Source organism: Pseudomonas sp. Pmew2 (genome assembly GCF_058129885.1).
Genome location: NZ_JBYJZP010000004.1, coordinates 1 through 54,035, shown reverse-complemented (window position 1 = coordinate 54,035; position 54,035 = coordinate 1). Strand labels below are relative to the sequence as shown.

The window sequence follows — 54,035 nt, the reverse complement described above, 5'->3', positions numbered from 1 at the left end:
GAAGGAGAGATTTGCCGAGGACTGTTGGTTTCATAACTCACCCGTATGGCGGCTTTGTTGAGCGCATCGACCCTGAGCGGCTTAATGTAGACGCTGGTGGTCTTGGTGGTTGCTTCTTCAGATGGCGCCATGGGAACTCCTACATATTGTGTGAACGCAAAAAAACACCGCCTGGCAAAGCCCGGCGGTGAAATGGAAAATCGTGGGAAGTGGTAATGCCTAGGCGGCACGTACCTTCGAATAGCAAAGGGTTCCGTGGCGCCTGACAAGGCGCTCCAGCGCTGCGTCCTGGGCCAGGAGCGCAAGGAAAGCCGCTCTACGCGCAGCTTGAGATTTCATGTCGATGATCAGACGCAGCGTTTTTTCCAGCTCAGTCGGCAAATTACGAAACTCGATGCAATCAAGCGCACGGTTGGAACGAACCAAAGCCGCTGCCTTCAAGCCCTCTACTGTGCTGTCCTGCATGACACACGCTTGACCGCCGAACTGAACGAATCCATGGGCACCATTCAACGCTGTGATGGTGGTGGTGTGCGTCACTTCGGGATCGAAGCGCAGCAGCAGATAGCCAGGAAACAAACGCACCACCTTCTCTGTCGATGAAGGGCGATCCGGACGTTTGCGGTAGGTAATGCTTTCGGGGGAATACACCTCCACCTCCAACCGCTCGATCGACGTGATAAGCGACTGATAAACCGAAGAATTGTGCATCAAAACACGCCAATTTTTCATATTCAGAACCTTTCGATCAGGCGCTCTTTCGAATTCCCAAACCGCTGAGCGCAGGGGCGAGTGATGTGCTGATGAGAACCAGCTCTATCCATCTCTGGGCAATGGGTGACCGACAGGAGATGGATTTCTAGGGAACAAAATAAATCAGTCGATAGTAAAAGTAAACACATTACGACCTAAAGATACATAAGTGGCCTTTTTATGAAGCCAAGCTTATGAAATTATTGATTTTTTTTGGAGACACTGTGGACACTCTAAGGAGCGTAGTCGGAGCAAAAATCAAGGTCCTCCGGAAAATGGCCGACCTGAGTCAGGCTGAGTTAGCCGCACTGATAGGGTGTGATGCCCCTATCATCGGACGATATGAAAGAGGCATACACATGCCCAGCATTGAACAATTGATTAAGCTTTCCACTGCCCTGAAGGTATCTCCAGCTGAGTTACTCCCAAATCAAGATGATGAAATCCGACAACAGCTAATTAGCTTAAGATCGCAGCTTTCCCTAATAGGAATGAAAATCGACTCCCCGGTAATCTTGGAAAAAATAATTGATCATGCAAAAAGCTTAGACCCTGATCTAGACTGATTTAAAAGTCAAAAATATTAGCACTTTCAACTGAAAGCTCGTCGATAATTTGTCGAATCCTTCTGCACCGGGTAGCTTGACACTTCAAAGACTCTTCATCTTTATAAATAACATCATCACTCGCTATATAAAAATATATCCTTGCCATTTCAGACAAGGAATGTAGCTCTTGAGCTTTCTTTGCTACTTCTTCAATCATACCTTAATCCTCCTTCCCAGCTTTCCGCAATTTACAATTCCAAAGATTAATTATCGTTTTTGCAAATGACATCGTACAAATTGTCTTTCACTCTCGATCAATGATTGAGGTTTATCGCACCCGGTTGTGTGCTGGCTACAGCGGTCCCGAAAGAAACAGCCACTTGGTAGCTTGCGGTTACCTGGTAATTCGATGGGAGCTGCGATTGATTCAGTCTTCGGTGCCGCACCTAGTCGTGGGACAGCTTCGAGTAACAATTGGGTATAGGGGTGGCATGGCTTATCCAGAACTTGAGCTGCGCCACCAAGCTCAACGATTTGCCCCAAGTACATCACTGCTATCCGCGTAGACATATGACGTACTACAGATACATTGTGCGAAATCAAGATGTATGTGAGCTTTCGTGTCTCTTGCAGCTCCGCTAGCAGATTGAGTATCTGTGCCTGAACCGATATATCCAATGCCGATGTAGGCTCGTCCAGGACAATAATATCTGGATCAGAAGAAATGGCTCGAGCAATCGCAATCCGCTGCCGCTGCCCTCCGGAAAACTGGTGGGGGAATCGGTCAATATATTCTGGGCGAATGCCGACCTGGGCCGCGACTCTTGCCGCCACGTCCCTCATCTGTTCATGAGGAGCATTGCCTCGCACGTATAAGGGCTCAGTGATGATTTTCCAGATGGGAAGGCGTGGATCAAGTGACGACTGAGGATCTTGTAAAACGATTTGAATATTACTGCTACCTTCGCCGCGTCGCTCGGTCCACTTCAGCTCACCACTGCTGGGTGCCACCAAGCCCAGCAATACCTGGGCCAATGTGCTTTTACCGCAACCAGACTCTCCTACAATACCCAACGTTTCACCAGCTCGTACCTGAAGGTCAATGCCATTCAAAGCGTGTGCATATCCCCGTGGCCGTCCAAGCCAGTCATTACTGACGGGAAAACGAACACGAACTTCGTTCAGCTGAAGAACGGTGGCAGCCTCTTTAGCAATGGTATAAATGGTGGCATTGTTCATAGCGAACACTCCTTCAGCGATAGCCAGCACGCGCAGCTATGTTGGTCGCTGATTGCATTGAGCTTCGGGCGTTTTGCACAATAAGGCTGGACGTATGCGCAACGCTCCTGAAACGTGCAGCCCATTGGCAAGGAGGCTAGGCTCGGCACATGACCAGGGATAGTCAGCAGCGAATCACCAGGCTCTACCACTTCTGGAAGGCATCTGAGTAACCCTTGCGTGTAGGGATGCTGTGGATTCCCGATGACGTCGGCAGTGTGCCCTTCCTCAACCACAGCACCCGTGTACATTACGTACACCCGGTCGCAGAACTGCGAAACCAATGCGATGTCATGAGTAATCAACAGAATAGCGGTGCCTCGTTGCCGAGCTTTTTCTCGCAGCAGCAGCAACACCTGACGTTGCACGGTTACGTCCAGTGCAGTGGTGGGCTCGTCTGCAATCAACAATTTTGGTTCACAGGAGAAAGCCAACGCGATCATTACGCGTTGACGCATGCCTCCTGATAATTCGAAAGGATAGCTCTCCAATACCTGTTCTGGCGTAGCGATGTGCATATCGCGCAACAGTGCTATCGCCTTGATACGGGCTTCTGGGGAGCTTATTTTCTGGTGATGGGTGATCACCTCCAGCATTTGCTGGCCTATGCGCCGTGTCGGATTTAGGGCAGTCATTGGCTCTTGGAAAATCATCGATGCATCGCGGCCCCGGATTTTTAGTAGATCCTTTTCAGGAACCATCAACATGTCTCGACCGAGCATATATAAGCTGCCATCAGTCACGCGGTAGCTGCGCTCAGGCAGCAGGCGCATGCTCAACATGGCAGTCACCGACTTGCCCGATCCGGACTCACCAACGACACCTACGATTTCACCAGGATTGATGTGCAACGATAATCCGTTGAGGGCCTTGACGTTGTTCTTATAGCCAGGAAATTCCAGGTACAAGTTGTCGATAGCCAGTACTGGACTCGATATCTGCATGGTCATTTCCCCTGTTGCTGTGGATCGAGCAGATCACGCACGCCATCACCCAGCAAATTGAAGCCAGTGGCCGTAATCAGAATTGCTAGACCCGGAAAGGCCGAGTACCACCAGTTATCCAGGATGTAGTTGCGTCCGGTGGCGACCATAGCGCCCCACTCTGCCGTAGGTTGTTGTGCACCCAGGCCGATAAATCCTAGGGCTGAAGCCATAAGAATCGCGCTCCCGATATCCATGCTTAGTTGCACCAGTAAAGGCGGCATCGCGTTACGTGCTACGTGCCAGTGCACTAGGTGCCAGCGACTGGCACCGAAAGTCTGGGCTGCCTTGACATACCCCTGATGTCGAATGCTCAACGCTTGGCCACGAGCTAGCCGCACGTAGGAGGGTATTCTTACGAGGGTGATAGCCAGCATCGCGTTGAACAGGCTCGCGCCCAAAGCAGCTGCGAGAGCCATGATCAATACCAGCGACGGTACCGATAGCATGATGTCCATCAGGCGCATGATGACCGCATCACAACGTCCTCCAATAACCCCTGAAAAGCATCCAAGTATTCCGCCGATGAAACAGGATGCAAATGCCACGAACAAGCCAACACCCACCGATTGTTGGCTGCCGAAGATAACCCGACTGAACAGGTCACGACCGACCTCGTCTGTGCCGAACCAGTGAGCCGAGGTCGGTGGCGACAAGCGTTCAGCTAGATTCAATGCGTTAGGGTCGTGGCTGGTAAGCCAAGGCGCACAGACCATACACAGCAAAATCAGGAAGATAATTGCAAGACCTGCCATGGTCAGCGTGCTGCGGCCAACGTGGTGGGCCAAATAGGCGATTTTTGCATGAAACCGGGCGCGATTAGTCTGGTATACGTACATATCAATTCACCTGGCCAATGCGTGGATCAATCACGCGATATACAAGATCAATCGCCATGTTCAGCAGTACATAAATGAATGAAACCATGATTGCGAAGCCCATCACCGCAGGGAAGTCCAGCGCCTGGATCGATTTAACGACATAGGCTCCCATACCTGGCCAGGCAAATACTGTTTCGGTCAGTACTGCGCCATACAGCAAATCCCCCAAAGTCAGTCCAAGGACGGTAACTGAGGGGATCAGAGCGTTGGGGAGCGCATGGCGAAGGACAACGGTCCATCGGGACAGTCCATAAGCGCGTGCGGTACGGATGTAATCTTCACCGAGTTGATCGAGCATCGCCGAACGAATCTGTCGTGCAATAACACCAAGGGTAACGAACCCTAGAGTTGCCGCAGGGAGAATCAGATGCTCAGCAGCATCGAGAAATAATCGGCCATCACCCGCGATTAAAGAGTCGATCAGATAAAAGCCGCTGTTTGCAGGTGGTGGCGCGAGCCCGTCTGACAACCGAGCGCCCCCAGGCAGCCAGCCAAGATGACCATAAAACAGAACAATTGCACCAAGGCCGAGCCAAAAAGCCGGGGTGGAGATTCCAGTCACCGCCAAGGTACGGGCTATATGGTCTACGGCACGGTTGTGATACACGGCTGACAATACGCCAAGCGGCACACCTACCAAAATCGCCAGAACTAGTGCTACCAGCGCCAATTCCAATGTAGCCGGGAAAAACGCTTGCAAGTCTTCAAGCACCGGACGGCCAGTTCGTATCGATGTCCCAAGGTCACCTTGCAGCAGGTCAATCACATAACGACCATATTGTTGATATAGCGGTAGATCCAATCCCAACTGATGACGTATGCCCGAAACCAAGGCATCACTGGCACGGTCGCCTGCTATCAGCCGGGCAGGATCACCAGGGATCAGGTGCGATATTGAAAATGTAATTAGCGAAACACCGAACACCACCAAAAGCAGGCCGAACAGGTGCTTGCGCAAAAAAGTCGAAAAGGCCATTGAGCACCTCGATAATGCGGGCATCAAAAATCACAAGCCGCTCTAGCCTCCGCGAATCCCGGAGGGGTTCAGGACTAGCGTGAGGAACGGGTCTACTTGGTAATGCTTCCCAAGTTGAATACCTGTTCGAGCATAGGGTTGAACACGTACCCCTTGACTGAATCACGCATCGGCACGGTGTAGTTCTTCTGATAGAGGTAGGCATACACACTATCCTTGAGCACCATTTTTTGGGCAGCCTGGTAAAGCTCGACGCGCTTCTCTGTGTCGCTGGTGGCCGCCGCTTCGTGGATCAGCGTGTCAACTTCCGGGTTGCTGTAAAAAGAGCGGTTGCCCTGAAGGCCCTGCATCTTGGAGTCAAACCAGAAGTTCATGAACATGTACGGATCAGCAAAGTCCGGACTCCAAGTTCCCGCCGCAATGTCATAGTCAGCCTGGCCCACGCGCTCACGCAGAGTAGCGTTGGCAAGTTTTTCCAACTTGAGATTGATGCCTAGTGGTGCCAGTGCCGCCTGCAGAGTAAGTCCGATCGGCTCCCAATTAGGGTCCTTGTCAGAATACATGTAGCTGAGGGTAGTGATTTTCTGTGGTGCTTTGGCGAGGCTGTCCTTGGCTGCTGCGATGTTCTGGTTCATTGCCGGCAGCGAGCTGTCGTAAGCCCACATACCTTGCGGGATCGGCCCGTTCATAAGCTTGGCCTTGTCCTTCAGGATGCCTTTGACAATACCGTGGTAGTCCACAGCTTCCGTGATCGCGCGCCGTGCATCAACGCTGGTAAGCGGCCCCTTCTTATTGTTCAGGTAGAGGTAAGTCACCCGCAGTGACGGGAACTCCTTGACGACCACTCCTGGTTTGCGGCCGAGTGCAGCGAGCTGGTCCTCGGGCATGTCTTCGACGATGTCCAGATCGCCGCGTTCTAACTGCAAGCGGCGGACGGAAGGCTCGCCTATGATTTTGATGACCACAGCTTTAAGACTAGGTTTTGGGCCGGCGTAATTGGTGTTCGGCTCCATGGTCAGCGACTGCCCTTTCTGCCAGGTGCTCAAGCGGAAGGGGCCAGAGCCGGCGGTGTGGTTTGAGAGCCAGGCATTTACATCCGAACTCTTATGAATCACATCAGGGTTGATGATCGAAGCACCGTTGTGGGCCAGGGTAAACAGAAACGGCGCGAAGGGCTTTTTCAGGGTGAAACGAATGGTCTGCGGATCGATGACCGTAACCACCATGTCCTCTGGAAACGCACCGGATGGCCCTTGCTTGAGAGTCATCAAACGATCAAAGGAAAACTTCACGGCGGCGGCATCAACTATGGCACCGTCATCGAATTTGTTGCCAGGTTTTATCTTAAACTCCCAAACGAGGTTATCAGGCGAGACAGTCCAGCTCTCCGCCAGATCACCCTCCACGTCAGTACTGCTTTTGCCGCTCTCAACCTTGTAACCGACCAACCGTTGATATGATGGGTAGGTAATGGTCCAGTCATTGTTATCAAAGGTCACGGCTGGGTCGAGAGTCTGCGGATCAGTTGGTTTGCCAATGACCAGAGTGTCTTGAGGTACAGACGCCGTTGAGGCGTCCCAGGCGCCTAGACTCAAGGCGCTGCAAAAAACGGTCAGCAGCAATTTGCTGGTGCCAGAGGCGGATTTTCTGGTAACACTGCTCAATGAGTTCATCCATGTTTCCTTGATCATTCAATGTATAGAGCGCTATCACCTAGCGAGTGGTTATATCCTTTTTACAGCCCCCCCCCCCCGTCTCTAGTACTGATGTAATCTCCGTCTAAAAACGCGACTTATTCGTCATCAAGCAAGGGGTAATCGTCGGCATTTGGTAGCTCGTAATGCCACCACTCAGTAGCAATTGCCTGGAAACCAGCGGCGAGCATGATTCCCAACAGCATCAGACGATGGCGTTGCACATCTACTGGCAAGTCGGCGTAAAAATGGTGTGACTTCTCTTCCATCGTGTCAAAAGCAGTACCCATGTCCAGCGGCTCCCCCTCAGTGCCTATAAGGGTCAAATCTAGCGCCACTCCGCGGCTATGGTGGGAGCCAGATTGTGGGTCGCGCACATAGTCTTTATTGGGTAGTGCGCTCCACAATATTTGCTGGGCATAGGGCGGCCGATAAGCGTCATAGATGCGCAGGATGAAACCGGCCTGACGGGCGAGCCGACTTGCCTTGATCAAACTTTTGCCTGCATCACGGTGTAACCGGCAATGCGCTCTCCGATAGATCGCTCTGCCCGTCAGGTTGGCAGCACCAGCGTATATCAGGTCGATTTGGACCTGATAATGTTGGGCATCAATCTCTACAAGGGGACTGTTGTTCACGCATACACTCAAGATGGGAGTCGATGGTGTCATAGCATTAGTCTTCGAACTGACCGAAAGCTTTTTGCAGTTGACGGTTCCTGGCCGAGCGCTCATCGAGGCGATCACCGTATTTCTCCGCGACGGCGGATACGATGAGATTCAAAAGGCAAGCCAGTGGTGCTGTGGAGTCCCAAAACTGCCCCACATCGGTTTTCAGTTGAAGCAGGTCAAGCGGATAATCCCTGGCCCAGGGGCATTGCAGATCTGTGATCAGCGCCAGTGGCAGGTTGTTGTCTACCGCCACTTTGCAGAAGGTGCGGGTCATTCTCGAATAGGCCCGGCAATCCGAAATAATCGCATAGGGATTTTCGAACCCGGAGTTTAGGGATTCCGCGTATGTCCCAGACAGGCCATCGACGTAATAGACCTTGGGCCGGATGTATTCCAGGTGGCTATGAAACGTTGTGAGAGTCCCGCGAGTGGACTGAATTCCGACGATGAATACCGCATCAGCTTCATGGATGCGCTTCACGATATCGGTAAAGGTAGTGCTGCGGGCTAGCCCGTAAGCATGACGGAGAGCTTCAATCTCGCGATTCAAAGAACGGTCAAGTGCGTCGGCCTTAATGCTTTCGGCACGAAAGGCGCTGACACGGTCAGTTATGAGCCATGACGCCGACGGTTCACCGCTCAGACTCTTTTTAACATCATCGATGTTCCGGTAACCCAAGGATCGAAAAAAACGACCAACAGAAACACCACTGGTGGAGGTCTGCTTCGCAATGCTATCGGCGGACTCAAACGGAAGTCGCTCCGGGTTACCCAACAGGTAGCTAGCAATCCGCTTACCAGTGGGGCTCATCCGAGAGGTGTTTTGCTCCAACAGTTGTAGAAAGCTATTCTTTTCAGTGGCCATGACTTAATCCTTTATGTGACCCGTTAAATCCATTTCATAAAAACAAACACGTCATCAATCTAACATTGGCTTTCGCGAAGATGCAAGCTTGGCTGTCAAATTCGATTCAGCCGCTTACAAAGCATGACAACATGCATGCCATAAGCGGCGGCGTGCGATTCAGGTGAAGCCCCCCTCTCAAGACACGTTCGTACATTTTCAAATGTAGGTCCTGGCCATTTCGGATGGCTCGCCTCAACCAACGAACGGCCTTGGAGGCTGTTTTCCGAAATCGCGAGGCTTCTTGCGAAAATGCATTCAAAGACATAAAATGACTTCATTGAATGCAATTTCATAAGGTGATGTTATGGCAATGCTGACAGTACGGAACTTGCCCGACGATGTACACCGCGCGCTGCGAGTGCGGGCCGCCCAACACGGGCACAGCACCGAGGCCGAAGTCCGCGAGATTCTGGCGATCGCAGTCAAGCCGGAGACGCGCGTTCGCCTAGGTGAAGCCTTGGCGGCATTGGGTCGCAAGATCGGCCTGACGAACGAAGATTTCGAGGTCTTCAACCAAGTGCGAGACAAGACGCCGGCCGAGCCGCTGAGGTTTGAATGATCGTCCTCGATACCAACGTCGTTTCCGAGGCGATGAAGCCCGAGTCCCACTTTGCCGTGCGGGCCTGGCTGAACGATCAAGCCGCCGAAACGCTATACCTGTCCAACGTGACGCTGGCTGAGCTGCTGTTTGGCATCGGGGCGCTCCCGGCCGGCAAGCGCAAGGACATGCTGGCGCAGGCCCTTGACGGTCTAATGGGACTGTTCAGGGATCGGGTGCTGCCATTCGATATCGATGCAGCACGGCGCTATGCCGATCTGGCCGTGACGGCAAAAACCTGCGGGCGAGGATTCCCGACACCTGACGGCTATATCGCAGCGATTGCGGCTTCGCGAGGTTTCATCGTGGCGTCACGCGACACTGCACCCTATGAGGCGGTCGGTGTATCCGTCATTAATCCGTGGGAAGTGTGAGGGATCAATAAAAGATTAAGGGCTTACTCGAAAGCTTTGGCATCGCGTTGTGCGGTTTGGCCACGTCAATCTTGGTAGCGCTCGCCAACGTCGTTGTCGCCCGCATGACGGGCTTTGACTTCTTCTCCATATGGGGGCCTTGCACACCAGCTTCGCCGCCGCATCAGGGTACTACTTAGGCTCACTCAACTTCCACTAAAGGGCCACGGCGATCCTACTGATACAAATGCTGATTATCGCGATCCTGGTCAATGTTTCGCCTCAACCAACGAACGGCCTTGGAGGCTGGTAACCATCATCGGGGGCGTCATCCACCGGGTCATGCCGAGCTGGGGAATGCGTTCTCACCTCCGGTTCGTCGTAGCCGTAATACTGACGGTGATCCTTCTCGATCACGTCATAGCGCGCCATCTGCTCTGGATCGGTCACCTGGAACACATACTGACTTCCGCGATGGTTGACGCCACATCCCGCATCAAGCACCTGGTCTACGAACTGGTCATCACCAATGATCCTCACAGCGTCACCGCTTTTCGTGGATACCAGGTTGGCGGCCAGCCGATAATTGTCCAACTCATCGTCGTCATTGAACCCCGGTTTTACGTGGACGAAATCGCCACAGTCTATCACACCCGCCCTGCCATCGCGCAGATATTCGACAGTGCCGTCACGATGCAAATGTGACGTGTAAGAGCGCAGGTGATAGACAGCAGAATCATCTGCCTGGCCGCACTGGATAAGACGATCAAACCCACCGTTCGGAGTGCGCTCCTTCCGCTTTTCTCGATACACAAATCCACGCAGTTGACTGACAGCCGCAACGTCTCCTCTAAGAGCTTGCTGCTCGACCCAGGGACGGTATGCAAGCGGACGAAGCAAGCCCTTTTCGGCAAGCGCTTGCCGCTCGTCACGAAGCTCGATGCGCAACTCAGCCATGGCTTTCATCCGGTCGAACTCGGCAACTCGATACAGCAACTTGCGAAGCAAAGGATCGTGCTGAGAGCGTTTTACGTCCGCCTTCATTGCCTGGTACCGAGCAGCCACTTGCTGGTATCGATCCTTGACATGAAGATCAGGTTTTTCCCATCCCTCACGATAGCGTTTGTAGCGCATTTTTAAGTCCAGCCGAGCCTCAGCTCTCGCCTGCCGGCGATCGAAACGCACGTCTTTATCTCGGAGTTCAAATGCAGGCTGGTAAGTGGAAAAAATACCATAGCTCCATTCTTCATGTTCGAAGGTGGGAGGTCCTTCAAACGCACCTATGTGGGCTTCCAATCGAAACTTGGTCAGCGTCGGATGAACCGAAGAAGCCTTGACCACAGGACCCTCTGGGCGCAGGAAATCATAGATCACCAATCCTTCGCCTTGCTCCCTCAATCCCAAGCCGCGTTCATGCAGGGCCAGATGGATTTGACGCCAGGTAATCTCTCGCGATTCGATAAGCTCAGATATTTTTTCGCGCACCTCACGCACGGCGTAATGATAGAGACTCTCGGTGTTTGAATAGACCTGCAATGGCACAGTCCCTTGCGGAGCACTGCCATACCGAAAAGGAGCACGGACCAATTGGTCGTTGACACCCCACTGCCAACTCCCATTGTCCTGAATGAATCCGTATTTGCGTTCGAGGACTCGGCAGCTTTTCTGCAACGTGTCAGCATCATTCCACAAGGCGGCGGCTTTGTAGGTAATGGGATTGACTCGGTTCACCGCCACATGACAGTGCGTATTGTCTGTGTCTTGGTGAATAGCGGTGACGTACTGATGCCCTTCCATGCCCAGCTGACGAATGCAGTGTTCGGCGCATTCGAAGATCTGCGCATCTGTGGGCAGTTCGTTCTCACGCCACGACAAGATGAAGTGATAGACCGGGTCTTGGCAGCGACGACTCTGGGCGGCAACCATGTTCATTTCCGCCGCCGATGTCTCCCAGGAGAAGCAGTTTGTTTCGCAAGAAATGCCCCCACTGATCAAGCGCTGACGGCCATCGGGGAACACGTCGGTGATCACGACGGCACGGTCGTCTCCATCATTTCGATCCGCATAATCGACAAGCCGATCGAACATCGCTTTCTTGGTGCGCGAAGCATTCTGGCGAGGCGCAGCGCTGACTAGATCATCATCTTTGGGCTTGTCCTCACGGTCGCTGATGTAGCTCACCAGCCGGTTAAAGCTGGAGCCCTTATCGCCGCGTTTCGGGGGGATGATGACGTTCATGGCTGATTGACTACTTGATGCGAGTCTGGGACAGATCGATGGCATTGACGGCATTTCGGATGGCGACCAACACGTCAGAGAATTGCTTGCTCAGATCAGTTGTCATGCTGTCCTGCATCTGGTTGAACAGATGCTTTTGCAAGCCACCGAGCTGTAGCAACGAGGCCATTAGCCTCTTGTCAGTCGGTGTCTTGATTTTGCGATTCAGCGCAGCACGACGCATCAGATCTGAAACAGATATCTCAGCAGCCAGCGCTTTTTCGCGAATCAAGGCTGCATCCTCTTCAGTGCAACGAATTTCGATCCTCACCGTTGCTTGACGCGCTGTGCTTTTCGACATGCTCTGACTCAACCTTAACTAACTGAATGACGCTGTCGGGGTGTCGGGGCGGAGCCCTGATCCGGGTTTTGTCGGATGGACCGCGCGCGGGCCGTCCGTACAAAACATTTCCGGTCAATATCTTAAACCGTCTTTACACCTTTTAAATACCATATTACCCTAAAGCGGGCAAGAGCGCTGCGGGGGTGGTTGGGCCTCGAAATTCGAGCAGGCTCTCCAGCCCTTTGAAAAGCTCAGGACACGTAAGGGGCTGATTTTCATGGCAAAGACAAGGCTGTACACCCAGCATGATCTGGCTGCGGCCCGTGAGTTTCTGGACGGCCTCCCCTCGCTGAAGGTGGACAAGTTCCAGCGCTTTGGGCCTGAAGCATCAGTCAGCGAAAAACTGTACGCGGCCCTGCACGATGAAGACTTTACCCTCACGGATATTTTGCACTTCCTGGAAAAGCATGGATTCAGCTCGACGGTAGACAAACTGCGCACGATGCGTAGAGTGATGTTCACGCTTGACATTGATCAGCCTGAATCCCGTGACCCATCACGGTGTATTGATATCAGCAGAATGCGGGTGCACACGTGGATAAAAAGAAAAAAATCACGCTAGATCAGGTAGAGGTCGCCAGGCAAGCTCTTGCGGCTTTGCCAGACCTCAGTCAGGACAGAATGTCGAAAGGTCAATTTCTGAGCGCGCTTGCGGATAGATTTCACACGTTGTCTCAAGAAAAGGGATACTCACTGCTGGCCATACAAGAAGCCCTCAGAACAATAGGTGTGAGAACATCCCCTGCACGTATTGCGTTGCTGGTAACTGAATATGCCAGACGATCAAAGAAACGAGAGCACAGCTCAAAGCACTAACGTAACGTAGAGTAATCCATCAGTACATCAGGATACCCAGCCTATGGCCAAGCAGAAAACATTCACCCAACAAGACCTAGAAGCCGCCCGTCAAAAACTGGCCAATCTGCCAGACCTGAGCAAGGACAAAATGAGCCAGGCCGAAGTGCTACAGTCACTCAAAGAACAAATCGTTGAGCTGTGTTCGGCCAAGGGTTACTCCGTCTCGGAGGTTAAACAGGCTCTCGCTGATGTTGGTCTGAACGTGAGTGTTCGGGAAATTACCGACCTGACCACTAAGCGCAAACGTGCGGCACCTCGGGCTAAGCCTCAGGTTGCCTGAGCGCTCAAAGCCATCCAACAAAAAAGCCCCACATCGAGGGGCTTTTTTGTTCCAAGGCAACCGTCTTCAATCCGTGTAAAGATAATCAGCAAGATCGATTTTTTCCGATTGACCATCCATACCGGTGACAACAAAGGTACACGCGCTGTCTGGTTCGCCGTCAGCGATACGTGCCTGGAAGAAACGCTGTGCGACGTCAAGGGCGGCTTCTTTATGTGCGCCTACTGATTCTGTGTAGATGGTCCAGGTGACTACGTAGCCGTTCATTATCTTCATCCTTACGTTGATGTGGACTTGTCAGAGTTGGGCGCCGCCAACGCCCAGTTAGGTTGAATTAAGCGGCTTTTCTGTGCTCACCCATAGCCTGCGCAAGTACCCACAAGGCCCGGTTCAGTTTCACGTCCTGATCAATCCCATTGACCGCTCGCGTGGTCGTGCGTCGGCCTTGCTTGTTACGCCCGGTCAAACCGCCTTTGATGGTGTTTTCCTGGACTCGATTGAAGGTGGTCCAAAGGTCGCTGCTACGGTCCTCCCGACGGCGTGGCATGAGCAACTGGGACGGGGTAACAGGCGCAGGTCCTTCTGCAGGATCGTAGCGATACGCCAGGGCAGCCAATGCAAAGGCCTCTTGCTCGTCCTGGTCTAATTGTTGATGCTTCATGTCAGCGGTTATGTGGTCGATCTGTTCGAAATGCTTCAACACTTCGAAGGCGCCTTCGATCACGTCATTTACCACATCACCACGGCCGCTATGGCGTACTTTCTGGTCAGCGGCAACGTCTCCCAGTACCAGTCCATTTGCACACACGAAACGGAATTTTCCTCCAATCATCTGATAGCTGCTGCTGCCATCGTGGCTGTTGAGGAGGATGATTTCGTTGGCTTCCTGGTCCAGGATCTGGCTCGCATGGCGCAGGCGCAGCATATGCTTGGTGTGCTCACGTTTGCCCTGATCACGCACGCGTGTCTGACAGGCCATGAATGGTTCAAATCCTTCGGCGCGCAGCGCATCAAGTACCTGCACGCTCGGGATATACAGATAACGTGCCGACCTGCTGTCGTGCGCTTCTTCGGCGAAGATGGAAGGCACATAGTGGGCGATCTGATCGTTGCTCAGTGCGACGTCACTGCGGATCATGCATGGGTTACGGAAGTTGCTGGACATACGCATATTTTTTCTCCTGGTGTAGCGCCCGGCCTGACGGGCGTAAGCGGGGTTAAGCGGCGAAAAGGTCGCCCTGGCGGTCGGCGTAGCTGCACCAGCGGGCAAACGATTCATTGCCGCACCAGGTCTGAATTTTTTCCACGAAACCTTCACGACGCGCTGTGGTGATTAGCTCGGCGATCACCTCGGCCGAGTCACCCATTTCAAAGCAGTTGTCGAACTGGCGTTCGCCCAGGCCTTCGAAACCGTTGTCCCAAAGTTCATACCGGACTACGGCGTCTACCAGGTCATGCTTGAACGTCAGCACCAGGAACTCGACGCGGGCATTGAACTTGTGTACCTGGCGACTCAGTTTCAGCAGCTTTTTGCAGATCTCGACCTGACCGCTTGTGAAGCGCTTCATCAGCTGTTGCTTTGCTTGTCTGTTCATTTCGTCTCACCTCTGTGCTGGCTTAGCTGAGTGCCTTTCGCCGATGCGCTTAGGTCGATCGGGCGCATAGGTGCGTGACAAGGGCGCGATGCGAGGCCGCAGCTAAGGGAGCGAAGCGAGTCTGAACGGGGGAGTGTCGCGGGCGCAGCCGAACCCTTGTCAGGTGCCGCGCTCGATCTACCGTCAAGCGCACGGCGAAAGGTGCGCAGCAAAGCCTGCAGGTGATACGGGAAGTACAGGCAGCGACGGCAAGCGGAGCGCGCAGGCCGAGAGGCCGGAGGCGTTAGAGCCGGCTTGCCGGCGAGGATTGAAGCCCGAAGGGGCGAGACGGGCCGGCTTCATGGCCTGGCTCGATGCGCAGCACGAAAGCCCGGCCCTGAGCGCAGCGAAGGGAACGCACGTCAGAGGTTGTCAACGATCGAGCTGCGCCGAGGCCCAAACAGCCAGGGCACTCCTCTCCTATTGCGATCGAGCAGATCTGAGTGATTGAGCCAAAGCCAGAACGTCACCAGCTGCTGCAGGAGGAAGCCAGGCTTCAACCTTGACCCAATCAGCAGGCAAATCCTCCAGGCGCGCCCGAATGCGTGCCATAAGCCTGTGAACCACCTGCCGGGTCAATCCAGTCTCCAAGGCTGCTTCGGACACGCTGGCACCCATGACCAGGACGAGCCTGGCAGCACTTATCGAGCGATCGGAGAACGCCCGACGTCGATTCTGGCCCGCAAGCACGGCCATGACCCGCTCAAATTCGTCCCCGGCCATCAGGGCGCAGGGTGAAACAGGACTGATCATCCTGATCAACTGGGCAATCTGGGCGTTGCTGTAGTTCTGAGTGATCTTCGTTGCAAGACCAGGCAGGTCAGGATCGACAATCATAGGGGCAGATCAGGCTGAAAGAAGTCAAAACTACAGGAATCGCAACCACATGTAACCTATATCAAGCTCAAGCTGCAGTTTTGACACTGACTTCAACGTGCATGCCGCCCTGGGCGAGCATGTTGATCAATCGATCCACGCTGAACAGGTCGATCTTTCCGCGCTGGAGTTCTGAAATGCGGGGTTGCGTTACGTTGAACAGCTGCGCAGCGTCAGCCTGCGAGAGCTGACGCACCTCGATAAAGTCTCGGATAGCCGACATTAGGCTGCTGCGAATACGCATGTTCTCTGCTTCGGCTGGTGAGTCCTCCAGGGCGTCCCAGACGCTGCTGAAGGCTTGATTTGATTCAGTCATTAGTTCAACTCCTTAGTCAGTTCTTTCATCCGCTTGGCGGCGAGGTCAAGGTCATGCTTGCTCGTTTTTTGCGTCTTCTTTTGGAAGCAGTGCAGGACATAAACCGCCGTCGAGAATTTCGCAATGTAGATCACACGGAAGGCGCCGTGGGCGTCCCTGATCCGTATCTCCTGTACCCCTGGACCAACGGTCGTCATGGGCTTCCAATCGTCAGGCTCATTGCCCACCTGCACCCTATCCAGCTGAAAGCCGGCCTCACGGCGGGCAGAGATTGGGAACGCTCTCAGGTCGTTTAGAGCTGAGCCCATAAAGATGATTTGTTTGAGGACTTTGTTCATGGACTAATTATACGTGATTACGTATATCTAGTCTCTTTTATTTTACCTGAATTTTTGTCACCACATGGTGCTACTTATGATCGTCAACATAGGGTCTACCCCAAGTGACACGAAAATCAGCCCAACAGATTTCAGCTTTGCGCACTTAACGTACACCCAATTTGATACAATGATTTGACTACACCCAAAATGAGACAGATCTACCGATGTTCATTCGTGCATACCTTCGAGCATCGACCGATGACCAGGACGCAAGTCGAGCGCGCGATTATTTGGAAACGTTTGTCTCCGGCTACGGCAAGGCCATCGCATCGTGCTACATGGAAAATGCCAGTGGCAGCCATGCCGACCGCCCGGAATTAATTCGACTACTCAAAGATGCTCGCCGAGGTGACGTGCTGCTGGTGGAAAGCATCGATCGGCTGTCGCGGATGGATGACCAGGCTTGGCGATCCCTCAAAACAGCAATCGATAACCGAGGCATACGGATCGTCTCTGTGGATCTGCCTACCAGTCATCAAGGCATGACGGCCCAGTCGGGGGACGAGTTCACCGACCGCATGCTGGCGGCCATCAACTACATGATGATCGATATGATGGCCGCGATCGCCAGGAAGGACTATCAACAAAGAAGACTGCGCCAGGCACAAGGGATTGAGAAGGCAAAAGCTTCAGGCGTCTACAAAGGCAGACCCGTAGACGCAGAGCTGCGTAACCGAGTGGGTGAGCTGCTGGCTGCGGGTCTCGGGATCCGAGCAGTAGCGAGGCACGCTGCGTGTTCAACTACGACCGTCATGAAGGTCCGCGCCGAGCTTGCGCAACGTTAGGCGGTTAAGGGCACTGGCCTACTCAGCGTCACGAAGCACCCAGCCCGCTTTTGAAAAAGGCCACCGGTTCAGGACGAGGCTATCATGGGGGTCATAAGGGCGGTTGGGTGATCATTCAAACCTAGTGACCAACGAGCGCCACCGGCGCTTATGAGTAATAACAGGACCAGGCTTGCCATCGGTCACTTCGTTCTCAACGTTTCTGCTCTGGGCTTCGACGGCGTCTGGGGCTTCAATCTGGATACGTACATCCCCAGTGTCCTCTGAAACGCTTAGAACTTGGATCTGAATTCCATCCCCAATCATAATATTTTCACCTTCGCGGCGAGTCAGAAGGAGCATATGAAATTCCTACGCCAAAGTTGACTTTAGCTTAGCTTGTAGCTGGATTCTATTCAAATCTGAGCAACTTACTGCGAATCAAAAATTCCTCTCCCAGCAACATGGGCTTGAAGGCAATTCCCTTAAGGCTATCCGGGTGTTGACTAAATACCCCTCCATACCCTTCCGTCAAGTTATTGACCTTAGCAATGGTCGTTGACAACGTAACGTCGAAGATTTCCATTGAGGGTAGCGTCAACCAAGCATGTAGGTTGACTACGCTGCTTCTAGGCTTTCCGTCAAGAAGGGACTTAATAAGCGGATCTCCAAACTTGAACATTCCATTTTTTCCATCATCAATCCAGCCCAGGGTGAAATAAACAGGACACCCAAGCCAATCTTGCAAAACGGGAAGTAACTTAAAATGTATTGCTAGACACTGACAAACCAAATCATCCATCGTTAATCCCGCCAAAGCTGGCTGAATAATTTTCGGAAGCTCTGCTATTCTTGAAGCCGTAAAATATTTCTCCTGCGGCGCCGTATATACCGCTGGTACAGAAAGGCCGTATTGCTTATTTCGCGCTAGCGCTTGCATCCAATCAGCTTTGTAGATTCCTGTCATTATTTATCTCATCGGTTCGTTATGGCTTTCTAATATACATGTAGGCCTAGCAGCGCGATAGTGCACACGTCGCGAGCTTGAAAGTGCATTGGCATTTTTAATCAAAAGGAGTCGGGGCGAGTTCTGCCAGACGCTTGGCCTCGGTCACAGTCTGCTCAATCAGACCTTCCGCCTTGAGATGGATTATTCTGTAGTGGCGATTGCGCGTAGCACCCCATACATCTGACTCATGGGCGACTTTTCCGCGATTAATCAGCCTGGACAAGGGGCCTGTTGCAGATCTATTTGGCCGAAATGACTGATACCAGCTCGATGTACCTGTATTTCTTGCGAGCAATCTTCAACGCATCCATTTCAGCTTGAAGGAGGCTGAGCGTATCTGCCTCGTGGGTGATCAGCTCTGTCTTGCCTTCATACTCATTGCCTACACGCAACGTGACCATCAGTTTGGGTACAAAATTCTTGGCCGTCTTACGCCGATCCACTGAATGCTCAGGCCTTATGACCACAGCATGCGCTTGAGCCTGTGTGGTCGCTGAATGTCCGGCAGACTCGCTAGAGCCGAACAGTGCTTGCCGCATTTCTTCCTCGGTCATATTCATTTCGGCTTCCATAAATGATTTTCCTATCTATATCAGCGTTCATCCTGTTCGGTAGGCAGCGGTGGCCATTTCTGTCTAAACCTTGACATAAACGATTGACCCCAATGACTTACCCCTGATCTTTTCATTGCATCCGTCTCGGGTACACCTTCAGCTATCAGCCGCTCGGCGACCTCAAGGTGTATTTTTCTACGTTGATCTTCGAGTGATAGCACCACGAGGACCGCAACGGCTAAGCCGAGAACAATCCCTATTACAGGCCCAACACTCATTAACGATCCGATCACTATTCTAACTCCCGTCAGTGATTGGCAGCGATTGTGAATTTCCTCTATTCACTGCTTTACTCATCATCACGAAGGACCCAACCTGTTTTGGCAAAAGCCCACCTTGCCAATGCCAGGTCGCCAGTGTGTTCCGATTGAAATCTGTCCCATTCTGCGCACGGAACACTGACGCATTTTGCTTTATTCATTGGTGTTCCGGTGTTCCCTCCCCGTGAGGTTAGCAGTATAGAATCGTCGGACTGCAGGCTGAGATCGATCCGTACCAACAAAGGATGACCATATCCATTGCCTGTCACATTAAGCGGGACCGTGGAGGTTATGAATTCTTCGGTAAGTCTCTGCTTTACGCTCATTAATTTTGCTCTCCTTTGTTTTTCATAGAGATTAGCCTATGCCGCTGGCGTATCGAGACGGCCTTGGCTCAGTGACCTTTCACGCAGTAACTCAACGAGTTCGAGTCCAAATGTTGCGAGCATCAGAAATACGCTCAAGACGAGAGCAAGAATGCCTGCCTTGATGTACACCAGTTCGCCTGTGCGCTGCCCTGCTTCCCCCAGACCTATTGAAGCCAGAACCGCTATAATTTGAGCCAATACCAGTTTCATACGACGTTCCTTGTGTTTTTCCTTTGTTCGTGGCGCTGGTGGTGGACAGGGTGACTTGTCAGCCTGGTTAGCAGTAGCCACCAAGCCCCTGGGCGCGGTAGCCCTTACTCCATCTTGTAGATGTCAGCTAGCCCCTGAACTCGTCCTTTTTCCCAGCCGGCGGCCTCCTGCCCTTCAGGGAACAATAGAGAAAACGGAAAATAACGAACGCTAAGCATTTGGCCTGTCAGGTTGAGTCCATAGAGCCTGGTGCCGAAGCGTCAGAAAATACAGAAAGCGGCCCTACTCTGACTTGGAACGAGTACACGCCTGACGCCCGGTTGATGTGTACTTCAACTAGTCGTTTACGGCGAGCCACCGCCTAAGTGAGTAGGGGGTTGATATCATCCAGCAAGATGGGCGTGGCAATCACGCCAGACTCTAGCTGATGCGGGTAATAGGGGTTCTCGTGGGAATTCTTATAAGCAAGCCAGCACAGGTTTTCTTGGTGATTGGCAAGCAGGGTGTGAACCTCCGTCTCGGACAGGTGGGGGGTTTTGAGAAGAATGTCGAATTCCGCGTCCACACCGTGAGCTTTAAGCCAGTAGCCGTCAGTAACCTTTTCCTGGAACTGAATAGACGTAGGTTCCTTCGGAGAAAGGTGTTTTAAAATTTCCGCGCCGTCAACATTTCCCAGATAGTAGTCAACCCTGAGGGTAGCGGACTCTGGACTCGACTTCATATGATTCTGCCAAGCAGCGACCATTTCATCCCTGCTGCTTCCAGAATCTCTCATGGTGTGAACCCACTTTGCCTCTGTGGAGTCGAGACTAAATTCCCCACACAGTTGAATCGATCGTTTACGTAGCATCTATAGCTCCTTGCTTATCGTGAAGCCGTCAGTTTAGGCCAAATTAAGCGTGGCCCGGCTAAGCGAATGAAAGGGACTTCCCCGTCCAGAGGGCGCGGCGAAAGTCGCGAATCGGCATCGAAGTGCCATGATGAAGTGTCAAACCTGCATCAAAACCACAGGAGGGGAAGTCCATGCCAATTATTACCGTGGGAATCGATCTAGCCAAGGCCGTATTCGCCGTTCACGGCGTCGATGAGGCTGGTAAAGCAACCTTGGTGAAGCCCAAGGTTGCGCGGGATCAACTGGTGCCATTGATCGCCCAGTTGCCCCCGTGCTTGATTGGTATGGAGGCTTGCTCAGGCGCTCATCATTGGGCGAGGGTGTTCGCCGAGCACGGCCATACGGTCAAGCTGATGGCTCCTAAACTCGTTTCGCCTTATCGAATGTCGGGTAAGCGCGGCAAGAACGATGCCGCAGATGCTGCCGCGATCTGTGAGGCAGTGACCCGACCCAGCATGCGGTTTGTCCCTGTTAAAGACGAGCATCAGCAGGCCACTCTTTGCCTTCATCGAACCCGCCAGGGATTCATCGAAGAACGCACCTCTACGTACAACCGACTGCGCGGATTACTTTCTGAATTCGGCGTGGTCCTGCCACAAAGCCCAGAGCGATTGAGAAAAGAGATTGGTCCCTGTCTGGACACCTTGCCTGGCTGGGCAAGACGGTGCATGAGTGAACTGTTGGAGCACACCAGCCATATCGAGGATCGGCTGGTGGAACTTGATCGAGCCATCAATCAGATCGCTCGCGAAGATGATCGTAGCCGTAGGCTGCTGCAATTGCGTGGGGTTGGCTCGACCACTGCAAGTGCTTTAGTGGCCAGTATTGGAGATGGGCACGACTTCAGAAACGGACGCCAAGTGGCTGCCTGGCTCGGTTTGACGCCAGGCCAATACAGTAGCGGCGGCAAGCAGCGCCTGGGGAGTATCACCAAAGCCGGGGATGCCTATTTACGCAGTCTACTGGTGCTTGGAGCTCGATCTGTCATGGCCAACCTGGGCGATAAGCAAGACCCTCTCAGTCGCTGGATCCGCAACCTCATGGAGCGACGGGGTTACTGGCGTGCGGCCGTGGCGATTGCCGCCAAGAATGCGAGGATGGCCTGGGCCGTTCTGCATTACGGCGACACGTTCAAGCCTGAACAGGCAGAACCAACGGGCGCGTAAACACCAGAGGTCATGACTGATCACCTTGTAAGGCGTTAGGGCGAGGATCATGAGCGGATAAAAGGATCAATGTGCACTGCCGTCGTTGATGTGAAGCGGGTTGGACCTGCGTGAGGGATACCTGAAAAATCGTATGGGAAATTCAGTCCCAATTAGCGAACGAGGCCCTCACGTGCGTCTTTCATCAGGGTCCGAGCGATCAGCTCAAGATGACCGTTTGTAGTACCGCAGTCCTTCACCTTCTTTCCGAAGGTCCGGCATATGCAGCGGAGTCAAACAGAAACTATTGGGCTTGTGCTCAATGGGGAAGCCCTTGTAGTACGATTTTTTCCGAATTCTGCGGGCTCCCCAGGCTGATGACCCATTACGCGACGGAGGCGGTTTCACGGATTTTTCGACCAGGCTTCAGGTACAGCAAAGCCGAAGTGCTGCTGATGGATATCTGCCAACCAGGTGAATTTACCGATGACCTTTTCATGACCAATCAGCCGGTGAGTTCGGATCGACTGATGTCGGCATTGGATATGATCAATGGCAAGTGGGGTCGTGGGACTTTGCGCACTGGTTCTGTGCCTATGGCGCCGGACTGGGGAATGCGTCGTGAGCAAATGAGCCAGAGTTACACGACGCGGCTTGATCAGCTGTGGGTTGTAAAGGCTAAGTAAACACATGGCCAAATCCAGCATCAGCTTAGTACGATTTTGTCCGTTTTCTCTATCGACCCCTTCTACACTTTCAAAATCCCTGCCATTTTTTTCCGTTTTCTGTATCGCCCCCTATTCTCTGCTTTGCCAAAAAACGCTAGGCTCTGTCCGGTGAACGGCCAAGAAGAATTCGCCTTCACGTCTATCTCTAAATATAGCATGTGTCACTTGCTCATCTAAAAGGATATTTTATGAGTAACACTTCTAAACTTGTTCGTATGCGTCTAAAAAATATCGGCTGTGTCGGCAATGATGGAATAACAATCGCTCTAGATAATATCGTGTGCCTCGTTGGTAAAAATAATGCCGGTAAGTCAACTATACTCAGAGCTTACGAGCTAGCATACGGCTCAGGTGAACCATTTTCACCTATAAAAGATAGATATCAACATGCCGATTCCAAGAGTTTCTCCGAGGTGGAGTTAGAAGTTCATATTCCAGAAGGAGTTGCCAATATCGATGAAAAATGGAAGGTGCATGAGTCGGAATTAAGGATTGTTCGAAGCCTATGGCGATGGGATGGAACTAATTCTAAATCTACACGTTTCACTTGGGACCCTCAGTCGGAAAATTGGGCTATGGATGGTAAGGCTGGAGGTGCTGATAACGTTTTCAAATCTAGACTTCCTAAACCGATTAGGATCGGGTCTTTAGAGGATGCAGATACAACCGAAAAAAATCTCCTTACATTTGCTCTAGCTCCTTTAATTACTGCTGTTGAGCGAGAAAGACAGGATGGCAGCTCGAATTTAGCAAATGCTCTGTCTCAGGTTATTGATGAGCTTTCTGCATTGAGTGGGGCTCATGCAGAACATTTTAATTTGATCGCCTCAAAGGTTTCAACTGGATTCAAGGGGATATTTCCTGGACTTGATGCATAGGAATTTCAAAATGCCTATGCATGAACCTGACGCTGTGAAGGAGGCGTCATGCCTTCATAGCGATGCGTAGGAAGACGCTGATGCCTTACTTATGCAGTGAAACCCCCTATAAATCCGCATTAACACAGTTTATTTTACCGCTGAGCCTAGGTGCGGACGCACCTTCCCCCTGTCAGGGCTTCACGTACCTCATCTGCGCGATCGCCTGAGCGTTGAGGACCAGTCCCTGCACCGTCAGCCCGCTGATCGCTGCCGTGTATACCATCCGCGCGCCACACAGCACGCAGCGGAACGGATCGACGTTTAGAAAGGCTTTGGCCATCGGCGCAAAATACAGCTTTGATACCGGTCCTGGCGTCGCCATCTTCAGTGCTTCATAGACCTTTGGCAGGTACTGCCCGCAGACCCGATTGGCCAGAAAACCAAAATACCGGATCATCCGGAAATGCTTTTCCGGGATGTGCTGGACCACCCGGCGCAGCATGTCGGCCTGGCTCAGCGTTTCCTGCTGATAGGTCTGCGTGCGGTGATCCAGGTAGGTAAAGCTCAACGTGGCCCCGCAGGTGTAATGCGCCAGACGACTGCCCGAGATCGGCGGTTTTTTCAGGTAGCGGCCCAGGTAATTGACGGTCTTTCGGCCGTTTTCCGTCTTCTTCGACAAGTGGATGTGCCAGTGCTGGCCACCAGCGGTCAGTATCAAACGGCGCCAGTCGCTTTCACAGTGGATGTGGGCCAGCTGCGGCGGCATCGTCAGTTGCGAAAGCGGCTGTCCCAGCAGGTAATCGCGCACCAGCCACATCCAGCGCCGCCGCAGGGCCTCTTTGTGGAACGACAGATTTTTCCAGACGCCCTGCTCATCCAGGCCGCCCGCGGTCACCGACAGGTGGACGTGGGGATGCCAGTTGAGCCGCCGGCCATAGGTGTGCAGCGCACCGAAAATCCCGACGCGCAAACCGCGCCGCTTGGCGGTGTAGATCAGGTTATCGGCCGCCAGACGAAACAGCGCATCGAGCAGCCAGCGGTTGTAGAAGAACAGGGACCACAGCGTGTCGGGCAGCGTGAACACCAGATGCTGCCAGGGGCAGTCGGGCAGACGGTTGTTTTGCACGGCGATCCACTGGTCGGTGGCCTTTTTGCCGCAGGAAGGACAGGCCCGGCAATGGCAGGTGTTGCACAGGTATTTGACGTGTGGGCAATGCTCATTGCCACAGGTGTAGTGTTTGACGCCCAGTATCGAGGTGCCGCAGGCGAGCATTTTGCTGATCGACTCCACTTCGATTTGGCGCAGACCGCCGGCTTCCAGCAAATCTGCCCAGCAGCCGTTGGCCGTGAAGAGGTTTTTGAGCGGTCGAGGTTTGTAAGCAGGCGGTGCAGAGGCCACGTCAGCAGGATGGCTCCTCATCGTGGTGAATGACGGCGGTGATGGCGAATCCGCCTGGCCCTTCTCTCATCGAAACGCTTACGCAAGAAGCGTCGGGAAACCTGTCGTTCAGATACGCTGTCTGGCAGCAACTACAAAGATCGACATCACCCAAAGGATCGACATCGAAGAAAAATTCGGTATCGGGAACGAAGGTGGTATGCCCGGCGCGTTGGAGACGGGTCTGCTTTGCCTTGGCTTTTGCCCGGCTTGCCCGTTTACGTTTTTTTGTCTCTGACGCCATGTGTAAGCCTGTGCTGAGGAGGGATCGACTCAATTTTGGCTATGATAACCGATTTCAAAATCCCACAATTTGCAGCCGCAGGCTGCCCAGTTCATGCATAGGAATTTCAAAATGCCTATGCATCAAGCTGACGCTATGAAGGAGGCGTCATGCCTTCATAGCGATGCGTAGTAAGACGCAGATGCGTTACTTATGCAGTGAAAATCCCTATCAAAAAGCGTTAATACAGGTTATTTCACCGCGAAGCCTAGGTGCGGACGCACCTTCCCCCTGTCAGGGCTTCACGTACCTCATCTGCGCGATCGCCTGAGCGTTGAGGACCAGTCCCTGCACCGTCAGCCCGCTGATTGCCGCCGTGTATACCATCCGTGCGCCACACAGCACGCAACGGAACGGATCGACGTTTAGAAAGGCTTTGGCCATCTGCGCAAAATACAGCTTTGGTACCGGTCCTGGCGTCGCCATCTTCAGTGCTTCATAGACCTTCGGCAGGTATTTCCCACACACCCGATTGGCCAGAAAACCAAAATACCGGATCATCCGGAAATGCTTTTCCGGGATGTGCTGCACCACCCGGCGCAGCATGTCGGCCTGGCTCAGCGTTTCCTGCTGATAGGTCTGCGTGCGGTGATCCAGGTAGGTAAAGCTCAACGTGGCTCCGGAGGTGTAATGCGCCAGACGACTGCCCGAGATGGGCGGTTTTTTCAGGTAGCGGCCCAGGTAATTGACGGTCTTTCGGCCGTTTTCCGTCTTCTTCGACAAGTGGATGTGCCAGTGCTGGCCGCCAGCGGTCAGTATCAGACGGCGCCAGTCGCTTTCACAGAGGATGTGGGCCAGCGGCGGCGGCATCGTCAGTTGCGAAAGCGGCTGTCCCAGCAGGTAATCGCGCACCAGCCACATCCAGCGCCGCCGCAGGGCCTCTTTGTGGAACGACAGATTTTTCCAGACGCCCTGCTCATCCAGGCCGCCCGCGGTCACCGACAGGTGGACGTGGGGATGCCAGTTGAGCCGCCGGCCATAGGTGTGCAGCGCACCGAAAATCCCGACGCGCAAACCGCGCCGCTTGGCGGTGTAGATCAGGTTATCGGCCGCCAGACGAAACAGCGCATCGAGCAGCCAGCGGTTGTAGAAGAACAGGGACCACAGCGTGTCGGGCAGCGTGAACACCAGATGCTGCCAGGGGCAGTCGGGCAGACGGTTGTTTTGCACGGCGATCCACTGGTCGGTGGCCTTTTTGCCGCAGGAGGGACAGGCCCGGCAATGGCAGGTGTTGCACAGGTATTTGACGTGCGGGCAATGCTCATTGGCACAGGTGTAGTGTTTGACGCCCAGTATCGAGGTGCCGCAGGCGAGCATTTTGCTGATCGACTCCACTTCGATTTGGCGCAGACCGCCGGCTTCCAGCAAATCTGCCCAGCAGCCGTTGGCCGTGAAGAGGTTTTTGAGCGGTCGAGGTTTGTAAGCAGGCGGTGCAGAGGCCACGTCAGCAGGGCGGCTCCTCATCGTGGTGAATGACGGCGGTGATGGCGAATCCGCCTGGCCCTTCTCTCATCTAAACGCTTACGCAAGAAGCGTCGGGAAACCTGTCGTTCAGATACGTTGTCTGGCAGCAACTACAAAGATCGACATCACCGAAAGGATCGATATCGAAGGAAAAGTCGGTATCGGGCACGAAGGTAGTATGCCCGGCGCGTTGGAGACGGGTCTGCTTTGCCTTGGCTTTTGCCCGGCTCGCCCGTTTACGTTTTTTGGTCTCTGACGCCATGTGTAAGCCTGTGCTGAGGAGGGATCGACTCAATTTTGGCTATGATAACCGATTTCAAAATCCCACAATTTGCAGCCGCAGGCTGCCCAGTTCATGCATAGGCATTTCAAAATGCCTATGCATCAAGCTGGGGTCGCCTCAGAAAACGGATTTTAAAGTACGCTAAGCGATTTCAGTCGTCGTAATGGCCGGAATCTTCCTCCACCCACCTTGACGGTGCTGCGTCACAGGTAATCACCAGTTAGGTTGATGTGCTCCCAGCCCAGCGGCGACAGGTACTGCAGCAGCGATTCATCGACAGCGGCGACAGGTACTGCAGCAGCGATTCATCGACAGCGGTGCCATGTCCGCGTAATGCGTTTGCGGACCGCTCCAGGTAAACCGTGTTCCACAGCACTATTGCAGCAGTCACCAAGTTGAGGCCGCTGGCACGGTAGCGTTGCTGTTCGAAGCTACGGTCTCGGATTTCGCCCAGCCGGTTAAAGAAGACAGCCCTGGCCAGCGCATTGCGCGCTTCGCCCTTGTTCAGTCCTGCAATCATGCTAGCTATGTCGTCATTTGGCCGGGTCAGTTCCCCCCAAGCAAGTTCCCTAATCTATGCCATAGCCGCTGAAGCAACATTAATCTGCGCGCAGAGCTTTCACTGATGAAGAAATCCAGCTTTAGCGGCAACAGCGCGGGGAAATTCTGACCATTACGACGAGTGAAATCGCTTAGCGTACTTTAAAATCCGTTTTCTGAGGCGACCCCTGACCGTGTGAAGCGGGTCATGGATCGCTTTGCCAAACAGGTTGATCCCGCCGCCGCCAGTCAGCGCGCGCGTGACCTCAGCGCCAAGGACCTTTACACGCGCAAGGCAAAGTTCAGCCAGAACGTGCATTACCTGGACAAGCAGACCGACAAGACCCTGTTTGTGGACACGGGCAAAACTATCTCCATGCGCCGCACGGGTATTACCGAATCCGGGGTGTCGGTGGCCCTCCAGCTGGCCCGGGAGCGGTTCGGCAGCACACTGACCATCACCGGCACCGCCGAATTCAAAAAACTGGTGATCGAGGCGGTGGCCAAGAACGGTCTGGACGTGCATTTCACCGACAAGGCCATGAACCAAAGCCTGGCGGACCGCCGTGCAGAGTTGGACATCGAGCGTGGTGGCCAGAGCATTGGTCCTGCCACCGATCTGCCTCGGCACGTTGACGATTCCACACGGGACGTTCGGGACCAGGCGGACCGGATGGGCGTCACGGTGCCCATCGAAGCGCTGTATGGAGAAGGAAAAACCGCCGAGCAGGTTAGCCAGGCGCTGGCCACCCAGCTCGACACCGTGCCCGAGCCGGAGTGCATTGCGTTCGTGGAGAAGGTGGCGATCACCCTGGGCATTCCAGAACGCGGCGAGCCCAAAGGCGACCAGGCGTTTGCGCAATGGCAGGCGCAGCGTGCGCAACCGGCGGCGGATTCCGCAGCAACGGCTTCAGCAGAAACGCCGACCCCCGTGCCAACGCCTTCAGACGCTGCGCCTGAACCGGTGAGCCCAGAAGCCGCGAAGCCTGCTCAGGCCAACGACCCGGACCTGCAGAGCCCCAGCGAGCTGGTCAGGCTTGAAGCGCAATGGCGTCGGGATTTCCCGATGTCCGAAGCAGATGTCAGGGCCTCGGATACGGGGTCTGGGGAGCAATGGAACAGGGAAGTCAGTTAAGCGCAATTTCCTGTTGGTCAGTGCATCGTTGGGGAGTTGGATCCGCAGCAATGCTTGAATTTGCGTCCACTGCTGCATGGGCAGGGGGCGTTGCGTCCAATTTTCGGTCCTTCTCTGCGTAGTGGTACATCGGGTGGTGACAGTGCCAGCGACCATCGATGAGGCTCGAAGAAGCGATAGATTATCGTCAAACTGGCGATCATCATCTCAATCACTTCTTCACGCTTTTCGTTAGTAACCGACGGTGGTCGCAGCGCTGGATCGGGGTCATTCTCATAGGCCAAGAGCATGATGGGGAGCATCGGCCCGCTATGTTCGTCGCTGTCGATCAGGTCACGCCAACTTCCAGGTCGGGCCTGAACTCCGCGCATAAAGCCCAGAGCCCAATCGTTGCCGTAAGTAATGCCATCGTCATCCTCCAACAGCACTGGCAAATACACGTCAGGCTCCTCCAGCGTGTTAAGCAATACCGATGCAATCGTATTCCAGTGGCGCATGATGAGCCCCATCATGTCGGTAGCCTGAGCGTTGCTTTCAAAACTGAAATTCTCGCCCAAGATTTGTGGCAGGTACTCGCTGGGAGGCACCATCTCCGGACCACAGATCAGTGCCCAAAATAGCCGTCAAGCATTTCAATGTTCATGGCCGGTGAGCCAATGGCATCAAGAAAACCAGTCAGCCTATCGAGTTCGGCCTCGGTCAGTGCTTGTTGGAAAGGTGGATGGCTCATGGGTGTTTGTTCCAATAGGGGCCGCCTCAGAAAAAGGATTTTAAAGTACGTTAAGCTGAACTGATTTCAGTCGTTGTAGTGGCCAGAATCTTGGCGACGGCAGCTAGGGGTACTCTTGGCGGGCGTGCAGGACGTCCAAGATGCTGATGCGCTCTGTACCGACGCGGTAGACAACCAGGTAGTTGGGATGCACAACCGCTTCGCGCGTTCCTGGAACACGGCCGGGACGGTGGATGTAAGGGTGCAGGGGGAGAGCCTCGACCATGGCCTCAAGGGTTGCCTGCATCTGCTCGGCAGCATAAGGGTTGCGCTCGGCTAGGTAGCCGGCGATTTCCTCCAGTGCCTCCAAAGCTTGTGGAAGCCACTCAACTAGCACGGCGGCGCTTTGCCTCGATCATGGCTCTGACGCGAGCCATTGCTTCATCGTGCGGCACGGGTGGACGCGGATCGGCCAAACTGTGCTCGATACGCTGGCGAAACCAACGGTCGTAATTGTCGGCCTGTTCTTGGGTCTCGAACTCCGAGACGCGAGGGTCAAGTTGAATGCTCATGATGCCTCCTGATGAAATTGTACGCCCAAACCGTCGAAATGACCGTCCTGTCATGTTGAGTGTTCTTTCGGCACCTGAATGACGCCATCAGCAATACCTTGGGCCAGCAACTCCATCATTTTCGCGAAGCGAAACAATCCTGGATATTGCAGGCAGATATAGTCCATCTGGACCTTTGATGAGCTGTCGAGCACCTGTTTGAAAGCCAGCATATAGTCATAGCAGCCCTGAAGTAGCTGGCTATCGCCACTTTCTGTAGCTGGAAATCGGCTGGCATAATCATGGACTATCTTCGCCAGTTGGTGTTGCTCTGCGGATAAATCGAGCATTTTTTTGCCTGATGAAAGGGTTCGATACTGTTGACCAAGAGGCTGGAAATAATTCAGCAAGGTCACAGACGGTTACTGAACCAAGCAGCACCTCAGACATCTGCCTTAGTCGCCAGGTACTGCGACCAAACGCGTTTTACCTGGCTGACGCTGACCCCCGCCAGCCGAGCAGTCTCTGCAATGCTACACCCGCCGCTTTTAAAGGCAATGATCTGTTCATGCACTTTAGCATTCGGCTTGCGTCCTCTATATAGACCAGCGCTCTTAGCCAAGTCGATGCCTTGCCGCTGTCGCTCTCGACGGTCTTCGAAGTCGTCACGCGCTATTTGCAGTGCCACACGCAACAGCATGTCTTGTACGCCTTGCAACACCACCTTGGCGACGCCACTGGATGCCTCGGCCAATTCCGATAAATCGACGATGCCGGGCACCGCCAAGCGTGCGCCCTTAGCCTTGATCGCGTCCACAAGCCTTTCTGCTTCGACCAAGGGAAGACGGCTGATTCGGTCGATCTTCTCAGCGATGACGACTTCACCTGGTTGCAGGTCCTCGATCATGCGCAACAGCTCGGGACTGTCGGATCGAGCGCCCGAGGCTTTTTCGCGATAGACCGCAGCCACGTAGTAGCCCGATGCTCGCGCATTGCCAATGATCGCTTCTTGGCGCTGCAAGTCCTGGTCTTCGGTACTGACACGCAGGTACACCCGCGCAACATTGAGAGTCGTCATCATATGGCCCATTTTGGTATACCCAAAGGGACAGAGTCTATCAGGGGTGGCTCATTTATCCAGAAAGCAATCCTAAAGAGCCATGTAGAAAAGAGCTACCCATTTGAGCCGTATCATTTTGCACCGCTACACCTTTGTGTCCTTTCGGCGCTAAGCACAGGAATAGGTCAGTTCACGATTGTGCTAATTAGCTAATTAGCACAATCGCGACTCTGAGAAAGGCGTCTACTTGGTCGAGCCGGGCATGGCCTTGCGCCAGTTCCAAGGCCACAACATTAAGAGCCGTAGGAGCGTTACGTGGCGCTGGCGGCCGAGGCTGCAATGGAGCAACCAACCGACCATAAGATGAATGGCCAATTGCTGTTATCGGCATAGCTAGGTGGGTTAATGCCTTTAGCTATTTAGCTATTTAGCTAAATCAATAATCTGCTTGCACTCATCCAGATCATGGCTATACTTTGCTTAGTCTTAGCTAATTAGCTAATTAGATAAAAAGGAAGCCCCGCAAATGCTACCCCCTCTTGCTATCGGCTGCATCTCTCAAAAAGGCGGCGCTTGGAAATCTACAATCGCGCGCGCACTTGCTACCACCTACACGGCAGCAGGTTGGGAAACTAAGATTATCGACCTCGACACAAAACAAGCTACAGCTACCAACTGGCAGCAGCGCCGTCTGCTGGCTAACATCGAACCCGCTATTCCGGTACAGCTCTTTGGCAATGTGGCCACCGCAGTCAGTCGCGCCGGAGATGCCGATCTATACATTTTCGACGGCCCGGCGAACGCCACCGAAGAAACTGTGAAGATCGCCAAGGCCAGCAACTTGCTGATACTGCCAACGGGCCTAACTTTAGACGACCTCGACCCACAAATTGCGCTTGCCAACACCTTGGCCGATCTGCACGGCGTGCCGGTAGACCGCATAGTGTTTGCCCTATGCAAGGCTACAAAGCGCGATGCGGCAACTGATGCCGCACGCGAGTACCTGGGAAAAACGCGCTTCGCCACACTCGCTGGTTCAATCCAGCACCAAGATTGCTATGCAGACGCAATGAACAAGGGCCGCTCTGTAACCGAAACCTCATTTCGGAGCCCACGCGCCAAGGCAATGGAAGTCATCCAATCAGCTGTCGATCACTTCAGCCGACTCACTAAATAGCATAAAAGCTAATTAGCTAAAGCGCGAATTAGCTAATAATGTGTTATTATGAGGTCACCGCTAATTTAGGACTCAACGCTATGTCTACCAAGACTTCCAAGCCCGGCGAAGCCCCTGTCGTCAAGGTGCCCAAACCACCACGTCGCGATTTAGGTGAGCCACCAAAATCAGCCGCCGACACGGCAGCAGTTGGCAACAATACTAAGGTAGCGGCAGACGACAAACTGGTGGACTTAGGCTTTAAGCTCGATCAAGCATTCAGGCGTGAGTTCCGCACATTCTGCGCGAGCAATGATATATCGCAGGTAGGTGCGTTCAAGGAGGCAATGAAGGACTACATGAAAAAGAAGGGCTGGCAATCCAGCGAGTAAGAAAGTCGAGTGCCAAGGGCTTCTACCACCTTGATGCATAGGAATTTCAAAATGCCTATGCATGAACCTGACGCTGTGAAGGAGGCGTCATGCCTTCATAGCGATGCGTAGGAAGACGCTGATGCGTTACTTATGCAGTGAAAATCCCTATAAATCCGCATTAACACAGTTTATTTTACCGCTGAGCCTAGGTGCGGACGCACCTTCCCCCTGTCAGGGCTTCACGTACCTCATCTGCGCGATCGCCTGAGCGTTGAGGACCAGTCCCTGCACCGTCAGCCCGCTGATCGCTGCCGTGTATACCATCCGCGCGCCACACAGCACGCAGCGGAACGGATCGACGTTTAGAAAGGCTTTGGCCATCGGCGCAAAATACAGCTTTGGTACCGGTCCTGGCGTCGCCATCTTCAGTGCTTCATACACCTTCGGCAGGTATTTCCCACACACCCGATTGGCCAGAAAACCAAAATACCGGATCATCCGGAAATGCTTTTCCGGGATGTGCTGGACCACCCGGCGCAGCATGTCGGCCTGGCTCAGCGTTTCCTGCTGATAGGTCTGCGTGCGGTGATCCAGGTAGGTAAAGCTCAACGTGGCCCCGCAGGTGTAATGCGCCAGACGACTGCCCGAGATCGGCGGTTTTTTCAGGTAGCGGCCCAGGTAATTGACGGTCTTTCGGCCGTTTTCCGTCTTCTTCGACAAGTGGATGTGCCAGTGCTGGCCACCAGCGGTCAGTATCAAACGGCGCCAGTCGCTTTCACAGTGGATGTGGGCCAGCTGCGGCGGCATCGTCAGTTGCGAAAGCGGCTGTCCCAGCAGGTAATCGCGCACCAGCCACATCCAGCGCCGCCGCAGGGCCTCTTTGTGGAACGACAGATTTTTCCAGACGCCCTGCTCATCCAGGCCGCCCGCGGTCACCGACAGGTGGACGTGGGGATGCCAGTTGAGCCGCCGGCCATAGGTGTGCAGCGCACCGAAAATCCCGACGCGCAAACCGCGCCGCTTGGCGGTGTAGATCAGGTTATCGGCCGCCAGACGAAACAGCGCATCGAGCAGCCAGCGGTTGTAGAAGAACAGGGACCACAGCGTGTCGGGCAGCGTGAACACCAGATGCTGCCAGGGGCAGTCGGGCAGACGGTTGTTTTGCACGGCGATCCACTGGTCGGTGGCCTTTTTGCCGCAGGAAGGACAGGCCCGGCAATGGCAGGTGTTGCACAGGTATTTGACGTGCGGGCAATGCTCATTGGCACAGGTGTAGTGTTTGACGCCCAGTATCGAGGTGCCGCAGGCGAGCATTTTGCTGATCGACTCCACTTCGATTTGGCGCAGACCGCCGGCTTCCAGCAAATCTGCCCAGCAGCCGTTGGCCGTGAAGAGGTTTTTGAGCGGTCGAGGTTTGTAAGCAGGCGGTGCAGAGGCCACGTCAGCAGGGCGGCTCCTCATCGTGGTGAATGACGGCGGTGATGGCGAATCCGCCTGGCCCTTCTCTCATCTAAACGCTTACGCAAGAAGCGTCGGGAAACCTGTCGTTCAGATACGTTGTCTGGCAGCAACTACAAAGATCGACATCACCGAAAGGATCGATATCGAAGGAAAAGTCGGTATCGGGCACGAAGGTAGTATGCCCGGCGCGTTGGAGACGGGTCTGCTTTGCCTTGGCTTTTGCCCGGCTCGCCCGTTTACGTTTTTTGGTCTCTGACGCCATGTGTAAGCCTGTGCTGAGGAGGGATCGACTCGATTTCGGCTATGATAACCGATTTCAAAATCCCACAATTTGCAGCCGCAGGCTGCCCAGTTCCGCTTTGTCAACAGCCAGTGCCAGTTCCTAGCCCCGCTGACGCCGTTGCAGCCACGCTACGCGAAAAAAGTAGCCGATGCCGATAGCCTGATGGCGGTCATCATGGCCCAGGCCATGAACCACGGCAACCTGGTAATGGCCAAGACGAGCGACATTCCCTACCATGTGCTAGAGACAACCTACCAGCAGTATCTACGTCAGGCATCGCTACAAGCCGCCAACGATTGCATCAGCAACGGCATCAGTGCGCTGCCAATCTTCCCGCATTATTCGTTTGACCTCGACGTGCTGTACGGCGCAGTCGATGGTCAGAAATTTAGCGTCGAACGGCCCACCATCAAGGCGCGTTACTCGCGCAAATACTTTGGCCGTGGCAAGGGCGTGGTTGCCTACACGCTGCTGTGCAACCACGTGCCGCTTAATGGCGACCTGATGGGGGCTCACGATTACGAAGGCCACCATGTGTTCGACATCTGGTACCGCAATACGTCAGATATCGTGCCGACGGCAATCACTGGAGACATGCACAGCGTCAACAAGGTTAACTTCGCCATCCTACATTGGTTTGGCTCGCGTTTCGAACCGCGATTCACCAACCTCGGCAATCAGTTGAAGGAGCTGTACTGCGCAGACGATCTGTCACTCTATGATAAATGCCTGATCCGGCCGGTCGGTCAGATCGACCGGCAACTCATCATCAGCGAAAAGTCCAATATCGATCAGATTGTTGCCACCCTGGGTCTGAAGGAAATGACGCAAGGAGTACTGATTCGCAAACTCTGCACCTACACCGCGCCAAACCCAACGCGGCGCGCGATCTTCGAGTTCGACAAACTGATACGCAGCATCTATACGCTGCGCTATCTACGCGATCCGCAACTTGAACGAAACGTGCACCGCTCGCAGAACCGTATCGAGTCCTATCACCAGCTACGCTCGGCCATCGCCCAGGTTGGGGGCAAGAAAGAGTTGACCGGGCGCACCGACATCGAGATAGAAATCAGCAACCAGTGCGCGCGTCTGATTGGTAACGCGATCATCTATTACAACTCGGCGATCCTGTCCCGGCTGTTGACCAAGTACGAGGCGAGCGATAACACCAAGGCACTGGGATGGCTCGCTCAAATATCGCCGGTAGCCTGGCGACACATCCTACTCAACGGGCACTACACCTTTAACAGCGAAGGGAAGCTTATTGACCTCGATATAATGATTGAAGGAATGGATCTGGGATGACGAAGCTTTCTGGGGGCCGTCATTCAGTCCAACAAAAAAATCTGGGGTTTGGGCGTACAACCCCGTCTTGAGCGGGGTCAGGCCCATCACGGCGGCGATGGACATAAAGGTCAGCACACCGAAGAAGCCCGCCAGGCGACGGGCGTTCTTGGTCTTGGCCTTCTCGTCGGCGGCGATGTTCTTCTCGAAATACCGCGCTGCATGGATGTATGCCTGTTCAGCCAGGCTGATGTCTTGTGCGGTGGCCGCGTCGATGCTGGTACGGGCGGCCAGTTGCCGCTCCTGCTCGATCACGTCCTGTTTTGATTTTCGAAACTTTTTCATAGATCACCTAAACGGAACAAACACGCGCTGCGCGGATCAGTTCGCGGAGCATTTAGAGTCGTTGGGCGGGGCCTCGGCGGGCTTTGCCGGGGAGGCGCTTGCGGCGGTTGCCGGGCGCTTTGGACTGGTGGTCTTGAGCGACTGGGCCTTGGGCGCAGGGCTCGTTGCTGGCAACACCCGGCCAGGCACAGGAGCGGGCGTTGTCACGGGGGCAGCCCGAGGCGCAGGGGCATGGGTGAAGGGCATGTCTTCCCACTGCCCTTCCGGTTCGGAAAGCTTGGGTGCAGAGCCACACCCTGAAAGCAAGGCAGCCGAAAGCAGCCCGCTCAAAGCAAGTTTGACATTCATAGTGGAGTACCTGAGAGAAGCGAGGGTGATGCGAGTAGGGAGAGGATGTAGCCGGTACAGCGAGGTGCTATTTGATGTTGTTGCGTCCCCTCCGCAGTCTTGAAATGCCGGCGGCGGCACCGCTGGTCATGCTTCTTGCTGCTCCAAATCCTGAAATTTTGCTGATCATTCCGCCTCCGGAGGGGCCACCACCCATGATCGAGGCCGCTTGCTGAGGCAGTTCGACGACAAGCGCTGTGAACGTGCAGAAGACAATCAGGATGGTGAGATTACCCTCCAGGTTGGTATTCAATATTCCATCTTTAATCATCACGGTGTTGATAAAGCCGATTTCGATCGCCAGCACGACCGATATCAACACCTGAGCCAACATAAAGCCCGCGATGGCTGAAACCCAGCCCCAGAAATACTGCCGGGTCTGGTCAAACAGCAGAAAGGCGATGAACAGAGGCCCTACCGCCACAATAGCCGTTGTCGACACCTTCAGTACAAACAGCGTGGCGACGGCAGCGAGCAAGAACGGGATACCGCCCAGCACATAAAACACCACCCCCTGAATGCCCAACCAAATATCAGAAAAACTGGCTCTGAAGATATTGAACTTCATAGCCCCTATCAGTGCGCTCAGGTTCGAAGCATAAGCAACAATCAGACTGTCGATCTGGTTGGTTTGCGCGCCCTCCTGGCCGGACAAAATGCCCCCCATCCAGTTGGGCAAGCCGGTGACGAAGGGCACAATCGTCTGAACGAACCATTGCAGGTTGAATGCGCACGCAGTGATGAACGCCATTTTAAAAATTTCTTTCGCCACATCCTCGAAGGCAACGTTCATGCCCCGGTACAGCCATTGCATGTTGCGAAGCGTGAAGTGGATCAACCACAGGGTCCCGATGAGCGCTCCCAGCCCCAGCATCACCTTGGCCATCCCGGTGACCAAGGCGCTTTGCAGAGCGGCATCAACGAAATTGAACAACGTCTGGGCTATCTTTGTTACGTCCATGCCGCCTCCGTTATTTTGCGCGGGTATAGGTAGTGTTATCGAAATAGATGACATCGCCTTCCAAACGCATGGTTAAAAGACCACCAACCATGCTTAAAACGGTGTCTGACTCTGCCTTGCCTTCGAATCGCTGCAAGCCCTTTTCCTTTTTTTCATTTTTCCCCATTAGGTCCCGTGTGGTGTTTGTGGTCTCAAGGTTTATATGAAAAACTTCTCCGTCTTTTGAGATATCCATGACAAAGCTTGGCGTGAACTGGGCAGCCTGCGGCTGCAAATTGTGGGATTTTGAAATCGGTTATCATAGCCAAAATTGAGTCGATCCCTCCTCAGCACAGGCTTACACATGGCGTCAGAGACAAAAAAACGTAAACGGGCAAGCCGGGCAAAAGCCAAGGCAAAGCAGACCCGTCTCCAACGCGCCGGGCATACCACCTTCGTTCCCGATACCGAATTTTTCTTCGATGTCGATCCTTTGGGTGATGTCGATCTTTGTAGTTGCTGCCAGACAGCGTATCTGAACGACAGGTTTCCCGACGCTTCTTGCGTAAGCGTTTCGATGAGAGAAGGGCCAGGCGGATTCGCCATCACCGCCGTCATTCACCACGATGAGGAGCCATCCTGCTGACGTGGCCTCTGCACCGCCTGCTTACAAACCTCGACCGCTCAAAAACCTCTTCACGGCCAACGGCTGCTGGGCAGATTTGCTGGAAGCCGGCGGTCTGCGCCAAATCGAAGTGGAGTCGATCAGCAAAATGCTCGCCTGCGGCACCTCGATACTGGGCGTCAAACACTACACCTGTGGCAATGAGCATTGCCCGCACGTCAAATACCTGTGCAACACCTGCCATTGCCGGGCCTGTCCTTCCTGCGGCAAAAAGGCCACCGACCAGTGGATCGCCGTGCAAAACAACCGTCTGCCCGACTGCCCCTGGCAGCATCTGGTGTTCACGCTGCCCGACACGCTGTGGTCCCTGTTCTTCTACAACCGCTGGCTGCTCGATGCGCTGTTTCGTCTGGCGGCCGATAACCTGATCTACACCGCCAAGCGGCGCGGTTTGCGCGTCGGGATTTTCGGTGCGCTGCACACCTATGGCCGGCGGCTCAACTGGCATCCCCACGTCCACCTGTCGGTGACCGCGGGCGGCCTGGATGAGCAGGGCGTCTGGAAAAATCTGTCGTTCCACAAAGAGGCCCTGCGGCGGCGCTGGATGTGGCTGGTGCGCGATTACCTGCTGGGACAGCCGCTTTCGCAACTGACGATGCCGCCGCAGCTGGCCCACATCCACTGTGAAAGCGACTGGCGCCGTTTGATACTGACCGCTGGTGGCCAGCACTGGCACATCCACTTGTCGAAGAAGACGGAAAACGGCCGAAAGACCGTCAATTACCTGGGCCGCTACCTGAAAAAACCGCCGATCTCGGGCAGTCGTCTGGCGCATTACACCTGCGGGGCCACGTTGAGCTTTACCTACCTGGATCACCGCACGCAGACCTATCAGCAGGAAACGCTGAGCCAGGCCGACATGCTGCGCCGGGTGGTCCAGCACATCCCGGAAAAGCATTTCCGGATGATCCGGTATTTTGGTTTTCTGGCCAATCGGGTGTGTGGGAAATACCTGCCGAAGGTGTATGAAGCACTGAAGATGGCGACGCCAGGACCGGTACCAAAGCTGTATTTTGCGCCGATGGCCAAAGCCTTTCTAAACGTCGATCCGTTCCGCTGCGTGCTGTGTGGCGCGCGGATGGTATACACGGCAGCGATCAGCGGGCTGACGGTGCAGGGACTGGTCCTCAACGCTCAGGCGATCGCGCAGATGAGGTACGTGAAGCCCTGACAGGGGGAAGGTGCGTCCGCACCTAGGCTCAGCGGTAAAATAAACTGTGTTAATGCGGATTTATAGGGATTTTCACTGCATAAGTAACGCATCAGCGTCTTCCTACGCATCGCTATGAAGGCATGACGCCTCCTTCACAGCGTCAGGTTCATGCATAGGCATTTTGAAATTCCTATGCATCAAGGTGGTAGAAGCCCTTGGCACTCGACTTTCTTACTCGCTGGATTGCCAGCCCTTCTTTTTCATGTAGTCCTTCATTGCCTCCTTGAACGCACCTACCTGCGATATATCATTGCTCGCGCAGAATGTGCGGAACTCACGCCTGAATGCTTGATCGAGCTTAAAGCCTAAGTCCACCAGTTTGTCGTCTGCCGCTACCTTAGTATTGTTGCCAACTGCTGCCGTGTCGGCGGCTGATTTTGGTGGCTCACCTAAATCGCGACGTGGTGGTTTGGGCACCTTGACGACAGGGGCTTCGCCGGGCTTGGAAGTCTTGGTAGACATAGCGTTGAGTCCTAAATTAGCGGTGACCTCATAATAACACATTATTAGCTAATTCGCGCTTTAGCTAATTAGCTTTTATGCTATTTAGTGAGTCGGCTGAAGTGATCGACAGCTGATTGGATGACTTCCATTGCCTTGGCGCGTGGGCTCCGAAATGAGGTTTCGGTTACAGAGCGGCCCTTGTTCATTGCGTCTGCATAGCAATCTTGGTGCTGGATTGAACCAGCGAGTGTGGCGAAGCGCGTTTTTCCCAGGTACTCGCGTGCGGCATCAGTTGCCGCATCGCGCTTTGTAGCCTTGCATAGGGCAAACACTATGCGGTCTACCGGCACGCCGTGCAGATCGGCCAAGGTGTTGGCAAGCGCAATTTGTGGGTCGAGGTCGTCTAAAGTTAGGCCCGTTGGCAGTATCAGCAAGTTGCTGGCCTTGGCGATCTTCACAGTTTCTTCGGTGGCGTTCGCCGGGCCGTCGAAAATGTATAGATCGGCATCTCCGGCGCGACTGACTGCGGTGGCCACATTGCCAAAGAGCTGTACCGGAATAGCGGGTTCGATGTTAGCCAGCAGACGGCGCTGCTGCCAGTTGGTAGCTGTAGCTTGTTTTGTGTCGAGGTCGATAATCTTAGTTTCCCAACCTGCTGCCGTGTAGGTGGTAGCAAGTGCGCGCGCGATTGTAGATTTCCAAGCGCCGCCTTTTTGAGAGATGCAGCCGATAGCAAGAGGGGGTAGCATTTGCGGGGCTTCCTTTTTATCTAATTAGCTAATTAGCTAAGACTAAGCAAAGTATAGCCATGATCTGGATGAGTGCAAGCAGATTATTGATTTAGCTAAATAGCTAAATAGCTAAAGGCATTAACCCACCTAGCTATGCCGATAACAGCAATTGGCCATTCATCTTATGGTCGGTTGGTTGCTCCATTGCAGCCTCGGCCGCCAGCGCCACGTAACGCTCCTACGGCTCTTAATGTTGTGGCCTTGGAACTGGCGCAAGGCCATGCCCGGCTCGACCAAGTAGACGCCTTTCTCAGAGTCGCGATTGTGCTAATTAGCTAATTAGCACAATCGTGAACTGACCTATTCCTGTGCTTAGCGCCGAAAGGACACAAAGGTGTAGCGGTGCAAAATGATACGGCTCAAATGGGTAGCTCTTTTCTACATGGCTCTTTAGGATTGCTTTCTGGATAAATGAGCCACCCCTGATAGACTCTGTCCCTTTGGGTATACCAAAATGGGCCATATGATGACGACTCTCAATGTTGCGCGGGTGTACCTGCGTGTCAGTACCGAAGACCAGGACTTGCAGCGCCAAGAAGCGATCATTGGCAATGCGCGAGCATCGGGCTACTACGTGGCTGCGGTCTATCGCGAAAAAGCCTCGGGCGCTCGATCCGACAGTCCCGAGCTGTTGCGCATGATCGAGGACCTGCAACCAGGTGAAGTCGTCATCGCTGAGAAGATCGACCGAATCAGCCGTCTTCCCTTGGTCGAAGCAGAAAGGCTTGTGGACGCGATCAAGGCTAAGGGCGCACGCTTGGCGGTGCCCGGCATCGTCGATTTATCGGAATTGGCCGAGGCATCCAGTGGCGTCGCCAAGGTGGTGTTGCAAGGCGTACAAGACATGCTGTTGCGTGTGGCACTGCAAATAGCGCGTGACGACTTCGAAGACCGTCGAGAGCGACAGCGGCAAGGCATCGACTTGGCTAAGAGCGCTGGTCTATATAGAGGACGCAAGCCGAATGCTAAAGTGCATGAACAGATCATTGCCTTTAAAAGCGGCGGGTGTAGCATTGCAGAGACTGCTCGGCTGGCGGGGGTCAGCGTCAGCCAGGTAAAACGCGTTTGGTCGCAGTACCTGGCGACTAAGGCAGATGTCTGAGGTGCTGCTTGGTTCAGTAACCGTCTGTGACCTTGCTGAATTATTTCCAGCCTCTTGGTCAACAGTATCGAACCCTTTCATCAGGCAAAAAAATGCTCGATTTATCCGCAGAGCAACACCAACTGGCGAAGATAGTCCATGATTATGCCAGCCGATTTCCAGCTACAGAAAGTGGCGATAGCCAGCTACTTCAGGGCTGCTATGACTATATGCTGGCTTTCAAACAGGTGCTCGACAGCTCATCAAAGGTCCAGATGGACTATATCTGCCTGCAATATCCAGGATTGTTTCGCTTCGCGAAAATGATGGAGTTGCTGGCCCAAGGTATTGCTGATGGCGTCATCCAGGTACCGAAAAAACACTAAAAGTGACAGACCGGAAATTTTGGCGATTCCGGCGTCCTACGAAATTGCGCTCCACTTGACCACCCGTTTGCATTCGTTTTGACCAGCGATTGCAACTGATTTGACCAGCACGCGTTGTAACCATGATGGGGTCTGGGGAGCAATGGAACAGGGAAGTCAGTTAAGCGAAACTTCCAGATGGTCAGTGCATCGTTGGGGAGTTGGATCCGCAGCAATGCTTGAATTTTCGTACACTGCTGCCCGGACTAGAGGGCGTTGCGTCCAATTTTCGGTCCTTCTCTGCGTAGTGGTACATTGCCCCTTGGGAGCGAAGCTACAATTTGACGAAATTTAGCTTAACGGGGTTCTATAAACCGGAGCAGGAACAATCATACAGCTAAGTCGAGTGGAATATCACTTATATCTTTAAGCCGTTTTCCGTCAACCATCACGGCAAGCATATCGATAGCATCATACATTTTCAGTTCTTGTAACGTTTCTTGTAGCTCATATAATGCGAAATGATAAACGCAGTCAATATCGCCAGTCCCTAACGCAATTGAGGCTAGCCTGCTGGGCGTAGGCTCTGCGGTCACTACCATTATATTAGGAAGTTTGCCTTTTCTGTTCCTAATGAGATTTAATGCCTCCGAACGGGCATTTTGTGCTCTGTCGCTTCGAATTGTCCATTTGCATGAAATGCTAGCATGAAGCAGTGGATAACCGCCATTCGCTTCTCTTAAACTTGATAGTGTGCATACCGATCTGTCAACAAGTTCCTCATGTCGATTAATGGCATTGTCGGATTCAAGCCCTCTGACTACGACAATGTCGGGCGTAATCGTATAATCTGAGCCCAGAGCCGCAGCCAACTCTGGGTCGTTTCTTGCTGCTCTGTCTAAGGCTACTAAATGAGTATATTGCTCGTACCGAGCAATTTCTAATCTGTTTCTGCCGCCCACTTGATGCACATCCCAGTTCCCAGGTCGTAAATGCCCAAGGTGCAGGAAAGTGTCTTTAACAAAGTCAGCACATAAACCTTCAAACTGATTGCCAGAGGTTTGCCCAGCAAGACGTTCAGCTATGGTTTCTGCTTTTAGAGTCTCAGCAATTCCCCTAGCAATCGCAATACTGGTGCGATTGCTACTGTCAGCGTTGCTTGGAATATTCTTATCATTAATCGTAAGAGTAGTTTTTAACAATGCCGCATGAAAATTTTTACGTGCTTGCTGAAATTGGACGTCCATGACAATTATGCAACCTGAATAAGACGGCGGATTGAAAGAGCTTCAAATATTCTCTCGGCTACTGCTTTTGCAACTGGTGGAGGAAAAGCATTGCCAATTTGACGATAGGTTGCTGTTTTCTTTCCATGAAATTTCCAGTCGTCAGGGAACCCCTGAACTCTCGCCGCCATTCGTGTGGTCAGTCGAGGCATTCCCACAAAATCACTCGCTGGCGGAATGTCAGCTAAACCATGACCACAAACGCCGAGCGTTGCCCAGGCTTTTTTAGCACGAGTTGGTCCCAAGTCTGGACCACCGTGCTTTTTTGACCCCCCAACCAATGTAGGTGCTATCGAGTCAGCAATTTCCCGCCAGCGATCTGCCCCTTTCCAACCATCTACTGCCATCAAATCATGCAGAAGCTGGCCAACAGTTGGCGGCTGCACTAAACCCGGTTCAGGCCAATGAAATTTATCAGCATACTTCTTTTGAACTCCTACAAAAACGACCCTAGGACGAAGTTGTGATACACCATAATCCGAAGCATTCAGCAAACGCCAACCAGCCACATAGCCAAGACTTTTAAGTTGCTTTTCTACCTTGTTGCGGTAATCAGAAAAAATGGCATCCATCAAGCCCCGGACGTTTTCAAGCATTACGGCTTTTGGCCGTATTTCGTCTACCAAACGAATAGCTTCTGGAAAAAGGTCCCGCTCATCATCTGCGCCAAGCTGCAATCCAGCCTTGGAGAATGGAGGGCACGGCACACCGCCTGCCACAAGGTCCACCCCAAAGAAAGGCGATCCATTGAACTGGCGTAGGTCTTCCTCTTTGACGTTCCACTCTGGACGGTTCAGGCGAAGAGTGGCACACGCAGGCGGCTCAATTTCTACCAACGCTTCATGACCAAACCCCGCCATTTCCAGGCCCAGTGCTTGTCCGCCTGCCCCTGCACACATTTCGAGCGATGTAAAACGGCTCATTGAGACCCCCAAAATACTGGATATACATACAATAATGACGAAAAAATACCATAAATACCTATTCTCGTATACGGGGTTAAACGCAATCAATCCCGGTCGAAAAACGCGATGACCGCAGGTCGAGACCATTTCGACTGCAGGCCGCTACAATGTAGAGATTACAAATTGGCCGTTCCATCGGCCAATTTCATAAAGCTCATACATCACAATTCAATTAATAAAATTAAATGTGCTTTTCAAAAAATAATAAGCATTAAGCCAAACCCTTAAATTTAATATTTTCCGATAACCCATTATTTTCTGCCCAGCTTATTACTTTATTACGTAACAATATCTCATACTGCGCAATAGTTTCACCTTCACCACTTCCAAATGGATGGTGATTTTCTCCGTATACTAGATCATTAAGCATATTTTGCACGCCAATCCCGAGATCTGCGTTATCTAATATAGTAAGGTAAGCCATAAGTGGCTTATCTTTTGATTCTTCTTCACCACCTAAAAACCTTTCAAAGTCAGGAATACTGACCTTATGCCGAACTGTTATTCCAGAATCACGCGCAGACGCTATAGCATTTCGTATGCTTGAATTTAGCGACCACATACTGTTATTTCCACCTTTTGAATTATATGGCGCATCACTATCGTGAACAATACCAAAATCCATTTGGAAGTGCTTAAGAACAGATATTAGGGAGAGTAATATTCCTTTGCCTCTAGCCCTAACAATAGTGACTTTATCGGCAAGTTCGTGCTGCCGCTCTATGATGGTAGCTAAAAATGCTGCATGCTCTGTGTCTCCCTCAACCAAAATAGGATAGGACCCAAAAAATATTTCTGCCAAACTCGGATCTATATGCTGTAGCGCTTGAAGCCTTCTTTTTTCATCACCTTGGAATGTTATCAAATCCGACCTGTAGGTCTTAGGAGAAATTAAATCGCCGCCGTGCGTAGCAGGGCGTTCCAGCCTTATGATTGTAGTGTGATCTTCTAAAGCATTTTTTATCGCGGTTAAGCTCATTAAAAACCTGAAGCATAGACCAAAACAACGCCCTTCTAGCACCTGTGCCTTGTTGTGAGACCGAAGTTTCATAATTACCATCTTTCACCTTCAAACCAGCATCTTTTTTTACGAGCCCGGTTAACTCAGATGTTAAACTGGCTGGTTTTATATCAAGCAATACGTGAACTGGGCAGCCTGCGGCTGCAAATTGTGGGATTTTGAAATCGGTTATCATAGCCAAAATTGAGTCGATCCCTCCTCAGCACAGGCTTACACATGGCGTCAGAGACCAAAAAACGTAAACGGGCGAGCCGGGCAAAAGCCAAGGCAAAGCAGACCCGTCTCCAACGCGCCGGGCATACTACCTTCGTGCCCGATACCGACTTTTCCTTCGATATCGATCCTTTCGGTGATGTCGATCTTTGTAGTTGCTGCCAGACAACGTATCTGAACGACAGGTTTCCCGACGCTTCTTGCGTAAGCGTTTAGATGAGAGAAGGGCCAGGCGGATTCGCCATCACCGCCGTCATTCACCACGATGAGGAGCCGCCCTGCTGACGTGGCCTCTGCACCGCCTGCTTACAAACCTCGACCGCTCAAAAACCTCTTCACGGCCAACGGCTGCTGGGCAGATTTGCTGGAAGCCGGCGGTCTGCGCCAAATCGAAGTGGAGTCGATCAGCAAAATGCTCGCCTGCGGCACCTCGATACTGGGCGTCAAACACTACACCTGTGCCAATGAGCATTGCCCGCACGTCAAATACCTGTGCAACACCTGCCATTGCCGGGCCTGTCCCTCCTGCGGCAAAAAGGCCACCGACCAGTGGATCGCCGTGCAAAACAACCGTCTGCCCGACTGCCCCTGGCAGCATCTGGTGTTCACGCTGCCCGACACGCTGTGGTCCCTGTTCTTCTACAACCGCTGGCTGCTCGATGCGCTGTTTCGTCTGGCGGCCGATAACCTGATCTACACCGCCAAGCGGCGCGGTTTGCGCGTCGGGATTTTCGGTGCGCTGCACACCTATGGCCGGCGGCTCAACTGGCATCCCCACGTCCACCTGTCGGTGACCGCGGGCGGCCTGGATGAGCAGGGCGTCTGGAAAAATCTGTCGTTCCACAAAGAGGCCCTGCGGCGGCGCTGGATGTGGCTGGTGCGCGATTACCTGCTGGGACAGCCGCTTTCGCAACTGACGATGCCGCCGCAGCTGGCCCACATCCACTGTGAAAGCGACTGGCGCCGTTTGATACTGACCGCTGGTGGCCAGCACTGGCACATCCACTTGTCGAAGAAGACGGAAAACGGCCGAAAGACCGTCAATTACCTGGGCCGCTACCTGAAAAAACCGCCGATCTCGGGCAGTCGTCTGGCGCATTACACCTGCGGGGCCACGTTGAGCTTTACCTACCTGGATCACCGCACGCAGACCTATCAGCAGGAAACGCTGAGCCAGGCCGACATGCTGCGCCGGGTGGTCCAGCACATCCCGGAAAAGCATTTCCGGATGATCCGGTATTTTGGTTTTCTGGCCAATCGGGTGTGTGGGAAATACCTGCCGAAGGTGTATGAAGCACTGAAGATGGCGACGCCAGGACCGGTACCAAAGCTGTATTTTGCGCCGATGGCCAAAGCCTTTCTAAACGTCGATCCGTTCCGCTGCGTGCTGTGTGGCGCGCGGATGGTATACACGGCAGCGATCAGCGGGCTGACGGTGCAGGGACTGGTCCTCAACGCTCAGGCGATCGCGCAGATGAGGTACGTGAAGCCCTGACAGGGGGAAGGTGCGTCCGCACCTAGGCTCAGCGGTAAAATAAACTGTGTTAATGCGGATTTATAGGGATTTTCACTGCATAAGTAACGCATCAGCGTCTTCCTACGCATCGCTATGAAGGCATGACGCCTCCTTCACAGCGTCAGGTTCATGCATAGGCATTTTGAAATTCCTATGCATGAACTGGGCAGCCTGCGGCTGCAAATTGTGGGATTTTGAAATCGGTTATCATAGCCGAAATCGAGTCGATCCCTCCTCAGCACAGGCTTACACATGGCGTCAGAGACCAAAAAACGTAAACGGGCGAGCCGGGCAAAAGCCAAGGCAAAGCAGACCCGTCTCCAACGCGCCGGGCATACTACCTTCGTGCCCGATACCGACTTTTCCTTCGATATCGATCCTTTCGGTGATGTCGATCTTTGTAGTTGCTGCCAGACAACGTATCTGAACGACAGGTTTCCCGACGCTTCTTGCGTAAGCGTTTAGATGAGAGAAGGGCCAGGCGGATTCGCCATCACCGCCGTCATTCACCACGATGAGGAGCCGCCCTGCTGACGTGGCCTCTGCACCGCCTGCTTACAAACCTCGACCGCTCAAAAACCTCTTCACGGCCAACGGCTGCTGGGCAGATTTGCTGGAAGCCGGCGGTCTGCGCCAAATCGAAGTGGAGTCGATCAGCAAAATGCTCGCCTGCGGCACCTCGATACTGGGCGTCAAACACTACACCTGTGCCAATGAGCATTGCCCGCACGTCAAATACCTGTGCAACACCTGCCATTGCCGGGCCTGTCCTTCCTGCGGCAAAAAGGCCACCGACCAGTGGATCGCCGTGCAAAACAACCGTCTGCCCGACTGCCCCTGGCAGCATCTGGTGTTCACGCTGCCCGACACGCTGTGGTCCCTGTTCTTCTACAACCGCTGGCTGCTCGATGCGCTGTTTCGTCTGGCGGCCGATAACCTGATCTACACCGCCAAGCGGCGCGGTTTGCGCGTCGGGATTTTCGGTGCGCTGCACACCTATGGCCGGCGGCTCAACTGGCATCCCCACGTCCACCTGTCGGTGACCGCGGGCGGCCTGGATGCGGATTCCACGACTATCCGGACACCCATTCCACCAACATCCGGACACTGATTCCATGCTGATCCGGACACTCATTCCACAAGCATCTGGACACCGATTCCACGGCCATCCGGACACTTTCAGGCAGGCAGCAACGCAGGACTATTCACTACTATCGACCTCTTTTTTCGAAGCGAAGAGGTCGTCGTGGAGCGTTTATCCATGCGTAAAATCCGAGAGGTACTACGCCTAAAGTTCGACGCTGGCCTGTCCGTGCGCAAGATCGCCGCCAGCTTATCCATCGGCCATTCGAGTGCAGGGGATTACCTTTGCCGGTTCGCCGCCAGTGGGCTTCAGTGGCCCATCGATATTTCTGACGCGGAGTTGAATCGACGGCTGTTTCCACCGGCAGTGCCAGTGCCGACCGACCAGCGCCCAATGCCTGACTGGGCATGGGTACACGCGGAGTTGCGCCGCCCCGGCGTCACTTTGGCCTTGCTCTGGCAGGAATATCGACTCGCTCACCCGCAAGGCTTCCAATACAGCTGGTTCTGCGAGCACTACCGCCTTTGGACCGCCAAGGTCGACGTGGTCATGCGCCAGGAGCATCGTGCTGGCGAAAAGCTGTTCGTCGATTACGCCGGGCAAACAGCGCCGGTCATCGACCGACAAACCGGCGAGATCCGTCAGGCTCAGATCTTCGTCGCCGTTCTCGGCGCGTCCAGCTACACCTTTGCCGAGGCCACCTGGTCGCAGAAACTGCCCGACTGGCTGGGCTCGCACGTCCGATGCTTTGCTTTTTTCGGCGGCACAACGCAGATCCTGGTGCCCGATAATCTGCGCAGTGGCGTGACTAAAGCGCACCGTTACGAGCCGGATATCAACCCCAGCTACCGCGATCTGGCCGAGCATTACGGCGTCGCCGTCTTGCCTGCTCGCTCGCGCAAGCCCAAGGACAAAGCCAAGGTCGAAGTCGGCGTGCAAGTGGTCGAACGCTGGATCCTGGCGGTGCTGCGCAACCGCCAGTTCTTCTCGCTTGGCGAACTCAACACAGCCATCGCGCTACTGCTGGATCGCCTCAACCACAAGCCCTTCAAAAAGCTGCCCGGCTCACGCCGGTCAGCCTTCGAGGCCATCGACCAACCGGCCCTGGAAGGCCTGCCGGAACACCCGTACGTCTATGCCGAATGGAAAAAGGTACGCGTCCATATCGACTATCACGTTGAGGTCGATGGCCACTTTTACTCGGTGCCGTACCAGCTGGTGAAGCACCAAGTCGAAGTGCGGCTCACGGCCCAGACCGTCGAGTGCTTCCACGCCAACCAGCGCGTGGCCAGCCACCTTCGCTCGCAGCACAAAGGCCGCCACACCACCCAAACCGAGCACATGCCCAAGAGCCACCGCGAGCACGCCGAATGGACACCGCAACGGCTGATCCGCTGGGCAGAGCAGACCGGGCCTAACACCGCCGGCGTCATCACCTACATCCTCGAACGCCGAATCCATCCGCAACACGGCTTCCGCGCCTGCCTGGGCATCCTGCGCCTGAGCAAACAGCACGGCGAAGCGCGGCTGGAAGCCGCGTGCCAGCGGGCGCTGGCACTGGGCGCATGCAGCTACAAAAGCCTCGAGTCGATCCTGCGCCAAGGGCTGGAGCGCCTGCCGCTGGCCCAGCAAAACCTGCCGCTGCTGCCTGACGAGCACATCAACCTGCGTGGCCCGGGCTACTACCACTGACCTGAGAAAGGAGCTTCGAAATGCTACCGAATCCAACGCTCGACAAGCTACAAACCTTGCGCCTGCACGGCATGATCAAGTCGCTGGGCGAACAACACGCAACGCCTGATATCAATGATCTGAGCTTCGACGAACGCTTCGGTCTGATGGTCGATCGCGAGCTGACCGAGCGCGAAGACGCCCGCCTGACCACCCGCCTCAAAGCCGCGCGGTTGCGCCACAACGCCTGCCTGGAAGACATCGACTACCGCAGCCCGCGTGGCCTGGATAAGGCCTTGATCCTGCAACTGGGCAGCGGCCAATGGCTGCGCGATGGCCTGAACCTGATCATCGGCGGGCCGACGGGCGTAGGTAAAACCTGGCTTGCCTGCGCGCTGGCTCACAAAGCCTGCCGCGACGGTTACAGCGTGCGCTATCTGCGTCTGCCGCGCTTGATGGAAGAACTAGGCCTGGCCCACGGCGATGGCCGCTTCGCCAAATTGATGGCCGGCTACGCCAAGACTGACCTGCTGATCCTGGACGACTGGGGCCTGGCACCGTTTACCGCCGCGCAACGGCGCGACATGCTTGAGCTGCTGGACGACCGCTACGGCAACCGCTCGACGCTGGTGACCAGCCAAATGCCAGTGGACAAATGGCATGCGTTGATCGGCGATCCGACCTTGGGCGATGCGATCCTCGACCGGCTGGTGCATAGCGCTTATCGAATTGAACTGAAGGGTGAATCGATGCGCAGGCGCGCAACGAAATTGACGGCGGCAGGGGCTTCAGACTAACAATGCAAACCTGCGTCGCTGCGCTCCGACTGCCTGTCCGGATAAGCGTGGAACGAGTGTCCGGATGTTGGTGGGCTGAGTGTCCGGATGACGTGGAATTCGCAGCCTGGATGAGCAGGGCGTCTGGAAAAATCTGTCGTTCCACAAAGAGGCCCTGCGGCGGCGCTGGATGTGGCTGGTGCGCGATTACCTGCTGGGACAGCCGCTTTCGCAATTGACGATGCCGCCGCAGCTGGCCCACATCCACTGTGAAAGCGACTGGCGCCGTTTGATACTGACCGCTGGTGGCCAGCACTGGCACATCCACTTGTCGAAGAAGACGGAAAACGGCCGAAAGACCGTCAATTACCTGGGCCGCTACCTGAAAAAACCGCCGATCTCGGGCAGTCGTCTGGCGCATTACACCTGCGGGGCCACGTTGAGCTTTACCTACCTGGATCACCGCACGCAGACCTATCAGCAGGAAACGCTGAGCCAGGCCGACATGCTGCGCCGGGTGGTGCAGCACATCCCGGAAAAGCATTTCCGGATGATCCGGTATTTTGGTTTTCTGGCCAATCGGGTGTGTGGGAAATACCTGCCGAAGGTCTATGAAGCATTGAAGATGGCGACGCCAGGACCGACACCGAAGCTGTATTTTGTGCAGATGGCCAAAGCCTTTCTAAACGTCGATCCGTTCCGCTGCGTGCTGTGTGGCGCGCGGATGGTCTACACGGCGGCAATCAGCGGGCTGACGGTGCAGGGACTGGTCCTCAACGCTCAGGCAATCGCGCAGATGAGGTACGTGAAGCCCTGACAGGGGGAAGGTGCGTCCGCACCTAGGCTCAGCGGTAAAATAACCTGCACAAATTCGGATTGATAGGGATTTTCACTGCATAAGTAACGCATCAGCGTCTTCCTACGCATCGCTATGAAGGCATGACGCCTCCTTCACAGCGTCAGGTTCATGCATAGGCATTTTGAAATTCCTATGCATGAACCTGCCGTCAGACGGTCGCCTGACGGTCCTTCAGGCGACTTTCAACGTACTCCCGAGCTTGTCGTTCGAGTTGATCGGTATGACGCGCGAGTTGCTTCTCTGCTTTGCGCATCTCCTTGAGACCCCACTTCTGCACAAGGCGGTCGTAGATTACTCCAGCTTCTGGAGAATCGTAAATTGGCTGAACGTTGAGTATCTGCATCATCCCTTTCGTACTCTCAGACCGTGTATTCATCACAATCTGGGTGTTGTGTGAATCAATAACTTGCATGCCTGCTGACTCGTAAAATGGCACTTTTTTGATCGTGCACGTCAGCTCAGTGTGGGGGTACAACCCGATCAGCGCTCTCATCAATTCACGACCTATACCACGGCATCGATGAGACTGCCTCACACACATGTAATTGACTCCGCAAGCCTCGGGATGAGTAGCCACAGGCAAGTACAGAACAAAACCGGTCACAACCTCTGTATCTACCTCATCAAATGCCACTAAAAGCTCTACGGGTTTGCCTGGCTCTTCTGAGATTCGACTCAGATATACGCCCACCTCTGTAGGCAGAGCCCAACGAAAAACCTCATACATGAGATTGCTTGGCGGCACCGAATTCAAGCTCAGCTCAGTAACGTTGTCGGTGACCAACTGGATAACCTGGTCACCAACGCCATACGGAATGGGATGTGTGTCGTATCGGGTAATAATCATTATGAAACCTTGGGATAACGTGTAAGGGGGCTAATCCAAACCGCCGAAAACTCCGTCGGAAACGTCGACAGAGTGGTTCCCGACTGTATTGCTATACGACACGGTTTCCCGTGTACATTTTGACCCCTCATTCAGGCCGTTTTCCGCTTGGCGGCATTAATGCCGGGAAACAAATGTTTGGCGTCAATCCGCACCATTACTGGCTTTCCGCCCATGACGGAAATTTCGGCGGTTACGGCTTACAACCCCTTGTTGATCGAGTCGTTCAGCACTTTGGCCGGGACGAACTTGATAGCTTTCTTGGCAGCAATTTCGATAGCGGCACCAGTCGAAGGGTTGCGGCCAGAGCGTGCTGGACGCTCTGCAACTTTCAGTTTGCCGATGCCCGGTAGAGTGATTTCTGCACCGCTTTCCAGCTGGTCGGCAACGATCTGTCCCAATTGCTCAAGAGCCTTACGCGCGGTGGTTTTTGGCGCATCGATAGCTTCTGCAATACCGGCAACCAATTGGTCTTTCGTCAGAGCCATGGTGGTGTTCCTTCCCTATCAAATTCATTTGGATTGCAGAGTAAGGGGTCGGCTTTGGGCAAGCAAGAGCCCAGCTCTCCAGTAGCAGCCCCCATTTACCGCGAAATGTCGAGACACCAACCAGGCTTGAGTTCGGCCAGAACACTCACTGGCAGCAGTGCTGGCGGGCTATGCAGCGCAATACTGTGAAGGCTGCACGCACTGAATTCATACGCTCACTCCCCATCATGAACCATCCTCATGTTCTGTTGTTAAGGGCTCTCCGGCTTGCGGCCCCTGCGGGACCGCAGATATCTGATGTACAGCATATGACACCCCCTGGTCGCGATCCGTCAGGGCCTGTTTTTTCAAGCACTGAACGGCCTCTCGGGGGGCCGCTTGGTCGCCCGGGGTTACAGTCGGCATCGCGTCTGCGCTCACCTTGAGCACACTCACAGTGGCAGGCTTGGTCACCTCAGACAGGATGTGTGCGTACCTGGCCACCGTGCTCGCAGAAACGCCGGCGAGTGCTGCAATCGCAGAACGCACCAGTGCCTTGCCCTGGTCTTGAAGCTGACGGCACGCGGCGCGTATCTTCGATTCGGTGGCTTTGTGCCGCAGTTCATGGGTGCGCCTGGCAGCCAGGCTTTGCCGTTCGGTGAGCGACAAGCTGCCATCGAGCTGCATTGCCCCTCGATGGCAGCGACGATCACCGGTGTATCGATCCCATGTCCAGCGACCTACGGATTTGACCGTGGCGCGTATCGAGGACAGCGGCAGGTTTTCCGAAAACCCCTGCTTTAGAAAGCTGTTGTGGTTGTAGGCATACGCATCGAGCGAGCGCATGAACGACTCGAACGAACCCAGCTCACGCTCGCGATTGACGATGCTGTACGCAAAATAGCGCAGCTGCTCGAACAGGATGCAGTGCCGCGAATGGCTGACCTGGTCAAGCTTGGGCCCTGTGGCCCACGGCTTGACGGTCAACTCCACAGCGCTCGCCAGTTCGCCCAGTTCGTACACGTGGCTGTGGAATTCGGTCGTCTCCCACCAGGGGTGACCGGGTGTTTTGGCGACAGGGCCACCGTGATAGTCCACGTCCGCGTCGAGGCGAGCGGCAAACGCGGCATAGATCGCCTTCATGTACTGAATCGGCTTGGCCCGTGCATTCTCTGTCGTGCATACGGACGGCACGGCATAGAACAACTGGGAATGGCCGCTCTTGCGGTTGCGCACCATCAGATTCGGCGCGGGCAACCCGGCATCGTCCCAGGCTAATGCGTTGGCATGGTCCAGGTCGAACACCAGCCAGGACACCATGCCGGGGCGATTGACCTGCATATAGGGGTAACGCAGCGCGTATTCACGAGGACGGACGCGAGTCGCGGTTTTGTCGTCACTGCACCGCGCCATGTACGGCGCTTCCAGCAATAACCGGTTGAGCGCAGTGCCGTCTTCGAAGAAACGGGCAGGCGGCATGTGGGTGCTGCTGGCCAGCGGATCGGCGTTGGCCGTGGGTGAGGTCGCGCGGGCAAGACTGATCGCGTTGTCGTGGCTCAT

Annotated in this window: 59 protein-coding genes and 7 pseudogenes (1 of these 66 running past the window's edge); 22 read left to right on the top strand and 44 right to left on the bottom strand. The window is 54.1% G+C overall.

Annotated features, from left to right (window positions below):
* A protein-coding gene (locus AC4ANK_RS29775) for a hypothetical protein (protein WP_004668200.1) crosses the window boundary here: on the bottom strand, positions 1-131 show its 5' portion. 76 nt of this gene lie to the left of the window's left edge; 131 of the gene's 207 nt are visible here — the first part of the coding sequence; the start codon lies at positions 129-131; its stop codon lies beyond the left edge, outside the window.
* An 88-nt stretch (positions 132-219) separates the two neighbouring features.
* A complete protein-coding gene (locus AC4ANK_RS29770; protein WP_057446507.1) occupies positions 220-732 on the bottom strand; it encodes a transcription termination/antitermination NusG family protein in 513 nt (170 codons plus the stop codon).
* A 215-nt stretch (positions 733-947) separates the two neighbouring features.
* Between AC4ANK_RS29770 and AC4ANK_RS29765 the strand changes: the two genes are divergently transcribed.
* Positions 948-1,319: a helix-turn-helix domain-containing protein gene (locus AC4ANK_RS29765; protein ID WP_057425389.1), complete on the top strand. Its 372-nt coding sequence runs from the start codon at positions 948-950 to the stop codon at positions 1,317-1,319.
* 1 nt (position 1,320) lies between these two features.
* Here AC4ANK_RS29765 and AC4ANK_RS29760 read toward each other — a convergent pair whose 3' ends face one another.
* From AC4ANK_RS29760 to AC4ANK_RS29725, 8 genes are all read right to left on the bottom strand, one after another.
* Entirely contained in the window at positions 1,321-1,518 is a 198-nt protein-coding gene (locus tag AC4ANK_RS29760; RefSeq protein WP_004642338.1) for a hypothetical protein, read from the bottom strand.
* Between the two features lie 50 nt (positions 1,519-1,568).
* Entirely contained in the window at positions 1,569-2,540 is a 972-nt protein-coding gene (locus AC4ANK_RS29755) for an oligopeptide/dipeptide ABC transporter ATP-binding protein (protein WP_057425388.1), read from the bottom strand.
* Positions 2,537-3,523: an ABC transporter ATP-binding protein gene (locus tag AC4ANK_RS29750; RefSeq protein WP_057425390.1), complete on the bottom strand. Its 987-nt coding sequence runs from the start codon at positions 3,521-3,523 to the stop codon at positions 2,537-2,539. Before AC4ANK_RS29750 ends, AC4ANK_RS29755 begins: the two co-directional genes overlap by 4 nt.
* Before the next feature lie 2 nt (positions 3,524-3,525).
* Entirely contained in the window at positions 3,526-4,401 is an 876-nt protein-coding gene (gene ddpC / locus AC4ANK_RS29745) for a D,D-dipeptide ABC transporter permease (protein WP_102001477.1), read from the bottom strand.
* 1 nt (position 4,402) lies between these two features.
* Entirely contained in the window at positions 4,403-5,419 is a 1,017-nt protein-coding gene (locus AC4ANK_RS29740) for an ABC transporter permease (protein ID WP_057425386.1), read from the bottom strand.
* A 92-nt stretch (positions 5,420-5,511) separates the two neighbouring features.
* The gene (locus AC4ANK_RS29735) at positions 5,512-7,092 is read right to left on the bottom strand and encodes an ABC transporter substrate-binding protein (RefSeq protein ID WP_057415932.1); all 1,581 of its coding nucleotides are present in this window, start codon (positions 7,090-7,092) and stop codon (positions 5,512-5,514) included.
* Positions 7,093-7,211: 119 nt separating this feature from the next.
* The gene (ddpX, locus tag AC4ANK_RS29730; protein WP_004642348.1) at positions 7,212-7,751 is read right to left on the bottom strand and encodes a D-alanyl-D-alanine dipeptidase; all 540 of its coding nucleotides are present in this window, start codon (positions 7,749-7,751) and stop codon (positions 7,212-7,214) included.
* A gap of 37 nt (positions 7,752-7,788) precedes the next feature.
* The gene (locus AC4ANK_RS29725; protein WP_004668209.1) at positions 7,789-8,649 is read right to left on the bottom strand and encodes a MurR/RpiR family transcriptional regulator; all 861 of its coding nucleotides are present in this window, start codon (positions 8,647-8,649) and stop codon (positions 7,789-7,791) included.
* A 346-nt stretch (positions 8,650-8,995) separates the two neighbouring features.
* Here AC4ANK_RS29725 and AC4ANK_RS29720 point away from each other — a divergent pair, with 346 nt between their 5' ends.
* Both AC4ANK_RS29720 and AC4ANK_RS29715 read left to right on the top strand, forming a co-directional pair.
* On the top strand, positions 8,996-9,250 hold the full coding sequence (locus tag AC4ANK_RS29720; RefSeq protein WP_002556039.1) for a FitA-like ribbon-helix-helix domain-containing protein: 255 nt from the start codon (positions 8,996-8,998) through the stop codon (positions 9,248-9,250).
* On the top strand, positions 9,247-9,663 hold the full coding sequence (locus AC4ANK_RS29715; RefSeq protein WP_460385316.1) for a type II toxin-antitoxin system VapC family toxin: 417 nt from the start codon (positions 9,247-9,249) through the stop codon (positions 9,661-9,663). The genes AC4ANK_RS29720 and AC4ANK_RS29715 overlap by 4 nt, the downstream gene beginning before the upstream one ends.
* Before the next feature lie 261 nt (positions 9,664-9,924).
* On the opposite strand, the gene traI is transcribed toward AC4ANK_RS29715, so the two are convergent.
* Together traI and mobA are read right to left on the bottom strand one after the other, a co-directional pair.
* Positions 9,925-11,880, bottom strand: a complete 1,956-nt coding sequence (gene traI, locus AC4ANK_RS29710; RefSeq protein WP_460385315.1) for a TraI/MobA(P) family conjugative relaxase — start codon at positions 11,878-11,880, stop codon at positions 9,925-9,927.
* A gap of 10 nt (positions 11,881-11,890) precedes the next feature.
* The gene (gene mobA / locus AC4ANK_RS29705) at positions 11,891-12,220 is read right to left on the bottom strand and encodes a plasmid mobilization protein MobA (protein ID WP_060403683.1); all 330 of its coding nucleotides are present in this window, start codon (positions 12,218-12,220) and stop codon (positions 11,891-11,893) included.
* Positions 12,221-12,479: 259 nt separating this feature from the next.
* Here mobA and AC4ANK_RS29700 point away from each other — a divergent pair, with 259 nt between their 5' ends.
* Positions 12,480-12,824 (top strand): hypothetical protein, encoded by a 345-nt coding sequence (locus AC4ANK_RS29700; protein ID WP_005622131.1) that lies wholly within the window; start codon positions 12,480-12,482, stop codon positions 12,822-12,824.
* Between the two features lie 297 nt (positions 12,825-13,121).
* The gene (locus AC4ANK_RS29695; protein WP_460385314.1) at positions 13,122-13,400 is read left to right on the top strand and encodes a mobilization protein; all 279 of its coding nucleotides are present in this window, start codon (positions 13,122-13,124) and stop codon (positions 13,398-13,400) included.
* A gap of 66 nt (positions 13,401-13,466) precedes the next feature.
* Here AC4ANK_RS29695 and AC4ANK_RS29690 read toward each other — a convergent pair whose 3' ends face one another.
* The 6 genes from AC4ANK_RS29690 to AC4ANK_RS29665 form a co-directional block, all read right to left on the bottom strand.
* Entirely contained in the window at positions 13,467-13,667 is a 201-nt protein-coding gene (locus tag AC4ANK_RS29690) for a hypothetical protein (protein ID WP_004666908.1), read from the bottom strand.
* A gap of 67 nt (positions 13,668-13,734) precedes the next feature.
* The gene (locus tag AC4ANK_RS29685) at positions 13,735-14,571 is read right to left on the bottom strand and encodes a DUF932 domain-containing protein (protein WP_460385313.1); all 837 of its coding nucleotides are present in this window, start codon (positions 14,569-14,571) and stop codon (positions 13,735-13,737) included.
* A 46-nt stretch (positions 14,572-14,617) separates the two neighbouring features.
* The gene (locus AC4ANK_RS29680) at positions 14,618-14,995 is read right to left on the bottom strand and encodes a hypothetical protein (protein WP_007247501.1); all 378 of its coding nucleotides are present in this window, start codon (positions 14,993-14,995) and stop codon (positions 14,618-14,620) included.
* Positions 14,996-15,454: 459 nt separating this feature from the next.
* Positions 15,455-15,871, bottom strand: coding sequence for a TrfB-related DNA-binding protein (locus AC4ANK_RS29675; protein ID WP_460385312.1), 417 nt, complete (start codon positions 15,869-15,871; stop codon positions 15,455-15,457).
* A gap of 67 nt (positions 15,872-15,938) precedes the next feature.
* On the bottom strand, positions 15,939-16,226 hold the full coding sequence (locus tag AC4ANK_RS29670; RefSeq protein WP_002556002.1) for a helix-turn-helix domain-containing protein: 288 nt from the start codon (positions 16,224-16,226) through the stop codon (positions 15,939-15,941).
* Entirely contained in the window at positions 16,226-16,564 is a 339-nt protein-coding gene (locus AC4ANK_RS29665) for a type II toxin-antitoxin system RelE/ParE family toxin (protein WP_011106968.1), read from the bottom strand. The genes AC4ANK_RS29670 and AC4ANK_RS29665 overlap by 1 nt, the downstream gene beginning before the upstream one ends.
* Positions 16,565-16,770: 206 nt before the next feature.
* On the opposite strand from AC4ANK_RS29665, the gene AC4ANK_RS29660 reads away from it, so the two are divergent.
* A complete protein-coding gene (locus AC4ANK_RS29660; protein ID WP_460385311.1) occupies positions 16,771-17,391 on the top strand; it encodes a recombinase family protein in 621 nt (206 codons plus the stop codon).
* A 111-nt stretch (positions 17,392-17,502) separates the two neighbouring features.
* Here the strand turns inward: AC4ANK_RS29660 and AC4ANK_RS29655 are convergent, their stop codons facing one another.
* From AC4ANK_RS29655 to AC4ANK_RS29635, 5 genes are all read right to left on the bottom strand, one after another.
* The gene (locus AC4ANK_RS29655) at positions 17,503-17,733 is read right to left on the bottom strand and encodes a carbon storage regulator (RefSeq protein WP_019332195.1); all 231 of its coding nucleotides are present in this window, start codon (positions 17,731-17,733) and stop codon (positions 17,503-17,505) included.
* 49 nt (positions 17,734-17,782) lie between these two features.
* Positions 17,783-18,337 (bottom strand): hypothetical protein, encoded by a 555-nt coding sequence (locus AC4ANK_RS29650; RefSeq protein ID WP_053481496.1) that lies wholly within the window; start codon positions 18,335-18,337, stop codon positions 17,783-17,785.
* 281 nt (positions 18,338-18,618) lie between these two features.
* Positions 18,619-18,951 carry a hypothetical protein gene (locus tag AC4ANK_RS29645; RefSeq protein WP_081000090.1) on the bottom strand — a complete coding sequence of 111 codons (333 nt, stop codon included), beginning with the start codon at positions 18,949-18,951 and terminating at the stop codon, positions 18,619-18,621.
* Positions 18,952-19,615: 664 nt separating this feature from the next.
* Entirely contained in the window at positions 19,616-19,831 is a 216-nt protein-coding gene (locus tag AC4ANK_RS29640; RefSeq protein WP_053481630.1) for a hypothetical protein, read from the bottom strand.
* 361 nt (positions 19,832-20,192) lie between these two features.
* Positions 20,193-20,681 carry a hypothetical protein gene (locus tag AC4ANK_RS29635; protein ID WP_024421281.1) on the bottom strand — a complete coding sequence of 163 codons (489 nt, stop codon included), beginning with the start codon at positions 20,679-20,681 and terminating at the stop codon, positions 20,193-20,195.
* Positions 20,682-20,854: 173 nt separating this feature from the next.
* On the opposite strand from AC4ANK_RS29635, the gene AC4ANK_RS29630 reads away from it, so the two are divergent.
* The 3 genes from AC4ANK_RS29630 to AC4ANK_RS29620 all read left to right on the top strand — a co-directional run bounded on the left by AC4ANK_RS29630 (position 20,855) and on the right by AC4ANK_RS29620 (position 23,474).
* Positions 20,855-21,889: an IS110-like element ISPsy16 family transposase gene (locus tag AC4ANK_RS29630; protein ID WP_015060660.1), complete on the top strand. Its 1,035-nt coding sequence runs from the start codon at positions 20,855-20,857 to the stop codon at positions 21,887-21,889.
* 356 nt (positions 21,890-22,245) lie between these two features.
* The gene (locus AC4ANK_RS29625) at positions 22,246-22,554 is read left to right on the top strand and encodes a DUF4113 domain-containing protein (protein WP_044424043.1); all 309 of its coding nucleotides are present in this window, start codon (positions 22,246-22,248) and stop codon (positions 22,552-22,554) included.
* A gap of 230 nt (positions 22,555-22,784) precedes the next feature.
* Complete coding sequence (locus tag AC4ANK_RS29620; protein WP_460385310.1) at positions 22,785-23,474, top strand: AAA family ATPase; 690 nt, start codon at positions 22,785-22,787, stop codon at positions 23,472-23,474.
* Between the two features lie 172 nt (positions 23,475-23,646).
* Here the strand turns inward: AC4ANK_RS29620 and AC4ANK_RS29615 are convergent, their stop codons facing one another.
* The 4 genes and pseudogenes from AC4ANK_RS29615 to AC4ANK_RS29600 all read right to left on the bottom strand — a co-directional run.
* The gene (locus AC4ANK_RS29615; RefSeq protein ID WP_460385309.1) at positions 23,647-24,876 is read right to left on the bottom strand and encodes an IS91 family transposase; all 1,230 of its coding nucleotides are present in this window, start codon (positions 24,874-24,876) and stop codon (positions 23,647-23,649) included.
* The gene (locus tag AC4ANK_RS29610) at positions 24,857-25,138 is read right to left on the bottom strand and encodes a hypothetical protein (RefSeq protein WP_015062535.1); all 282 of its coding nucleotides are present in this window, start codon (positions 25,136-25,138) and stop codon (positions 24,857-24,859) included. The genes AC4ANK_RS29615 and AC4ANK_RS29610 overlap by 20 nt, the downstream gene beginning before the upstream one ends.
* Before the next feature lie 273 nt (positions 25,139-25,411).
* Positions 25,412-26,641 (bottom strand): IS91 family transposase, encoded by a 1,230-nt coding sequence (locus AC4ANK_RS29605; protein WP_460385308.1) that lies wholly within the window; start codon positions 26,639-26,641, stop codon positions 25,412-25,414.
* Positions 26,642-27,127: 486 nt separating this feature from the next.
* A pseudogene (locus tag AC4ANK_RS29600) lies at positions 27,128-27,438 on the bottom strand (Tn3 family transposase); the annotation flags it as partial.
* A 234-nt stretch (positions 27,439-27,672) separates the two neighbouring features.
* On the opposite strand from AC4ANK_RS29600, the gene AC4ANK_RS29595 reads away from it, so the two are divergent.
* On the top strand, positions 27,673-28,599 hold the full coding sequence (locus AC4ANK_RS29595; RefSeq protein ID WP_460385307.1) for an LPD7 domain-containing protein: 927 nt from the start codon (positions 27,673-27,675) through the stop codon (positions 28,597-28,599).
* Between the two features lie 17 nt (positions 28,600-28,616).
* Here the strand turns inward: AC4ANK_RS29595 and AC4ANK_RS29590 are convergent.
* From AC4ANK_RS29590 to AC4ANK_RS29570, 5 genes and pseudogenes are all read right to left on the bottom strand, one after another.
* Positions 28,617-29,329: pseudogene (locus AC4ANK_RS29590) on the bottom strand (YecA/YgfB family protein).
* Between the two features lie 103 nt (positions 29,330-29,432).
* A complete protein-coding gene (locus tag AC4ANK_RS29585; protein ID WP_057446608.1) occupies positions 29,433-29,705 on the bottom strand; it encodes a type II toxin-antitoxin system RelE/ParE family toxin in 273 nt (90 codons plus the stop codon).
* Positions 29,695-29,880, bottom strand: a complete 186-nt coding sequence (gene relB, locus AC4ANK_RS29580) for a type II toxin-antitoxin system RelB family antitoxin (RefSeq protein WP_005730485.1) — start codon at positions 29,878-29,880, stop codon at positions 29,695-29,697. Before relB ends, AC4ANK_RS29585 begins: the two co-directional genes overlap by 11 nt.
* A gap of 50 nt (positions 29,881-29,930) precedes the next feature.
* Positions 29,931-30,209 (bottom strand): hypothetical protein, encoded by a 279-nt coding sequence (locus AC4ANK_RS29575; protein ID WP_024661522.1) that lies wholly within the window; start codon positions 30,207-30,209, stop codon positions 29,931-29,933.
* Between the two features lie 92 nt (positions 30,210-30,301).
* A complete protein-coding gene (locus AC4ANK_RS29570; protein ID WP_460385318.1) occupies positions 30,302-30,937 on the bottom strand; it encodes a recombinase family protein in 636 nt (211 codons plus the stop codon).
* A gap of 508 nt (positions 30,938-31,445) precedes the next feature.
* On the opposite strand from AC4ANK_RS29570, the gene AC4ANK_RS29565 reads away from it, so the two are divergent.
* The gene (locus tag AC4ANK_RS29565) at positions 31,446-32,096 is read left to right on the top strand and encodes a ParA family protein (protein WP_003344252.1); all 651 of its coding nucleotides are present in this window, start codon (positions 31,446-31,448) and stop codon (positions 32,094-32,096) included.
* A gap of 80 nt (positions 32,097-32,176) precedes the next feature.
* Positions 32,177-32,467, top strand: a complete 291-nt coding sequence (locus AC4ANK_RS29560) for a hypothetical protein (RefSeq protein ID WP_003344250.1) — start codon at positions 32,177-32,179, stop codon at positions 32,465-32,467.
* A 213-nt stretch (positions 32,468-32,680) separates the two neighbouring features.
* Here AC4ANK_RS29560 and AC4ANK_RS29555 read toward each other — a convergent pair whose 3' ends face one another.
* The gene (locus AC4ANK_RS29555; RefSeq protein ID WP_460385304.1) at positions 32,681-33,910 is read right to left on the bottom strand and encodes an IS91 family transposase; all 1,230 of its coding nucleotides are present in this window, start codon (positions 33,908-33,910) and stop codon (positions 32,681-32,683) included.
* A gap of 352 nt (positions 33,911-34,262) precedes the next feature.
* Here AC4ANK_RS29555 and AC4ANK_RS29550 point away from each other — a divergent pair.
* Positions 34,263-35,501, top strand: a pseudogene (locus AC4ANK_RS29550) (Tn3 family transposase); the annotation flags it as partial.
* A 63-nt stretch (positions 35,502-35,564) separates the two neighbouring features.
* On the opposite strand, the pseudogene AC4ANK_RS29545 reads toward AC4ANK_RS29550, so the two are convergent.
* The 3 genes and pseudogenes from AC4ANK_RS29545 to AC4ANK_RS29535 form a co-directional block, all read right to left on the bottom strand.
* Positions 35,565-35,825, bottom strand: a pseudogene (locus AC4ANK_RS29545) (conjugal transfer protein); the annotation flags it as partial.
* A 415-nt stretch (positions 35,826-36,240) separates the two neighbouring features.
* Positions 36,241-37,173, bottom strand: coding sequence for a TrbL/VirB6 family protein (locus tag AC4ANK_RS29540; RefSeq protein ID WP_460385306.1), 933 nt, complete (start codon positions 37,171-37,173; stop codon positions 36,241-36,243).
* Between the two features lie 10 nt (positions 37,174-37,183).
* A pseudogene (locus AC4ANK_RS29535) lies at positions 37,184-37,426 on the bottom strand (hypothetical protein); the annotation flags it as partial.
* 90 nt (positions 37,427-37,516) lie between these two features.
* Here AC4ANK_RS29535 and AC4ANK_RS29530 point away from each other — a divergent pair.
* Both AC4ANK_RS29530 and AC4ANK_RS29525 read left to right on the top strand, forming a co-directional pair.
* Positions 37,517-37,798 (top strand): hypothetical protein, encoded by a 282-nt coding sequence (locus tag AC4ANK_RS29530; RefSeq protein ID WP_015062535.1) that lies wholly within the window; start codon positions 37,517-37,519, stop codon positions 37,796-37,798.
* Entirely contained in the window at positions 37,779-39,008 is a 1,230-nt protein-coding gene (locus AC4ANK_RS29525) for an IS91 family transposase (RefSeq protein WP_460382827.1), read from the top strand. The genes AC4ANK_RS29530 and AC4ANK_RS29525 overlap by 20 nt, the downstream gene beginning before the upstream one ends.
* 213 nt (positions 39,009-39,221) lie before the next feature.
* Here the strand turns inward: AC4ANK_RS29525 and AC4ANK_RS29520 are convergent, their stop codons facing one another.
* Both AC4ANK_RS29520 and AC4ANK_RS29515 read right to left on the bottom strand, forming a co-directional pair.
* Positions 39,222-39,512, bottom strand: coding sequence for a hypothetical protein (locus tag AC4ANK_RS29520; RefSeq protein ID WP_003344250.1), 291 nt, complete (start codon positions 39,510-39,512; stop codon positions 39,222-39,224).
* Between the two features lie 80 nt (positions 39,513-39,592).
* Positions 39,593-40,243, bottom strand: a complete 651-nt coding sequence (locus AC4ANK_RS29515; RefSeq protein ID WP_003344252.1) for a ParA family protein — start codon at positions 40,241-40,243, stop codon at positions 39,593-39,595.
* Between the two features lie 508 nt (positions 40,244-40,751).
* Between AC4ANK_RS29515 and AC4ANK_RS29510 the strand changes: the two genes are divergently transcribed.
* Together AC4ANK_RS29510 and AC4ANK_RS29505 are read left to right on the top strand one after the other, a co-directional pair.
* Positions 40,752-41,387, top strand: coding sequence for a recombinase family protein (locus tag AC4ANK_RS29510; RefSeq protein WP_460385318.1), 636 nt, complete (start codon positions 40,752-40,754; stop codon positions 41,385-41,387).
* A 92-nt stretch (positions 41,388-41,479) separates the two neighbouring features.
* A complete protein-coding gene (locus AC4ANK_RS29505; RefSeq protein WP_460385317.1) occupies positions 41,480-41,752 on the top strand; it encodes an arylsulfatase regulator in 273 nt (90 codons plus the stop codon).
* Between the two features lie 368 nt (positions 41,753-42,120).
* Here the strand turns inward: AC4ANK_RS29505 and AC4ANK_RS29500 are convergent, their stop codons facing one another.
* The 3 genes from AC4ANK_RS29500 to AC4ANK_RS29490 form a co-directional block, all read right to left on the bottom strand.
* Positions 42,121-42,978: an NgoMIV family type II restriction endonuclease gene (locus AC4ANK_RS29500; RefSeq protein ID WP_044320079.1), complete on the bottom strand. Its 858-nt coding sequence runs from the start codon at positions 42,976-42,978 to the stop codon at positions 42,121-42,123.
* 5 nt (positions 42,979-42,983) lie between these two features.
* Positions 42,984-43,940 carry a DNA cytosine methyltransferase gene (locus AC4ANK_RS29495; RefSeq protein WP_044424045.1) on the bottom strand — a complete coding sequence of 319 codons (957 nt, stop codon included), beginning with the start codon at positions 43,938-43,940 and terminating at the stop codon, positions 42,984-42,986.
* Positions 43,941-44,193: 253 nt separating this feature from the next.
* Positions 44,194-44,961, bottom strand: coding sequence for a TOPRIM nucleotidyl transferase/hydrolase domain-containing protein (locus AC4ANK_RS29490; RefSeq protein WP_460414704.1), 768 nt, complete (start codon positions 44,959-44,961; stop codon positions 44,194-44,196).
* Positions 44,962-45,481: 520 nt separating this feature from the next.
* Here AC4ANK_RS29490 and AC4ANK_RS29485 point away from each other — a divergent pair.
* From AC4ANK_RS29485 to AC4ANK_RS29465, 5 genes and pseudogenes are all read left to right on the top strand, one after another.
* A complete protein-coding gene (locus AC4ANK_RS29485) occupies positions 45,482-46,711 on the top strand; it encodes an IS91 family transposase (protein ID WP_460385304.1) in 1,230 nt (409 codons plus the stop codon).
* A gap of 535 nt (positions 46,712-47,246) precedes the next feature.
* Positions 47,247-47,792, top strand: a pseudogene (locus tag AC4ANK_RS29480) (IS91 family transposase); the annotation flags it as partial.
* Positions 47,793-47,993: 201 nt separating this feature from the next.
* Positions 47,994-49,508 carry an IS21 family transposase gene (gene istA, locus AC4ANK_RS29475; protein ID WP_054082386.1) on the top strand — a complete coding sequence of 505 codons (1,515 nt, stop codon included), beginning with the start codon at positions 47,994-47,996 and terminating at the stop codon, positions 49,506-49,508.
* A gap of 20 nt (positions 49,509-49,528) precedes the next feature.
* Positions 49,529-50,284, top strand: a complete 756-nt coding sequence (gene istB / locus AC4ANK_RS29470; RefSeq protein WP_460383337.1) for an IS21-like element ISPsy14 family helper ATPase IstB — start codon at positions 49,529-49,531, stop codon at positions 50,282-50,284.
* A gap of 106 nt (positions 50,285-50,390) precedes the next feature.
* Positions 50,391-51,080: pseudogene (locus AC4ANK_RS29465) on the top strand (IS91 family transposase); the annotation flags it as partial.
* A 190-nt stretch (positions 51,081-51,270) separates the two neighbouring features.
* Here AC4ANK_RS29465 and AC4ANK_RS29460 read toward each other — a convergent pair.
* The 3 genes from AC4ANK_RS29460 to AC4ANK_RS29450 form a co-directional block, all read right to left on the bottom strand.
* Complete coding sequence (locus AC4ANK_RS29460) at positions 51,271-51,969, bottom strand: GNAT family N-acetyltransferase (RefSeq protein WP_460385303.1); 699 nt, start codon at positions 51,967-51,969, stop codon at positions 51,271-51,273.
* A 239-nt stretch (positions 51,970-52,208) separates the two neighbouring features.
* Positions 52,209-52,496, bottom strand: coding sequence for an HU family DNA-binding protein (locus tag AC4ANK_RS29455; RefSeq protein ID WP_057425416.1), 288 nt, complete (start codon positions 52,494-52,496; stop codon positions 52,209-52,211).
* A 225-nt stretch (positions 52,497-52,721) separates the two neighbouring features.
* A partial coding sequence (locus tag AC4ANK_RS29450) for a replication initiation protein (protein WP_460385302.1) occupies positions 52,722-54,035 on the bottom strand: 1,314 nt, incomplete at its 5' end.

What these genes read in the sequence shown, in the direction of transcription:
- AC4ANK_RS29770 (WP_057446507.1), bottom strand. Translation starts at nt 732, where the DNA reads ATGAAAAATTGGCGTGTTTTGATGCACAATTCTTCGGTTTATCAGTCG.
- AC4ANK_RS29765 (WP_057425389.1), top strand. Translation starts at nt 948, where the DNA reads ATGAAATTATTGATTTTTTTTGGAGACACTGTGGACACTCTAAGGAGC.
- AC4ANK_RS29760 (WP_004642338.1), bottom strand. Translation starts at nt 1,518, where the DNA reads ATGATTGAAGAAGTAGCAAAGAAAGCTCAAGAGCTACATTCCTTGTCT.
- AC4ANK_RS29755 (WP_057425388.1), bottom strand. Translation starts at nt 2,540, where the DNA reads ATGAACAATGCCACCATTTATACCATTGCTAAAGAGGCTGCCACCGTT.
- AC4ANK_RS29750 (WP_057425390.1), bottom strand. Translation starts at nt 3,523, where the DNA reads ATGCAGATATCGAGTCCAGTACTGGCTATCGACAACTTGTACCTGGAA.
- ddpC (WP_102001477.1), bottom strand. Translation starts at nt 4,401, where the DNA reads ATGTACGTATACCAGACTAATCGCGCCCGGTTTCATGCAAAAATCGCC.
- AC4ANK_RS29740 (WP_057425386.1), bottom strand. Translation starts at nt 5,419, where the DNA reads ATGGCCTTTTCGACTTTTTTGCGCAAGCACCTGTTCGGCCTGCTTTTG.
- AC4ANK_RS29735 (WP_057415932.1), bottom strand. Translation starts at nt 7,092, where the DNA reads ATGAACTCATTGAGCAGTGTTACCAGAAAATCCGCCTCTGGCACCAGC.
- AC4ANK_RS29725 (WP_004668209.1), bottom strand. Translation starts at nt 8,649, where the DNA reads ATGGCCACTGAAAAGAATAGCTTTCTACAACTGTTGGAGCAAAACACC.
- AC4ANK_RS29720 (WP_002556039.1), top strand. Translation starts at nt 8,996, where the DNA reads ATGGCAATGCTGACAGTACGGAACTTGCCCGACGATGTACACCGCGCG.
- AC4ANK_RS29715 (WP_460385316.1), top strand. Translation starts at nt 9,247, where the DNA reads ATGATCGTCCTCGATACCAACGTCGTTTCCGAGGCGATGAAGCCCGAG.
- traI (WP_460385315.1), bottom strand. Translation starts at nt 11,880, where the DNA reads ATGAACGTCATCATCCCCCCGAAACGCGGCGATAAGGGCTCCAGCTTT.
- mobA (WP_060403683.1), bottom strand. Translation starts at nt 12,220, where the DNA reads ATGTCGAAAAGCACAGCGCGTCAAGCAACGGTGAGGATCGAAATTCGT.
- AC4ANK_RS29700 (WP_005622131.1), top strand. Translation starts at nt 12,480, where the DNA reads ATGGCAAAGACAAGGCTGTACACCCAGCATGATCTGGCTGCGGCCCGT.
- AC4ANK_RS29695 (WP_460385314.1), top strand. Translation starts at nt 13,122, where the DNA reads ATGGCCAAGCAGAAAACATTCACCCAACAAGACCTAGAAGCCGCCCGT.
- AC4ANK_RS29690 (WP_004666908.1), bottom strand. Translation starts at nt 13,667, where the DNA reads ATGAACGGCTACGTAGTCACCTGGACCATCTACACAGAATCAGTAGGC.
- AC4ANK_RS29685 (WP_460385313.1), bottom strand. Translation starts at nt 14,571, where the DNA reads ATGCGTATGTCCAGCAACTTCCGTAACCCATGCATGATCCGCAGTGAC.
- AC4ANK_RS29680 (WP_007247501.1), bottom strand. Translation starts at nt 14,995, where the DNA reads ATGAACAGACAAGCAAAGCAACAGCTGATGAAGCGCTTCACAAGCGGT.
- AC4ANK_RS29675 (WP_460385312.1), bottom strand. Translation starts at nt 15,871, where the DNA reads ATGATTGTCGATCCTGACCTGCCTGGTCTTGCAACGAAGATCACTCAG.
- AC4ANK_RS29670 (WP_002556002.1), bottom strand. Translation starts at nt 16,226, where the DNA reads ATGACTGAATCAAATCAAGCCTTCAGCAGCGTCTGGGACGCCCTGGAG.
- AC4ANK_RS29665 (WP_011106968.1), bottom strand. Translation starts at nt 16,564, where the DNA reads ATGAACAAAGTCCTCAAACAAATCATCTTTATGGGCTCAGCTCTAAAC.
- AC4ANK_RS29660 (WP_460385311.1), top strand. Translation starts at nt 16,771, where the DNA reads ATGTTCATTCGTGCATACCTTCGAGCATCGACCGATGACCAGGACGCA.
- AC4ANK_RS29655 (WP_019332195.1), bottom strand. Translation starts at nt 17,733, where the DNA reads ATGCTCCTTCTGACTCGCCGCGAAGGTGAAAATATTATGATTGGGGAT.
- AC4ANK_RS29650 (WP_053481496.1), bottom strand. Translation starts at nt 18,337, where the DNA reads ATGACAGGAATCTACAAAGCTGATTGGATGCAAGCGCTAGCGCGAAAT.
- AC4ANK_RS29645 (WP_081000090.1), bottom strand. Translation starts at nt 18,951, where the DNA reads ATGGAAGCCGAAATGAATATGACCGAGGAAGAAATGCGGCAAGCACTG.
- AC4ANK_RS29640 (WP_053481630.1), bottom strand. Translation starts at nt 19,831, where the DNA reads ATGAAACTGGTATTGGCTCAAATTATAGCGGTTCTGGCTTCAATAGGT.
- AC4ANK_RS29635 (WP_024421281.1), bottom strand. Translation starts at nt 20,681, where the DNA reads ATGCTACGTAAACGATCGATTCAACTGTGTGGGGAATTTAGTCTCGAC.
- AC4ANK_RS29630 (WP_015060660.1), top strand. Translation starts at nt 20,855, where the DNA reads ATGCCAATTATTACCGTGGGAATCGATCTAGCCAAGGCCGTATTCGCC.
- AC4ANK_RS29625 (WP_044424043.1), top strand. Translation starts at nt 22,246, where the DNA reads ATGACCCATTACGCGACGGAGGCGGTTTCACGGATTTTTCGACCAGGC.
- AC4ANK_RS29620 (WP_460385310.1), top strand. Translation starts at nt 22,785, where the DNA reads ATGAGTAACACTTCTAAACTTGTTCGTATGCGTCTAAAAAATATCGGC.
- AC4ANK_RS29615 (WP_460385309.1), bottom strand. Translation starts at nt 24,876, where the DNA reads ATGAGGAGCCATCCTGCTGACGTGGCCTCTGCACCGCCTGCTTACAAA.
- AC4ANK_RS29610 (WP_015062535.1), bottom strand. Translation starts at nt 25,138, where the DNA reads ATGGCGTCAGAGACAAAAAAACGTAAACGGGCAAGCCGGGCAAAAGCC.
- AC4ANK_RS29605 (WP_460385308.1), bottom strand. Translation starts at nt 26,641, where the DNA reads ATGAGGAGCCGCCCTGCTGACGTGGCCTCTGCACCGCCTGCTTACAAA.
- AC4ANK_RS29595 (WP_460385307.1), top strand. Translation starts at nt 27,673, where the DNA reads ATGGATCGCTTTGCCAAACAGGTTGATCCCGCCGCCGCCAGTCAGCGC.
- relB (WP_005730485.1), bottom strand. Translation starts at nt 29,880, where the DNA reads ATGAGCATTCAACTTGACCCTCGCGTCTCGGAGTTCGAGACCCAAGAA.
- AC4ANK_RS29575 (WP_024661522.1), bottom strand. Translation starts at nt 30,209, where the DNA reads ATGCTCGATTTATCCGCAGAGCAACACCAACTGGCGAAGATAGTCCAT.
- AC4ANK_RS29570 (WP_460385318.1), bottom strand. Translation starts at nt 30,937, where the DNA reads ATGACGACTCTCAATGTTGCGCGGGTGTACCTGCGTGTCAGTACCGAA.
- AC4ANK_RS29565 (WP_003344252.1), top strand. Translation starts at nt 31,446, where the DNA reads ATGCTACCCCCTCTTGCTATCGGCTGCATCTCTCAAAAAGGCGGCGCT.
- AC4ANK_RS29560 (WP_003344250.1), top strand. Translation starts at nt 32,177, where the DNA reads ATGTCTACCAAGACTTCCAAGCCCGGCGAAGCCCCTGTCGTCAAGGTG.
- AC4ANK_RS29555 (WP_460385304.1), bottom strand. Translation starts at nt 33,910, where the DNA reads ATGAGGAGCCGCCCTGCTGACGTGGCCTCTGCACCGCCTGCTTACAAA.
- AC4ANK_RS29540 (WP_460385306.1), bottom strand. Translation starts at nt 37,173, where the DNA reads ATGGACGTAACAAAGATAGCCCAGACGTTGTTCAATTTCGTTGATGCC.
- AC4ANK_RS29530 (WP_015062535.1), top strand. Translation starts at nt 37,517, where the DNA reads ATGGCGTCAGAGACAAAAAAACGTAAACGGGCAAGCCGGGCAAAAGCC.
- AC4ANK_RS29525 (WP_460382827.1), top strand. Translation starts at nt 37,779, where the DNA reads ATGAGGAGCCATCCTGCTGACGTGGCCTCTGCACCGCCTGCTTACAAA.
- AC4ANK_RS29520 (WP_003344250.1), bottom strand. Translation starts at nt 39,512, where the DNA reads ATGTCTACCAAGACTTCCAAGCCCGGCGAAGCCCCTGTCGTCAAGGTG.
- AC4ANK_RS29515 (WP_003344252.1), bottom strand. Translation starts at nt 40,243, where the DNA reads ATGCTACCCCCTCTTGCTATCGGCTGCATCTCTCAAAAAGGCGGCGCT.
- AC4ANK_RS29510 (WP_460385318.1), top strand. Translation starts at nt 40,752, where the DNA reads ATGACGACTCTCAATGTTGCGCGGGTGTACCTGCGTGTCAGTACCGAA.
- AC4ANK_RS29505 (WP_460385317.1), top strand. Translation starts at nt 41,480, where the DNA reads ATGCTCGATTTATCCGCAGAGCAACACCAACTGGCGAAGATAGTCCAT.
- AC4ANK_RS29500 (WP_044320079.1), bottom strand. Translation starts at nt 42,978, where the DNA reads ATGGACGTCCAATTTCAGCAAGCACGTAAAAATTTTCATGCGGCATTG.
- AC4ANK_RS29495 (WP_044424045.1), bottom strand. Translation starts at nt 43,940, where the DNA reads ATGAGCCGTTTTACATCGCTCGAAATGTGTGCAGGGGCAGGCGGACAA.
- AC4ANK_RS29490 (WP_460414704.1), bottom strand. Translation starts at nt 44,961, where the DNA reads ATGAGCTTAACCGCGATAAAAAATGCTTTAGAAGATCACACTACAATC.
- AC4ANK_RS29485 (WP_460385304.1), top strand. Translation starts at nt 45,482, where the DNA reads ATGAGGAGCCGCCCTGCTGACGTGGCCTCTGCACCGCCTGCTTACAAA.
- istA (WP_054082386.1), top strand. Translation starts at nt 47,994, where the DNA reads ATGCGTAAAATCCGAGAGGTACTACGCCTAAAGTTCGACGCTGGCCTG.
- istB (WP_460383337.1), top strand. Translation starts at nt 49,529, where the DNA reads ATGCTACCGAATCCAACGCTCGACAAGCTACAAACCTTGCGCCTGCAC.
- AC4ANK_RS29460 (WP_460385303.1), bottom strand. Translation starts at nt 51,969, where the DNA reads ATGATTATTACCCGATACGACACACATCCCATTCCGTATGGCGTTGGT.
- AC4ANK_RS29455 (WP_057425416.1), bottom strand. Translation starts at nt 52,496, where the DNA reads ATGGCTCTGACGAAAGACCAATTGGTTGCCGGTATTGCAGAAGCTATC.